Origin of the sequence: Marinomonas hwangdonensis, from assembly GCF_003721245.1 — a bacterium.
In the GTDB taxonomy this organism is placed as follows: Bacteria; Pseudomonadota; Gammaproteobacteria; order Pseudomonadales; family Marinomonadaceae; genus Marinomonas; species Marinomonas hwangdonensis.
This window is the reverse complement of sequence record NZ_RIZG01000008.1, coordinates 57,672-115,342: the sequence shown is the minus strand read 5'-3', so window position 1 is coordinate 115,342 and position 57,671 is coordinate 57,672. Positions and strand designations below refer to the sequence as shown.

The 57,671-nt window shown below is 44.4% G+C and carries 54 protein-coding genes (2 of these 54 cut by a window edge); 15 read left to right on the top strand and 39 right to left on the bottom strand.

The window, feature by feature from the left end:
* The 17 genes from accA to rpsB form a co-directional block, all read right to left on the bottom strand.
* Positions 1-58: the 5' end (the start) of an acetyl-CoA carboxylase carboxyl transferase subunit alpha gene (accA, locus tag EBI00_RS13110; protein ID WP_123096395.1), read on the bottom strand. It extends 890 nt beyond the left edge of the window; the window shows 58 of its 948 coding nt (coding positions 1-58); it begins with the start codon at positions 56-58; the stop codon falls past the left edge of the window.
* Between the two features lie 115 nt (positions 59-173).
* Complete coding sequence (gene dnaE, locus EBI00_RS13105; RefSeq protein WP_123096394.1) at positions 174-3,650, bottom strand: DNA polymerase III subunit alpha; 3,477 nt, start codon at positions 3,648-3,650, stop codon at positions 174-176.
* Between the two features lie 4 nt (positions 3,651-3,654).
* Positions 3,655-4,254, bottom strand: coding sequence for a ribonuclease HII (gene rnhB / locus EBI00_RS13100; protein ID WP_123096393.1), 600 nt, complete (start codon positions 4,252-4,254; stop codon positions 3,655-3,657).
* Positions 4,254-5,411 carry a lipid-A-disaccharide synthase gene (lpxB, locus tag EBI00_RS13095; RefSeq protein WP_123096392.1) on the bottom strand — a complete coding sequence of 386 codons (1,158 nt, stop codon included), beginning with the start codon at positions 5,409-5,411 and terminating at the stop codon, positions 4,254-4,256. Before lpxB ends, rnhB begins: the two co-directional genes overlap by 1 nt.
* A gap of 65 nt (positions 5,412-5,476) precedes the next feature.
* A complete protein-coding gene (gene lpxA / locus EBI00_RS13090; protein ID WP_123096391.1) occupies positions 5,477-6,253 on the bottom strand; it encodes an acyl-ACP--UDP-N-acetylglucosamine O-acyltransferase in 777 nt (258 codons plus the stop codon).
* Entirely contained in the window at positions 6,253-6,690 is a 438-nt protein-coding gene (fabZ, locus tag EBI00_RS13085; protein ID WP_123096390.1) for a 3-hydroxyacyl-ACP dehydratase FabZ, read from the bottom strand. The genes lpxA and fabZ overlap by 1 nt, the downstream gene beginning before the upstream one ends.
* Positions 6,687-7,727: a UDP-3-O-(3-hydroxymyristoyl)glucosamine N-acyltransferase gene (gene lpxD, locus EBI00_RS13080; RefSeq protein WP_123096389.1), complete on the bottom strand. Its 1,041-nt coding sequence runs from the start codon at positions 7,725-7,727 to the stop codon at positions 6,687-6,689. Before lpxD ends, fabZ begins: the two co-directional genes overlap by 4 nt.
* Before the next feature lie 3 nt (positions 7,728-7,730).
* Positions 7,731-8,225, bottom strand: coding sequence for an OmpH/Skp family outer membrane protein (locus EBI00_RS13075; RefSeq protein ID WP_123096388.1), 495 nt, complete (start codon positions 8,223-8,225; stop codon positions 7,731-7,733).
* An 85-nt stretch (positions 8,226-8,310) separates the two neighbouring features.
* Positions 8,311-10,626: an outer membrane protein assembly factor BamA gene (gene bamA / locus EBI00_RS13070; protein ID WP_241557037.1), complete on the bottom strand. Its 2,316-nt coding sequence runs from the start codon at positions 10,624-10,626 to the stop codon at positions 8,311-8,313.
* Positions 10,627-10,636: 10 nt separating this feature from the next.
* Positions 10,637-11,983, bottom strand: a complete 1,347-nt coding sequence (gene rseP / locus EBI00_RS13065; RefSeq protein WP_123096386.1) for an RIP metalloprotease RseP — start codon at positions 11,981-11,983, stop codon at positions 10,637-10,639.
* Entirely contained in the window at positions 11,980-13,155 is a 1,176-nt protein-coding gene (gene ispC, locus EBI00_RS13060; protein ID WP_123096385.1) for a 1-deoxy-D-xylulose-5-phosphate reductoisomerase, read from the bottom strand. Before ispC ends, rseP begins: the two co-directional genes overlap by 4 nt.
* Positions 13,155-13,958 carry a phosphatidate cytidylyltransferase gene (locus tag EBI00_RS13055; protein ID WP_123096384.1) on the bottom strand — a complete coding sequence of 268 codons (804 nt, stop codon included), beginning with the start codon at positions 13,956-13,958 and terminating at the stop codon, positions 13,155-13,157. The genes ispC and EBI00_RS13055 overlap by 1 nt, the downstream gene beginning before the upstream one ends.
* A gap of 2 nt (positions 13,959-13,960) precedes the next feature.
* Complete coding sequence (gene uppS, locus EBI00_RS13050; protein ID WP_123096383.1) at positions 13,961-14,692, bottom strand: polyprenyl diphosphate synthase; 732 nt, start codon at positions 14,690-14,692, stop codon at positions 13,961-13,963.
* A gap of 49 nt (positions 14,693-14,741) precedes the next feature.
* Positions 14,742-15,299 carry a ribosome recycling factor gene (gene frr, locus EBI00_RS13045; RefSeq protein ID WP_123096382.1) on the bottom strand — a complete coding sequence of 186 codons (558 nt, stop codon included), beginning with the start codon at positions 15,297-15,299 and terminating at the stop codon, positions 14,742-14,744.
* Positions 15,300-15,306: 7 nt separating this feature from the next.
* Entirely contained in the window at positions 15,307-16,053 is a 747-nt protein-coding gene (gene pyrH / locus EBI00_RS13040; protein WP_174714926.1) for a UMP kinase, read from the bottom strand.
* Positions 16,054-16,157: 104 nt separating this feature from the next.
* The gene (gene tsf / locus EBI00_RS13035) at positions 16,158-17,018 is read right to left on the bottom strand and encodes a translation elongation factor Ts (RefSeq protein WP_123096381.1); all 861 of its coding nucleotides are present in this window, start codon (positions 17,016-17,018) and stop codon (positions 16,158-16,160) included.
* 84 nt (positions 17,019-17,102) lie between these two features.
* Complete coding sequence (rpsB, locus tag EBI00_RS13030; RefSeq protein ID WP_123096380.1) at positions 17,103-17,837, bottom strand: 30S ribosomal protein S2; 735 nt, start codon at positions 17,835-17,837, stop codon at positions 17,103-17,105.
* A 325-nt stretch (positions 17,838-18,162) separates the two neighbouring features.
* Between rpsB and map the strand changes: the two genes are divergently transcribed.
* The 5 genes from map to EBI00_RS13005 all read left to right on the top strand — a co-directional run bounded on the left by map (position 18,163) and on the right by EBI00_RS13005 (position 24,494).
* Positions 18,163-19,020, top strand: coding sequence for a type I methionyl aminopeptidase (gene map, locus EBI00_RS13025; protein WP_123096379.1), 858 nt, complete (start codon positions 18,163-18,165; stop codon positions 19,018-19,020).
* Positions 19,021-19,087: 67 nt separating this feature from the next.
* Positions 19,088-21,781: a [protein-PII] uridylyltransferase gene (glnD, locus tag EBI00_RS13020; protein WP_123096378.1), complete on the top strand. Its 2,694-nt coding sequence runs from the start codon at positions 19,088-19,090 to the stop codon at positions 21,779-21,781.
* 5 nt (positions 21,782-21,786) lie between these two features.
* Positions 21,787-22,974 (top strand): succinyldiaminopimelate transaminase, encoded by a 1,188-nt coding sequence (dapC, locus tag EBI00_RS13015; RefSeq protein WP_123096377.1) that lies wholly within the window; start codon positions 21,787-21,789, stop codon positions 22,972-22,974.
* A gap of 30 nt (positions 22,975-23,004) precedes the next feature.
* Positions 23,005-24,042 carry a 2,3,4,5-tetrahydropyridine-2,6-dicarboxylate N-succinyltransferase gene (gene dapD, locus EBI00_RS13010; protein ID WP_123096376.1) on the top strand — a complete coding sequence of 346 codons (1,038 nt, stop codon included), beginning with the start codon at positions 23,005-23,007 and terminating at the stop codon, positions 24,040-24,042.
* A 107-nt stretch (positions 24,043-24,149) separates the two neighbouring features.
* Positions 24,150-24,494 carry an ArsC family reductase gene (locus tag EBI00_RS13005; protein WP_123096375.1) on the top strand — a complete coding sequence of 115 codons (345 nt, stop codon included), beginning with the start codon at positions 24,150-24,152 and terminating at the stop codon, positions 24,492-24,494.
* Here the strand turns inward: EBI00_RS13005 and EBI00_RS13000 are convergent.
* A complete protein-coding gene (locus EBI00_RS13000; RefSeq protein ID WP_123096374.1) occupies positions 24,491-24,694 on the bottom strand; it encodes a hypothetical protein in 204 nt (67 codons plus the stop codon). The genes EBI00_RS13005 and EBI00_RS13000 overlap by 4 nt on opposite strands.
* A 79-nt stretch (positions 24,695-24,773) precedes the next feature.
* Between EBI00_RS13000 and dapE the strand changes: the two genes are divergently transcribed.
* The 4 genes from dapE to panD are packed head-to-tail and all read left to right on the top strand — an operon-like array spanning position 24,774 to position 27,007.
* Positions 24,774-25,919 (top strand): succinyl-diaminopimelate desuccinylase, encoded by a 1,146-nt coding sequence (gene dapE / locus EBI00_RS12995; protein WP_123096373.1) that lies wholly within the window; start codon positions 24,774-24,776, stop codon positions 25,917-25,919.
* 11 nt (positions 25,920-25,930) lie between these two features.
* A complete protein-coding gene (locus EBI00_RS12990; protein ID WP_123096372.1) occupies positions 25,931-26,197 on the top strand; it encodes a hypothetical protein in 267 nt (88 codons plus the stop codon).
* Between the two features lie 3 nt (positions 26,198-26,200).
* Complete coding sequence (locus EBI00_RS12985; protein ID WP_123096371.1) at positions 26,201-26,575, top strand: hypothetical protein; 375 nt, start codon at positions 26,201-26,203, stop codon at positions 26,573-26,575.
* Positions 26,576-26,626: 51 nt separating this feature from the next.
* Positions 26,627-27,007 (top strand): aspartate 1-decarboxylase, encoded by a 381-nt coding sequence (gene panD / locus EBI00_RS12980; RefSeq protein ID WP_123096370.1) that lies wholly within the window; start codon positions 26,627-26,629, stop codon positions 27,005-27,007.
* Positions 27,008-27,124: 117 nt separating this feature from the next.
* On the opposite strand, the gene tpx is transcribed toward panD, so the two are convergent.
* Together tpx and EBI00_RS16255 are read right to left on the bottom strand one after the other, a co-directional pair.
* A complete protein-coding gene (tpx, locus tag EBI00_RS12975; protein WP_123096369.1) occupies positions 27,125-27,622 on the bottom strand; it encodes a thiol peroxidase in 498 nt (165 codons plus the stop codon).
* Between the two features lie 27 nt (positions 27,623-27,649).
* A complete protein-coding gene (locus EBI00_RS16255; RefSeq protein ID WP_277749218.1) occupies positions 27,650-28,138 on the bottom strand; it encodes a cold-shock protein in 489 nt (162 codons plus the stop codon).
* 251 nt (positions 28,139-28,389) lie between these two features.
* Between EBI00_RS16255 and EBI00_RS12965 the strand changes: the two genes are divergently transcribed.
* Positions 28,390-28,602 (top strand): SlyX family protein, encoded by a 213-nt coding sequence (locus EBI00_RS12965; protein WP_123096368.1) that lies wholly within the window; start codon positions 28,390-28,392, stop codon positions 28,600-28,602.
* Between the two features lie 21 nt (positions 28,603-28,623).
* Here EBI00_RS12965 and EBI00_RS12960 read toward each other — a convergent pair whose 3' ends face one another.
* From EBI00_RS12960 to cysM, 9 genes are all read right to left on the bottom strand, one after another.
* The gene (locus EBI00_RS12960) at positions 28,624-29,409 is read right to left on the bottom strand and encodes a class I SAM-dependent methyltransferase (RefSeq protein WP_123096367.1); all 786 of its coding nucleotides are present in this window, start codon (positions 29,407-29,409) and stop codon (positions 28,624-28,626) included.
* Between the two features lie 71 nt (positions 29,410-29,480).
* Positions 29,481-30,281 (bottom strand): undecaprenyl-diphosphate phosphatase, encoded by an 801-nt coding sequence (locus tag EBI00_RS12955; RefSeq protein WP_123096366.1) that lies wholly within the window; start codon positions 30,279-30,281, stop codon positions 29,481-29,483.
* Positions 30,282-30,284: 3 nt separating this feature from the next.
* The gene (gene tsaB, locus EBI00_RS12950; protein ID WP_123096365.1) at positions 30,285-30,992 is read right to left on the bottom strand and encodes a tRNA (adenosine(37)-N6)-threonylcarbamoyltransferase complex dimerization subunit type 1 TsaB; all 708 of its coding nucleotides are present in this window, start codon (positions 30,990-30,992) and stop codon (positions 30,285-30,287) included.
* A 7-nt stretch (positions 30,993-30,999) separates the two neighbouring features.
* Positions 31,000-31,656 (bottom strand): adenylate kinase, encoded by a 657-nt coding sequence (gene adk / locus EBI00_RS12945; RefSeq protein ID WP_123096364.1) that lies wholly within the window; start codon positions 31,654-31,656, stop codon positions 31,000-31,002.
* Between the two features lie 225 nt (positions 31,657-31,881).
* Positions 31,882-34,512: a phosphoenolpyruvate carboxylase gene (ppc, locus tag EBI00_RS12940; protein WP_123096363.1), complete on the bottom strand. Its 2,631-nt coding sequence runs from the start codon at positions 34,510-34,512 to the stop codon at positions 31,882-31,884.
* A gap of 64 nt (positions 34,513-34,576) precedes the next feature.
* On the bottom strand, positions 34,577-35,368 hold the full coding sequence (mazG, locus tag EBI00_RS12935; protein WP_123096362.1) for a nucleoside triphosphate pyrophosphohydrolase: 792 nt from the start codon (positions 35,366-35,368) through the stop codon (positions 34,577-34,579).
* An 8-nt stretch (positions 35,369-35,376) separates the two neighbouring features.
* Positions 35,377-37,626, bottom strand: coding sequence for a GTP diphosphokinase (gene relA / locus EBI00_RS12930; protein ID WP_123096361.1), 2,250 nt, complete (start codon positions 37,624-37,626; stop codon positions 35,377-35,379).
* A gap of 16 nt (positions 37,627-37,642) precedes the next feature.
* Entirely contained in the window at positions 37,643-38,974 is a 1,332-nt protein-coding gene (rlmD, locus tag EBI00_RS12925) for a 23S rRNA (uracil(1939)-C(5))-methyltransferase RlmD (RefSeq protein WP_123096360.1), read from the bottom strand.
* A 97-nt stretch (positions 38,975-39,071) separates the two neighbouring features.
* Positions 39,072-39,962 carry a cysteine synthase CysM gene (gene cysM, locus EBI00_RS12920; RefSeq protein ID WP_123096359.1) on the bottom strand — a complete coding sequence of 297 codons (891 nt, stop codon included), beginning with the start codon at positions 39,960-39,962 and terminating at the stop codon, positions 39,072-39,074.
* A gap of 662 nt (positions 39,963-40,624) precedes the next feature.
* Between cysM and EBI00_RS12915 the strand changes: the two genes are divergently transcribed.
* Positions 40,625-43,276 carry a response regulator gene (locus tag EBI00_RS12915; protein ID WP_241557036.1) on the top strand — a complete coding sequence of 884 codons (2,652 nt, stop codon included), beginning with the start codon at positions 40,625-40,627 and terminating at the stop codon, positions 43,274-43,276.
* Here EBI00_RS12915 and acpS read toward each other — a convergent pair.
* The 8 genes from acpS to glgC form a co-directional block, all read right to left on the bottom strand.
* The gene (acpS, locus tag EBI00_RS12910) at positions 43,243-43,629 is read right to left on the bottom strand and encodes a holo-ACP synthase (RefSeq protein ID WP_123096357.1); all 387 of its coding nucleotides are present in this window, start codon (positions 43,627-43,629) and stop codon (positions 43,243-43,245) included. The two genes, EBI00_RS12915 and acpS, sit on opposite strands and share 34 nt — an antisense overlap.
* A gap of 33 nt (positions 43,630-43,662) precedes the next feature.
* Positions 43,663-44,400 (bottom strand): DNA repair protein RecO, encoded by a 738-nt coding sequence (gene recO, locus EBI00_RS12905; RefSeq protein ID WP_123096356.1) that lies wholly within the window; start codon positions 44,398-44,400, stop codon positions 43,663-43,665.
* Between the two features lie 5 nt (positions 44,401-44,405).
* On the bottom strand, positions 44,406-45,308 hold the full coding sequence (era, locus tag EBI00_RS12900; protein WP_123096355.1) for a GTPase Era: 903 nt from the start codon (positions 45,306-45,308) through the stop codon (positions 44,406-44,408).
* A complete protein-coding gene (gene rnc / locus EBI00_RS12895; protein ID WP_123096354.1) occupies positions 45,301-45,984 on the bottom strand; it encodes a ribonuclease III in 684 nt (227 codons plus the stop codon). The genes era and rnc overlap by 8 nt, the downstream gene beginning before the upstream one ends.
* 17 nt (positions 45,985-46,001) lie before the next feature.
* On the bottom strand, positions 46,002-46,826 hold the full coding sequence (gene lepB / locus EBI00_RS12890; RefSeq protein WP_123096353.1) for a signal peptidase I: 825 nt from the start codon (positions 46,824-46,826) through the stop codon (positions 46,002-46,004).
* 55 nt (positions 46,827-46,881) lie between these two features.
* Positions 46,882-48,687, bottom strand: coding sequence for a translation elongation factor 4 (lepA, locus tag EBI00_RS12885; protein WP_123096352.1), 1,806 nt, complete (start codon positions 48,685-48,687; stop codon positions 46,882-46,884).
* A 248-nt stretch (positions 48,688-48,935) separates the two neighbouring features.
* Positions 48,936-49,568, bottom strand: a complete 633-nt coding sequence (locus EBI00_RS12880) for a riboflavin synthase subunit alpha (RefSeq protein WP_123096351.1) — start codon at positions 49,566-49,568, stop codon at positions 48,936-48,938.
* Between the two features lie 263 nt (positions 49,569-49,831).
* Positions 49,832-51,085 (bottom strand): glucose-1-phosphate adenylyltransferase, encoded by a 1,254-nt coding sequence (gene glgC / locus EBI00_RS12875; protein WP_123096350.1) that lies wholly within the window; start codon positions 51,083-51,085, stop codon positions 49,832-49,834.
* A 93-nt stretch (positions 51,086-51,178) separates the two neighbouring features.
* Here glgC and glgA point away from each other — a divergent pair, with 93 nt between their 5' ends.
* Entirely contained in the window at positions 51,179-52,612 is a 1,434-nt protein-coding gene (gene glgA / locus EBI00_RS12870; protein WP_123096349.1) for a glycogen synthase GlgA, read from the top strand.
* A 70-nt stretch (positions 52,613-52,682) separates the two neighbouring features.
* Here the strand turns inward: glgA and EBI00_RS12865 are convergent, their stop codons facing one another.
* Positions 52,683-53,513 carry a substrate-binding periplasmic protein gene (locus EBI00_RS12865; RefSeq protein ID WP_123096348.1) on the bottom strand — a complete coding sequence of 277 codons (831 nt, stop codon included), beginning with the start codon at positions 53,511-53,513 and terminating at the stop codon, positions 52,683-52,685.
* A 237-nt stretch (positions 53,514-53,750) separates the two neighbouring features.
* Positions 53,751-55,958 (bottom strand): transglycosylase domain-containing protein, encoded by a 2,208-nt coding sequence (locus tag EBI00_RS12860; protein ID WP_241557035.1) that lies wholly within the window; start codon positions 55,956-55,958, stop codon positions 53,751-53,753.
* 324 nt (positions 55,959-56,282) lie between these two features.
* On the opposite strand from EBI00_RS12860, the gene EBI00_RS12855 reads away from it, so the two are divergent.
* The 3 genes in view from EBI00_RS12855 to modB are tightly spaced (at most 9 nt apart) and all read left to right on the top strand, a layout consistent with a single transcriptional unit that may run on beyond the window.
* A complete protein-coding gene (locus EBI00_RS12855; protein WP_123096429.1) occupies positions 56,283-56,612 on the top strand; it encodes a Rieske (2Fe-2S) protein in 330 nt (109 codons plus the stop codon).
* On the top strand, positions 56,609-57,397 hold the full coding sequence (modA, locus tag EBI00_RS12850; RefSeq protein WP_123096346.1) for a molybdate ABC transporter substrate-binding protein: 789 nt from the start codon (positions 56,609-56,611) through the stop codon (positions 57,395-57,397). The genes EBI00_RS12855 and modA overlap by 4 nt, the downstream gene beginning before the upstream one ends.
* A 9-nt stretch (positions 57,398-57,406) precedes the next feature.
* A protein-coding gene (modB, locus tag EBI00_RS12845; protein ID WP_123096345.1) for a molybdate ABC transporter permease subunit crosses the window boundary here: on the top strand, positions 57,407-57,671 show its 5' end (the start). It continues 434 nt past the right edge of the window; only the first 265 of its 699 coding nucleotides appear in the window; its start codon is at positions 57,407-57,409; its stop codon lies beyond the right edge, outside the window.

Sequence of the window (57,671 nt, the reverse complement as noted above, 5' to 3'; positions counted from 1 at the left end):
GAATTTTTTGTTCGAGCTCAGCAATCGGCTGCTCAAAAGGGAGATAATTTAAATTCATGTTTAATCACACTACTTATTGGGTTGCCATCAAATTCAAGGACAAAGCACCGCCTGCCCTACAGCTTTAAGCGTGTCTCTGGGACGCACTCCATCATAAAAACCAGTAAATACTTTTAAGTATACACTAACTGAACATTTTGTTTACCGTATTGTTTCTGTAGTTGATGAATTAATTCGTCATCTGGTCGAACTTTCCAACCATTTCCAAGCCGTAAATCGCCACAAGCTTGCGCTGTTTCAAAACCGATAACCACATCACAGCCATCACCCTGATAAGGCTTCATAAGGTTTGCCAGCACCTTAATTTCTGCCGGCTGGACCATGTCCGATGACCAAGAAATGCGCAGTGCCTCAACATATCGGACACGTGCTTGCGCCATATCTAAAATATTACGCGCAATGACTTTCTGACCGCCTCGAAACTCATCAACCGTAATTTCACCTTCTACGATCACCACTTCATCTTTCACAATAGCCGATCTGAAGCTCTCGTAACTGTCAGGAAACACCGTTACTTCAATACGCGCGGAGCGGTCATCTAACGTCACAAAAGCAATATTGCCTCCTTTTTTACTCTTGGTAATACGCAAATCAACGATTAGCCCCGCCATAATTTGCGTATCGCCACGTTTGGGCTGCAAATCGACGATTTTTGAACGAGCAAAACGACGAATTTCTCGCTCATATTCGTCAATCGGATGGCCAGTGACGTACAAGCCTAACGTATCTTTTTCGCCGTCTAGTCGTTGTCGTGGCGGCCATTCATGCTGAAGCCCAACGTCTTTATAGGCATCATCAGTGCTCTCCTCAACGGTAACACCGAACAAATCCATCATGCCAGCGTCTTGATCTTTGGCACTCTGAACCGCTCTTTTTAGCGCTTCATCAATGCAGGCAAACAAGGTCGCTCTATTTGGGCCAATGGTATCGAAAGCACCAGAGCGAACCAAGGCTTCCATGACTCGCTTGTTTACTCGACGTCCCACCCGCTGACAAAAATCGAAAATATGTTCAAAAGGCCCCTCTTTTCGAGCCTCGACGATGGCTTCGATTGGACCCTCACCAACGCCCTTAATTGCTCCCAACCCATACACAATGGCACCAGCGGGATTGACTGTAAATTTATATACAGATTCGTTCACATTCGGCAGCTCCAATACGAGCTTCATGGAACGACATTCTTCGATAAAGATCACAATCTTGTCGGTGTTCTGCATATCAGCAGACAATACAGCGGCCATAAAGGGCGCCGGATAATGATTTTTTAGCCAAGCCGTCTGATAGGAAACCAGTGCATAGGCTGCTGAGTGAGATTTGTTAAAACCATACCCAGCAAATTTTTCCATCAAATCAAATATATTGCCGGACAAATCTTTATCAATGTTATTTTTGAGGGCGCCTTCCATGAATAATAAACGCTGTTCAGCCATCACCTCAGGCTTTTTCTTACCCATGGCTCGACGCAATAAGTCGGCACCACCTAAAGAAAATTTAGCCAGTACCTGAGCAATCTGCATTACCTGCTCTTGATACAAAATAATACCGTAAGTGGGCTCTAAGACAGGAATCAGATCTTGATGTTGATAATCTGGGTGAGGAAAGGCCAACTCTGCTCTACCGTGCTTACGGTTAATAAAGTCGTCCACCATCCCTGAGCCCAGAGGCCCTGGTCGATACAAGGCTACTAAAGCGATAATATCCTCAAAGCGCGATGGCAGCAGCTTTTTAATCAGCTCTTTCATACCGCGGGATTCAAGCTGAAAGACCGCTGTCGTTTCAGCACGTTTGAGCAACTCATACGTTGATTTATCTTCCAGATCGATAAGCGCAATATCGAGCGGCGGTTTGCCTTCTAAGGCATTAATCGCATCAATGTTTTTTACTGCCCAATCTACTACGGTCAGTGTTTTAAGTCCTAGAAAGTCAAACTTAACTAGACCCGCTTCTTCCACGTCATTCTTATCGTATTGGGTCACCAGACCAGAACCGTCTTCTTCACAGTAAAGCGGGGCAAAATCGATCAACTTGGTTGGCGCAATAACGACACCACCGGCATGCTTACCAAAGTTACGTACCACGCCTTCTAGAGAAATCGCCATTTCCATCACTTCGGCAGCATCTTCATCACCTGCTAAAAATTCAGGCAATGCAGGTTCTTCTTCTAATGCTTTTTTCAGTGTCATACCAATTTCAAACGGAATGAGCTTAGACAGTTTATCACCCAAACTGTATGGCTTACCTTGTACCCTAGCCACATCTCGAACAACGGCTTTCGCCGCCATGGCACCAAAGGTAATGATCTGAGACACCGCATCTCGGCCATAAGTACGAGAAACATAGTCGATCACACGATCTCGATTATCCATACAAAAGTCGATATCGAAATCCGGCATAGATACCCGTTCTGGGTTCAAGAATCGCTCAAATAGCAAATCGTATTCCAACGGATCGAGGTCGGTAATTTTCAATGCATAAGCCACCAAAGACCCCGCACCAGAACCACGACCAGGGCCAACGGGTATACCGTTGTCTTTCGCCCATTGGATAAAATCCATTACGATTAGGAAGTAACCAGGAAAACCCATTTGATTAATGATGGTTAACTCAAAATCCAACCGATCCCAATATTCCTGACGACGCTTTTCAATGCGCTCACCATATTTTTTAGTCAGGAAATTAAAGCGCTCAACAAGACCATCATAAGACAACTTGCTGAAGAAGGTCTCCATCGTCATACCGTCAGGCACAGGATAATCGGGCAAAAAGTACTCACCCAATAGCACATCCACGCTACAACGCTTGGCAATCTCTACCGTATTTTCAAGTGCTTCAGGGATATCTTGGAAAAGCTCAGCCATTTCTTCTGGCGTCTTAAAGTATTGTTCCTCGGAATAGCGACGTTTACGGCGTGGATCATCCAGTGTGACACCATCGTGAATACACACACGCGCTTCATGGGCTTCAAAGTTTTCTCGTTTCAAAAAGCGAACATCATTGGTTGCCACGACAGGGCAATCTAATTCACTCGCTAAAGGCACCACGGCATGGATGTAATCTTCCTCACCCGGACGGCTGGTGCGCTGTAACTCGACATAAAAACGATCTGGAAAAACAGACATCCAATACTGTAAACGTGTGATCGCCTGCTCTGAGCGGCCCTTTTGCAACAAAATACCCACGTCGCCGTAGCCTGCGCCCGATAAAGCAATCACGTCTTCGCTATGCGCTTCTATCCACTCGCGCTGAATAACAGGACGGCCTTCTACCTGCCCTAATTGATAGCCTTTAGAAATGATGGCAATGATATTTTTATAACCTTTATTTGACGTCGCCAATAAAGTAAGACGGTAACGAGTATCGACATCGTCGTCTTCGGCTAACATCACATCAACACCACAAATTGGCTTGATGCCCTTTTCCATAGCGCCTTTATAAAAGCGCACAAAACCGCACAAATTATTCTCGTCGGTCATGGCAACGCTTGGCATAGCTAAACGCTCTGTAGTCGCGAGTAACTCTTTTATTTTAACCAGCCCATCCACCAAGGAAAACTCGGTATGCAAACGCAAATGTATGAAGGATACCGACACAATACTACCTCTCTAAAATCTTTTTAACTGGCGCAAAACTGCGCCTGTGCAGTGGCGTAATGCCATGTAAATTCAGAGCTTCAAGGTGTTGAGCCGTCGGGTAACCTTTATGCTTTTCAAACCCGTAGTGCGGATAATGCATAGATGCTTCGACAATCATTTTGTCACGGGTCACTTTAGCCAATATAGACGCAGCGGCAATCGCCTTATGGCGTGCATCACCTTTAACAACAGCCTCCGCAGGACAAGGCAAATTTAGAGGCAGACGATTACCATCAACTAAAACATGTTCTGGTGCGACACTTAACTGTGCAACAGCCCGGGACATCGCCAACATACTGGCATGCAAAATATTTAACTGATCAATCTCTTCTACCGTTGCGCTGGCAATACCAAACGCCAGCGCCTTTTCCTGAATCTCAATGAACAAGGCTTCACGCTTTTTTTCACTTAGTTTCTTTGAGTCATTTAGCCCGACAATGGGCCGTTTCGGATTCAAAATAACCGCAGCCGCCACGACTTCTCCGGCTAAAGGACCTCTGCCAGCCTCGTCGGTTCCAGCCAACAGGTCACCAAAATAGATTTGACTAACGAAAGGTTCCATCACTTAGCCTTACTTTCAATCATGGAAATAATGGCTTTAGTCGCTTCATCTCCCGCTTCTTTGCGTAACATTTTGTGCAGCGCTAAATATTTCGCTTGAATTGCTTTGTCGCCCATAAAAGAACGCCAAGTCTGCAACAGACTAGTGGCCAAATTCTCTGGTGTCGCTGCGTCTTGAAGCAGTTCAGGCACTAATGGCTCATTGGCCAACAGGTTTGGCAAAGACACATAAGGCACCTTTAACATACGTTTCATAATCGCATAGGTCAGTCGATTCACTTTATAAGACACAACCATGGGGCGCTTGACTAACATGGCTTCAAGGGCAGCAGTTCCTGAGGCTAGCAAAATAGCGTCCGCTGCGGCCATGACAGTGCGAGACTGCCCGTCAATGAGAATGGCTTCTGTATTTGCCTCATGCAGAATGGCTTCTATCTGTTGCCGCCTTTCCGGATTCGCTGCCGGCATCAGAAACACAGCGTCCGGCTCTTTCTGCTTAATCAGCTTCATGGTCTCTACAAAAAGTGGGGCTAAACGGGATACTTCGCCTTCTCTCGATCCTGGCAGAATGGCAAAGACAGGGCCACGAATAATACCTAATCCCAACGTGCCTCTGGCAAGATTTGCGTCACTCTCAAGAGGAATGTCATCCGCTAAGGTATGACCTACACACACCACAGGAATATTGTGTTCATGGTAAATGGGTAATTCAAAAGGGAACAACGCCAACATTAAATCAACTGATTTTTTGATATTAAAAATTCGCTTTTGACGCCATGCCCAAACAGAAGGACTAACATAGTGAACTGTCGGTATACTTGCTTGTTTTAATTTTCTCGCCAAAGGCAAATTAAAATCAGGGGAATCAATGCCAATAAAAGCCGTAGGAGGGTTCTGCAAGCACAATTCATATAAGCGTTTACGAATGCCCAGCAGTTCCCGTAACCGACCTAACACCTCAACCAAGCCCATCACAGACAAACGGTCCATGGGCACTAGAGTCTGTAATCCTTGAGATTGCATAAGCGGGCCACCAATCCCTTCAAACACAGCATTTGGCTGCTGCTTTTTTAAGTGGGCAATTAAATTGGCTCCCAAGATATCCCCAGAAGCTTCTCCTGCCACTATCACGTAACGTGTCGGAGACGTCGCGTTCATTTGTATAACCTCTAATAATAAAAAAACCCCGAAACAGTCCGGGGTTCTCTTTTAAAGCATGACGTCTATCGGACGATGCCGCGTTTTGACTGCCGAATGGATAAAATAAACTCAGCCACCTCAGGGAAGTCACTGTTGGTTGTTTTTTCCAACTCTTGCAGCGCAACGTCAAGCGTCAGACCTTTTCGATATACGGTTTTATAAGCGGAGCGCAGTGCTCGAATAACGTCTGCTGGAACGCCTCGGCGACGCATCCCTTCGAAGTTCATTCCATGCGCTTTTGCTGGACTACCAGAAACCATAATGTATCTTGGCACGTCTTTCGACACCATGGATCCCATGCCGCACATACTAAAGGAGTTTACCTGACAAAACTGGTGAACACCTGTGTAGCCACCCAGAATCACATAGCTTCCCATTTTCACGTGACCCGCTAAGGCAGCAAAATTGGCCATGATATTGTGGTCTCCCACAATACAATCGTGACCCACATGGGTACTCGCCATAAATAGATTATCATTACCTATTATGGTGATGCCGTTATCTTGGACTGTGCCACGATGAATCGTCGCATTTTCACGAATGATGTTATTATCGCCAATAACGAGTTTAGTCGGTTCACCCTTATACTTTTTATCTTGATTCGCCTCTCCAACAGAAGCAAATTGATAAATTTCGTTATTGGATCCGATTGTCGTATGGCCATTAATAACCACATGGGATTTGACAATACTGCCCGCGCCAATTTTTACATTCGGCCCAATAACAGAGAAAGGACCAACTTCTACACTCGAGTCGATCTCGGCTTTCGAATCAATTAAAGCAGTTGGATGAATCGCCACTATATTTTCCTGTCAGCACACAGAATAGTTGCAGAGCAAGCCAATTCACCGTCAACCGTTGCTCTACATTCAAACTTCCAAATTCCACGTTTCTCTGTCACGATTTTAGCTTCTAATTGTAAACGGTCACCCGGCACAACTGGACGCTTAAAACGGGCTTTATCAGACCCTACAAAATAATAAATTGAGCCATCTTCTGGCTTCTTATCCATTGTTTTAAAGCCAAGAATACCTGCAGCTTGGGCCATAGCTTCAATAATCAATACACCTGGAAAAATCGGGTGATTGGGGAAGTGACCATCAAAATAAGGCTCATTAATTGTAATATTCTTGTACGCAATAATAGACTCATTTAGATTTAACTCAATAACACGATCCACCAATAAAAACGGATACCTATGCGGTAAGTATTGGCGAATTTCATTTACGTCCATCATTTATTATCAACCTTATCTAGAAGCTTATTAACCTGCTGTTTCATTTGTAACAACTGTTTTGCCATTTCATCTAATCGTCGCACTCTGGCAACTGTTCGACGCCATTTACTCGTTAACTCCATCCCCATACCAGACGAATAGGACCCCTGCTCTGTTATGGAATGGCTTATTAAACTCATAGCAGTGACATGTACTTTATCGGCCAATTCAAGATGACCGGCAATACCAACCCCGCCGGAGATGGTGCATGAGGCGCCAATTTTGGTGCTTCCTGCTATCGCGGTACATGCGGCGATGGCGGTATTATCGCCAATTACGACGTTATGAGCAATTTGAACTTGGTTATCTATTATAACACCATGGCCAATAAGGGTGTTCTCCAATGCGCCACGGTCTATCGTCGTATTCGCACCGACTTCAACTTTATTGCCAATCACAACTGAACCAAGTTGTACGATTTTCTCCCAGCGCCCCTGATTGGGAGCAAAACCAAAGCCATCCGCGCCAATAACAGCACCACTGTGAAGAATGCAACACTCCCCTACAATAACATCATGATAAAGTGTAACATTCGGGTATAGGCGAGTTCCTCGACCAATGATAGTGCCTCGACCAATCACACACCCAGCCCCTATTACACAATCCTCAGCAATATCACAATCTTCATCGATAACCACATTGGGCCCTATGCATGCATTCGGCGCAATCCGAGTATTGGCCGCTATAACGGCACTTTCATGTATCGATGACCAGCTTTGTATCTTCGGGAAAAACAAATGAGACAATTGAGCAAACGCTAGGTATGGATTAGAAACAATAATGGCATTGTCTACCAACTGAGCAAGATTCTCTGTTTTCACCAGAACGGCACCAGCTTGAGTAGAGGTTAAGTAACCTTGATATTTCGAGTTGGCCAAAAAGCTCAATTCAGACGCCGTCGCATTCTCAAGCGTCCCGAGCTTCTCGATAATCAGGTTCTCGTCTCCTTTTACAACACCCTGCACTATTGTGGCCAATTGCCCTAACGTGTGGCTCATCAATTAATTATCCTTGTTAATTCGCATCACTAACTCGTCAGTAATATCAGCCGCAGCACTGGCATACAGACTTAATTGTCTGTTTAACACTAGCTCTAAATTGCGTTCTTCAATAATCGATTTTAACGCCGCCTCGCCTGTTGGTGTCAAAGATTCTATTAATTCTTGCTCTAGCTCTTTCGCTTGGCGTTGCATGTTTGCGGCCATACCACGAAGTCTGTTTTGACGCTCTGCTAGCTCTTGACGGCGTTGCTGAAACTCTTCTTGGGATAAAGTCAACTCGTCGCGTTTCAGCTCGTTGGCAGAAGTCTCGAGCGCTTTCTGTTCTTGCTGAAGCGTAGCATCCATTTGCGCCACTTGCTGTTTTGGCCCTTTCGCAGCTTCCTGACCGATATTACTTTGCAACAAGGCCGCCCTGAAATCCACAACTGCTATCTCAGTAGCTTGCGCAATGCTGACGCAACAAAAAGCAATAAAACACGCTAATATTTTTTTCACTATGTTCTCCCTCTAATATAGTCGCAATAAAAATAGAAACACTGCGATTCAAACGTTTTACTTCAATAATGAAATAATGTTCGGATTAAAACGTCGTCCCTAACTGAAATTGGAACAGATCCGTTTTATCGCCGCTTTTCGCATTTAATGGTCGAGAAAAGTTAAAAGACAAGGGGGCAATAGGCGTAATCCATGTCCAACTCAAACCCGCACTGTAGCGTATTTCATCAAGCTGTATTCCTTGGTTACACTCTGTGTTGCCCGCCAAACAATAGTCCGTAAACACACTACCGCCATCAATGAATACGGCTGTTCTTACTGACTTATGATCTTCAACCATAGGCAAAGGAAAAATAAGCTCCGCCGTACCCGTCATAAGAATGTTTCCCCCCAACGCAGAACTGGTATTCGTTGAGCCCGCATCGTATGAGTTTTTTGGCCCTAACGAGGAGGCGCCATAACCACGTACAGAATACGATCCACCTGCGAAATAGTTTTCAAAGAAGGGGAAAGCCTCAGTGTCACCATAACTTTTACCATAACCCAAACGACCTTTTAAACGAAACAACCAAAGGTTAGAATCATTCAAATTCCAATATTTTTGCGATGTTAAGCTCAGCTTACTGTACTGCTGATCACCAGCGGGCAATGCCACTTCAAGCGTCGCTCTGGTTGAGTAACCCTCAGTAGGCAAAACACCACCAATCAAATCGTTGTCACTCCAACTGATACTGCCGATAATGTCATCGTAATTATCGCCCTGCGTATTGATGTAGCTTTTCGTCTCATTTGATGGATCAAAACCCAACTGGACAGTTGTTTCTTTAACCGTCACGCCAAAAGACAAACGTTGAGTATCTGAAATAGGATAGCCAAAATTAACACCAGCCCCTATTTCATCTAGGTCATAATCTTCGACATCATCACTAGCATGATCGCTCGTTTTATAAAACATTTCGAAGCCACGACTCACGCCATCCACAGTAAAATAAGGATTATCGTAACTGATCGCATAATTTTGCGATTGATTTGTTCTAGAGGCATTAAAAGACAACTTATTGCCTGTTCCTAGAAAGTTACGTTTTGATATACCAAAACCCAGCACTGTGCCACTTTCTTCCGAGTAACCAATACTGGCCTGGATACTGCCAGAGGCTTGCTCCTCTACTACGACTTCTATATCTACTTGGTCCGTCGTTCCATTGACAGGGCGAGTCCTCAAATCAACTCGACTAAAAAAACCTAACCGCTCGATACGACGCTTGGATGCTTGAATTTTAGAGTGCGTTGCTAACGTCCCTTCAAACTGGGTCATTTCACGACGCAACACTTCATCTTGTGTCTCACGGTTACCGCTAAAAATAATACGACGTACGTACACTTTTGGGCCCGGTGCAATTTGATAACTCAAATTGACCGTCTGATCATCAAGCTTCTCTGGGATAACATTGACGTTAGTGAACAGATACCCATCGTCGCCAAGCTCGGTTGAGATGTCTTCAATGATCTTAGTCACTTGGCTACGAGAAAATACATCGCCCTTTTTCTGTGTTATTTGTTTCCACACGCGGTCCTCACTAATTGGCAGGCTGCCATTTAAAGCTAGACTTCCAATTTGGTAGGGCTCCCCCTCAGAAACGTTAATGACAACATACACATCGCGTTTATCTGCGGATAAACTCACTTGACTTGAAACCACAGAGAAATCCAGATAACCATTATCTAAATAAAAACTTTTCAGTTTATTTATATCACCCTCTAATTTTTCTTTAGCGTATTCGTCCGCCGAGCTAAAGGGATTCCAATAACCTGTTTCCCGTGAATCAAAGTCTTTTGTTAAGGTTTCTAGATCAAAGTCTTTATTGCCAACAATATTAATATGAACAATCTTTGCAGTGTCACCTTCATCGATATCAATGGCAATAGCCGTTCTATTTCGGGGCATGGGCTCAACTGAAATATCTACTTTGGCGCTGTATCGTCCTAGGGCATAATATTGTCGTTGTAATTCTTGAACAATTTGATTTAAAGTTTCTGGCTTATAGATCTCGCCAATTTCTAAGCCAGATAAAGTCAACCCTCTTTGCAGATCTTCAGTTTTGATTAATTCGTTCCCTTCTATGGTTAAATTACCAATTGAGGGTCGTTCTACAACATTAAATACCAGGATGTCATTATCTTTAAAAACATCGATATCACTGAAGTAACCCGTGTTAAAAAGCGCATTAATTGCTTGATACACCTTACCCGCATTATAGGACTCGCGATCATTAAAACCGATAACATCAAAAGCTCTAGACGATGGCATTTGTACCAAACCATCAATACGAACATCTTCTACTGTATTTGCGTAACCTTGCACACTTATTAAAGTCAACAATACCGCTGAAACGACTTTCACATATACCTCTCTACAAGCGGGCAATATCATTAAAAATGGCAACCGCCATTAAAGCAAATAAAAGAGAAGCACCAACTCGATACGCCATACCCTGAATTCGTTCAGAGACAGGCTTTCGGCGTATAGCTTCAATGCCAAAAAACAACAGATGCCCACCATCCAACATTGGAATGGGCAACAAATTAAGCACACCTAAACTGACACTAAGGTAAGCCATAAACTTTAAAAACGTCTGCAACCCAGAATCAGCCGATGCACTGGCGATTTTCGCAATGGTAATAGGCCCTGACAGATTGTCGACAGAAATGAGACCTTGCAACATTTTCCCAATCGAAGAGACGGTCAGCGTCACCATTTTATAGGTCTGTAACGCACCATAAGACAGTGCTTCAATGGGGCCATAGTGACGCTCACGTATGAGACTCTCGTCCCACTTGGGCGGTACTACAGCAAGGCCTGCATAACCTAGATCAACGCCATTGCGCTGCATAACCTCAGGCTCAAGGGAGAGATTGTAGGTCATTTGCCCACGCAACACCTCAACGTTCAATCTCTTACCTGGGCTTGCCTGAACCACTTCAACAACTTGTTGCCAGCTCGACATAGTGGAGCCTTCCACTCTCAATATTTTGTCTTTTGCCTCGAAACCCGCCTTATAGGCCGCTCCGCCCTCAACCACTTGGGCAATAACAGGCTCAACGTCTGGTTGCCATGGGCTCACGCCAAAGGCTTGAATCAAATTGTTGGGCTCTTCTCCTGTCAACCAACGATTAAGTTTCACAGAGCCTTCTCGTTGAAAGCTTTCACCTTCAACTTGATAACTGACGATAATGCTTCCTGTTTGACCTATCAAGCCTGCTAACACTAAATTTACATCTTCCCACGACGTAACAGGTTCACCAGCAATAGACGTAAGTTCATCGCCTATCTGAATCTGAGTTTGACTCAACGGAGAATCAGTCGCGATGTCACCTACTTTAGGGGCAACAGATTGAATGCCCAACAAAGCAACGAACGCATAAATGACAATGGCTAAAATGAAATTTGCAATGGGTCCTGCCGCAACGATAGCAATCCGCTGCCATACTGTTTTAGTGTTGAATGTTTGATCTCTTAGCGATTCGGGTACATTGCCTTCGCGCTCATCCAGCATGCGTACATAACCACCCAATGGAATCATCGCAAGAGTGTACTCTGTGCCAGTTTTACCCACGTAGCGATAAATGGGCTTCCCGAATCCCACAGAGAAACGCAACACTTTTACCCCACAACGGCGCGCCACATAGAAATGACCAAACTCATGAAAGGTAATGAGCAAACCTAAAGCAACAATTATAGAAAGAATGTTTATGATCATAAAAGCCAACCAGAATAAACCATATTAAGCGCTAAACGACGAGCCATTTTATCGGCCTCTAACACATCTTCAAGTTCATTGACTGCGACAATATTCGCGGTAGACAATACTTTTTCATTAAGCTTAGCAATGTCTAAGAATCCAATTTTATGGTGTAAAAAAGCGTCTACTGCCACCTCATTAGCCGCATTTAGCACCGCCATTGCCGTCCCCCCCATAAACCAGGCATCAGCAGCAAGAGTAAGATTTGGAAAACGTACCACGTCAGGAGACTCAAAATTCAAACGCCCAATATCAATCAAGCTGAGCGGAGCAACACTGGTTTCTATTCTGTCAGGCCAACTCATGCCGTATGCGATAGGAATTTTCATATCAGGATTTCCCATCTGAGAAAGCACAGACCCATCACGATAAGACACCATCGAGTGGATGATGCTTTCTGGATGAACAACCACATCAACTTCGTTTGGCGTGACATCAAACAACCAACAGGCCTCAATTAATTCAAGCCCTTTATTCATCAAGGTGGCGGAATCAATCGATATCTTTTGCCCCATCGACCAGTTTGGATGCTTGCAGGCCTGAGCCGGCGTTACCGATACCATTTCTTCTAATGACCAGGTTCTGAAGGGGCCACCAGAAGCTGTTAATATGATTTTTGACACATCTTTTTTATGCGCCCCTACCGAAGTTTGAGGCAAGCTTTGGTAAATCGCATTGTGTTCACTGTCAATCGGAAGCAACATAACATCATGACGTGCAACCTCATCCATAAAGAGCTTACCCGCGGTCACCAGCGACTCTTTGTTTGCCAACAGGGTGCGTTTTCCTGCCCGTATCCCCGACAAAGTTGGACTAAGCCCAGCAAACCCCATAATGGCAGCCATGACTTGATCCACAGCAGAATCTGCGGCAATACTGTCTAATGCTTGCGCTCCCCACTCAAAGGAAATATCTAGGTCAAAGCATTGTCGCGCTAATTCATCACGTGTTTTTTCAGACCCCATTACCACTCTAAGCGGTTTAAAACGACGACAAATTTGCGCCATTTTATCCACGCTGTGATTCGCAGAGGCACTGATTAATCGAAATTTATCTGGGTGTAGGGAAATAATATCTAAGGTGCTTTGCCCAATTGAGCCAGTTGCCCCTAACAAACAAATACCCTGCATCAAAGCCACCCAGTTAAACTTAATAACAGAACATAAATTGGCGCTGCGGCCGTCAAGCTATCCACACGATCCATCACCCCACCATGCCCAGGGATAAGACGACTTGAATCTTTAAGTTCTTCATGGCGCTTAAATAAACTCTCAGTTAGATCACCTAACACAGACACAAAAGAGGTCACCAACGCAATCACCGCCAATCCCCCCCATTGTAAAAGTGAAAAATCGCTCATCGTAGCAAACACCATGATGCCAATTTGCGTTAAAAACACGCCACCGAACACACCTTCCCAAGACTTTCCAGGACTCACAAAACGCGCCAACTTACGTTTACCGAAAGCCCGTCCCGCAAAATAGGCGCCAGTATCGGCTCCCCATATTAATCCCATCAGTAAAAGCACCCACACCAGAAAGTCTGCTGACTCCCTGAGCACAACCAATGCAGACCAAGTCGTAACCAACACAAACACGCCAAACACGAGACGACTGTAAACATGCCGCCAAACAAGATGAGTTGGATAACGCATTACCCAGTATAAAGCCAACCCCCACAGAAAAGGGCTAACAAAAAGGGAAAGCATGTGCACATTGGCTTGAAACACACCAAAACACACCACGCTAATGAGCACTGCGTATAACATACGATGTGTCTGCTTATGCAGACCAGATAAACGCGCCCACTCCCATCCTGCTAGAAACACAACACCGGCCATGGCGAAAATAAAATAAGTGATGTCTAAAACAAAGACGGCACAAACAAACAACACAGCCATAACGATGGCGCTTAAAATTCGAGGGAGTAACATGGTTATCGACCACCATAACGTCGTTGACGGTTTTGATAAGTTTGGATAGCTTCATCAAAATGCGTCTGACCAAAATCCGGCCACAACACAGGAAGAAATACAAACTCAGAATAAGCCGTCTGCCAAAGCAAGAAGTTGCTAATACGTTCTTCACCAGACGTTCTAATCAAAAGATCAGGCGCCGGCAAATCGGCGAGCTGCATATGCTCACTTAATACCGTTTCATTGATATTTTCCACTGTTAGCTCACCAGCAAGCACACGTTCCGTGACCTTTCGAGCTGCTTGCGCTATATCCCAACGACCACCATAGTTTGCTGCAATGACAAGCGTCATTTTGTCGTTAGCCTGCGTGGCTTCTTCAACCGTCTTAATCTGTGCTTGTAAGCTTTCACTAAATCCAGAAAGATCACCTATTATCTTAAATTTAATTTCGTGCTTATTTAACCGCTTGAGCTCCTTTTTGAGGGAGCGCATAAAAAGCGCCATCAAACCGTCCACTTCGAGCTTAGGACGCTTCCAGTTTTCACTAGAAAAGGCAAAAAGCGTTAACACCTTAACCCCTGCCAAAGCGGCTGACTCGACCACGCGACGAACTGCCGATGCTCCTGCAGAGTGCCCAGCGATACTAGGGAGGTGCTTTTTTTTGGCCCAGCGATTATTACCATCCATGATTATGGCAATATGTTCTGGTACAGCGACTGACTCAGCATCAGTGCCATTGATTACAGACATAGCGTCACCTTAGTTAATAAAAAAAGCGAGCCGAAGCTCGCCTTCTTCACTAAATTTCCATCAAGTCTTTTTCTTTTGCGGCAAGACGCTCTTCAACGAGTGCGACATATTTGTCGGTGATTTTTTGAACTTGATCTTGTCCACGACGATCGTCGTCTTCAGATATTTCTTTTTCTTTCAACAGGTCTTTAAGACTGCCATTGGCATCGCGACGGATATTGCGAATAGCAATACGGCCGTTTTCAGCTTCATTTTTCGCCTGCTTAAAGTAGTTTTTACGCGTTTCTTCAGTCAGGGCAGGCATAGGAATGCGGATCAGATTTCCATTCGTTGCCGGATTCAAACCAAGATCTGACTTCATGATGGCTTTTTCGATCTCAGGAACCAAATTGTTTTCCCAAGGAGAAACACCCAAGGTTCGCGCATCTTCAACAGTAATGTTAGCCACTTGGCTCAACGGTGTTTCAGAACCGTAATAGTTCACTTTAACAGAGTCTAAAATACTCGGGTGTGCTCGACCAGTACGGATTTTTTTAAATGCAGATTCAACAGAAGCAACCGCTTTGCCCATTCGCTCTTCTGCGTCTTTAAGAATTTCGTTAATCATAACTTCCTCACTTAATCAGGGTACCTTCGTCGCCGCCAACCATGATGTTCACCAAGGCGCCAGGCTTATTCATATTAAATACTCGTATTGGCATGCTGTGATCTCGTGTTAAACAAATCGCCGTTAAATCCATAACGCCCAATTGTTTCTCAAGCACCTCATCATAGCCTAATGTATCATATTTGACTGCAGTAGGATCTTTCATTGGATCGGCAGAGTACACACCATCCACTTTCGTTGCCTTCAATACAACATCAGCATCAATCTCGATACCGCGCAAACAAGCGGCAGAGTCTGTTGTAAAAAAGGGATTGCCTGTACCAGCAGAGAAAATCAGCACATCACCTTCTTGCATTAAGCGCATCGCACGCCTTCTGTCGTAAGGTTCGACAATACCCGTCATGGTAATCGCTGACATTACACGAGTGGCAATATTAGCGCGTTCTAGGGCATCTCGCATCGCCAAAGCATTCATCACCGTTGCCAGCATACCCATGTGATCGCCAGTGACACGGTCCATACCTGCTTTACTCAAAGCCTGTCCACGGAACAAGTTACCACCACCGATAACAATACCAACCTCAACACCGATGCCACGCAATTGGCCAATCTCAAGAGCGATTCGATTGAGCACCTTAGGGTCAATACCAAATGGCTCGTCGCCCATTAAAGCTTCGCCACTGAGTTTTAACAAAATTCGTTTATATTTAGGACTTCTTTCTTTTGGCACTTTAACCTCCGGCAAGGGTTGCATCTCTTCAATCAATGACGCTTAGTCAGTCAACACACACATAGCATCTGTCTTTCATAAAAAGGGGCAGTCAAGCTGCCCCTTTATTTAGAACGATCAACTAAAGATTAACCTTTAAGCTGAGCGGCTACCTCTGCAGCAAAATCCACTTCAGCTACTTCGATACCTTCACCTACTTCAAGGCGAACAAAAGAAGTAACGGTAGCGCCGGCATCTTTTACAAGCTGGCCTACTTTAATTTCTGGGTTCTTAACAAAAGGCTGTTCAGTCAAGCTATTTTCAGCCAAGAACTTCTTCATACGACCTACGATCATTTTGTCAACGATCTCAGCAGGTTTGCCAGCCATATCTGGCTGCGCACGAACAATCTCTTCTTCTTTTGCAAGAACTTCAGCTGGCATATCTTCGCCACGTACAACACGAGGAGAAACAGCCGCTACATGCATAGACACGTCTTTCGCTAGCTCAGATGAACCACCTTCAAGTTGAGTCAATACAGCGATCTGCCCATTACCGTGCAAGTAGCCGCTTACTAAGCCACCTTCAACGATAACAGCACGACGAGGCGTGATGTTTTCACCAATTTTCTGAACCAAGGCTTCGCGAGCTTCAAGCATATCACCTGAAATCACTTTAGCCATGTCAGTTTCTTTTGTTGCAAAAACAACATCAGCAACTTTATTGGCGAAAGCAATGAAACCTTCGTCACGAGAAGCGAAATCTGTCTCAGAGTTAACCTCAACCAAGACACCGTAAGATGCATCATCAGCTACGCGCATAATGATAGTACCTTCCGCTGCAGTACGACCCGCTTTCTTCGCTGCTTTCATGCCACTTGATTTACGTAGCTCTTCGATTGCCACTTCAATGTCTGCGTTCGCAGCAGCAAGTGCTTTTTTGCACTCCATCATACCTAAACCCGTGCGCTCACGTAGCTCTTTTACTAATGCTGCAGATACTGCGGCCATAACAATTCCTCTTCTACCAATTCAAATTTAAAAAAGGAGGCGAACACCCCCCTTTAGAAACCAGAACAAACTAATTTAGTTTGCTTACGCTTCAGTCGCTTCGCTTACTTCAACAAATTCATCTGCTGTACCAGCCGCTTCAGCACGAGCTTCTAGCACGGCATCAGCAAAAGCACCAACGTACAACTGAATGGCACGAATAGCGTCATCGTTAGCAGGAATGATGTAATCAACGCCGTCTGGATCACTGTTTGTATCAACGATACCGATAACAGGGATACCTAGCTTGTTAGCTTCTTTGATTGCAATACGCTCATGGTCAACGTCAACAACAAAAAGAACGTCAGGAAGACCGCCCATATCCTTGATACCACCCATAGAAAGCTCAAGTTTCTCAAGCTCACGAGTACGCATCAAAGCTTCTTTTTTCGTCAATTTGTCAAAAGTACCATCCGTCATTTGTGTTTCAAGCTCACGTAGACGCTTGATAGAAGCACGGATCGTTTTGTAGTTTGTTAGCATACCACCCAACCAGCGATGGTTTACGTATGGCATACCTGAGCGAGAAGCTTGCTCTTTAATTGTTTTAGACGCAGCACGCTTAGTACCAACAAACAACACCTTGTTTTTGTTCTCAGCCATTTTCTTAACAAGCTCAAGAGCGTTATTTAGTGCTGGAACAGTGTGTTCAAGGTTGATGATGTGGATCTTGTTACGAGCACCGAAAATGAAAGGCTTCATTTTTGGGTTCCAGTAACGAGTTTGGTGACCGAAGTGTGAACCAACCAATAATAGGTCGCGCATAGAAACTGTAGGCATTTTACTATCCTTTAAATTTGGGTTATTTAAGCTTACCAGCTAAAAGCGTCAGTCGAACAAGGTTTAAGGCAACCTAAGACACCCAAGACACTTTTATTCATTGCGGCAAGATCGTTGATTTAGTGAGTTAAGCTCGCGTAACAAATAGTGCCCCATTACACAAGCTGGCGTTTTATACCATATTTATCTAAAAACCAAAAGACTCGAACGCTTTTTTACACGTTTTACTGAACACGTTTTTTTCAGGCACAGAGGCGATTCTACGATTCAAGTCATGTAGAATAGGCGCTATCTTAGCCATAAACCAATTTAAGAAATACTAACTATGAGTAACGAAATACTGCAAAAAATCGAAGCACTAACCAAAAACGGTCGATTAGAAGTTCCTGCTGCCACCCCTCGTCCAGCTGCGACGCGTTTTAGCGACATCAGCGATATAGAAGGCATGAGGGTAGCAGGCAAGCTGGCTGCTGATGTTCTTGTGATGCTTGAAGAGTTCATCATACCTGGCATAACGACTGAACAAATCGACATTATTGCTCACAACTACATTGTTGGTGAACAAGGTGCTATCCCAGCGCCTCTGAACTACCATGGTTTTCCTAAATCCTGTTGTACATCTGTCAATGATGTTATTTGCCATGGTATCCCCAACGACAAAGCGTTGAAAAAAGGCGACGTGATCAATGTTGATATCACTATCATCAAAGACGGTTACTACGGTGATACTAGTAAAATGTTCTTCGTAGGTACTGCCCTGCCTCATGCAGAACGCTTGGCAAAAGTAACACAGGAAAGTCTGTACCTTGCTATCGACATGGTAAAACCTGGCATTCGTTTAGGTGATATTGGCGCTGCTATTTCGGCTTATGCACACAAGCATCATTACACTGTCGTTGAAGAATATTGTGGGCATGGCATCGGCACCACTTTCCACGGAGAACCTCAAGTTGCGCATTACGGCAAAACAGGCACAGGTGTGATATTAGAAGAAGGCATGGTCTTTACGATTGAACCTATGATTAATGCGGGCAAAAAACACGTAAAACACACAGGCCCTGATAACTGGATAGCCAAAACAAAAGACGGTCGCTTATCTGCTCAGTATGAGCATACCTTGTTAGTGACCACAAATGGCGTCGAGGTGTTAACTCGTCGCCCAGAAGAAACGCGCTTTTCATAAAAGCGCGTTTTGACTGAGTTAATAAAATGTCGTTAGTATTTCTTTTTTAATTCCTTGAGGCTTTTGTATGGATTTTCCTGCTTTTCCAGATGCCCCGCCACTTCTTTGTGCTGAAGAGAAGTCTGAGCTTTCACAACCTAGTTGTTCAATTGTCCGTTACAAAGCCATCATAGAAGAAAAGACGCAAATCTATAACGATCTTTTTCATTCCCTTTACCCAATTGAAAAACTGGTTAAAGGATTAGCGGCGTTTTTTGACGAAATATTACAGTCAGCTTGGCAAGCAAAAGAATTGCTCCACGACACTAACGTCAGCTTAGTCGCAGTAGGCGGCTATGGTCGCAGCGAATTACACCCTAAGTCAGACATTGACTTATTAATCCTCATTGACAACGAAACTTCTGCTCCCCAGCAAAAGCTGGAAGCTTTTATCACGTTTCTTTGGGATATTAACCTTGATGTAGGTCATAGCGTAAGAACCATAGACGAATGCGCTGACATGGCCGCTAATGATATTACGATTATTACCAATCTCATTGAATCAAGAACCCTGATTGGCTCAAACGATTTACTCGCGGCACTTAAGACTCGTATTGACACCACAAAAATGTGGGATGGTCAGTCTTTTTATCAAGCTAAGCTGGCAGAGCAAAAACAACGACATGCTAAATACCAAAACACCGCCTATAACCTAGAGCCTAACCTCAAAGAATGCCCTGGCGGGTTAAGAGATATGCAGGTGATTGATTGGGTCGCTAAGCGTCATTTACACACTCACAGGCTTAGCGCTCTCATTGAAAAAAACTTTTTATCGGAAGATGAATACATCCAGCTAAAAGGGGCGGTGAGTCATCTTTGGCGGATACGCTGGGCACTGCATATGGTTTCTGGCCGTAAAGAAGACCGCCTTCTTTTTGACCATCAAAGAACGCTAACTCGATTGTTTGGCTTTGATGACGATGATCTAAAACGCAATGTTGAGCGCTTCATGCAGGGGTATTACCAGAGCGTCGCCTCAATTCAACAACTCAACGATCTACTTTTACAACATTTTGAAGAATCGTTTCTTGCCAAAAATGCCATTGATAACATCGAGGTGATCAACGACCATTTCCAGATTGCCAATGGCCAACTCGAAGCACGCTCTGCGACACTGTTTCAAGACAACCCGTCTAGTATGTTGGAGCTGTACGTGCTGCTGGGTGCTCACGAAAACATCAAGGGAATTCGAGCGAACACCATGCGTCAATTACGCGACAGCCTTGAAGTGGTCGATGATCATTTTCGCAATGACAAAACGAATACCGATTTGTTTCTTGACATTATTGCCAGTCGATACCGACTAACGAGCATACTTCGCTCAATGAAACACCTTGGCTTATTAGGGCGCTATTTACCGGAATTTGGTGCCATTATAGGGCAAATGCAGCACGATTTATTTCACATCTACACCGTAGATGCTCACACTCTTCAGCTGGTAGAAAATCTGCGTCGTTTATGGTTGCCAGAATTTAAACAGAAGTTTCCTATTTCGGCCCAAGCGATTAGACACGTTCCTAAAGTTGAACTGCTATATATTGCTGGTTTGTATCACGATATAGCGAAAGGGCGTGGTGGCGATCACTCCGAACTAGGCTGCGTTGATGCTCAGGCTTTTTGTGAGCGTCATGGGCTATCAAAACGTGATACTGAGCTGGTGGTGTGGCTTGTCCGTAACCACCTATTCATGTCTGTCACAGCTCAGCGTAAAGACATTTCAGACCCTGAAGTGATTTGGGAGTTTGCTAGTTACGTAAAAGATCAAGAGCATTTAGATTACTTATTTATTCTGACTGTGGCCGACATCAACGCAACCAACCCAACCATGTGGAACAGTTGGAGGGCATCACTAATGCGCCAATTGTACTTAGAAACAAAACGCGCTCTACGACGTGGCCTAGATTCCCCTATAGATGCCGATATGATCAGCGACGAGCACAAACAGCGTGCACTCGAAATTATGATCGAACGCAACGTAGACATCATGGAAGCGGAAAATATATGGGAAACCATCGAAGATGAGTATTTCATACGCTCAAACGGCGATGAAATTGCGTGGAATACAGAAGCGATCTTACGCCACCGCCCGAGTGACAAGCCTCTTATTGCTATCACGCCATTAGGCGGTCGTAATTTCTCAGGGGCCAGTAAAATATTTATTTATACCTTAATCAGCAAACATCTATTTGCTGTGACGGCCGCCACATTTGAACAGCTCGGCTTAACGATTCTAGACGCCAAAATAAGCCACACCACAGACAACTTTAGTCTGGATAGCTTTGTTGTTATGGACAGTAATGACTCAGATACTAATCTACATCTTGATAGAGAACGTATCACCCTGATCCGAAACACCCTAATGGACCAGTTAGAAACACCATCACTGTATGAAAGTGTCGTGCAACGTCACACACCGCGTATTTTGAAAATTTTTAACTCACCCGCCACGGCGCATTTCGTTAGCCAACCTGAAGAAGTCTGGTCAGCCCTTGAAATTACAGCACCAGACAGACCAGGATTATTAGCTCTAGTGGGACAGTTTTTCATGAACCATAACATCATGTTGCACAAGGCCAAAATAGCCACACTGGGCGAGCGTGTAGAAGATACCTTTTACATCACCAAAGAAAATGGCGATTTAATTACTGACGAAGATACTATGAATACAATCTGCACTCTTTTAAAAGAGAAAATTGACCGTTTTTCTCAAGCGATGGACTAAAGACAATGAACCCTCTTATACAATCTTTGCACCCCTATCCCTTTCAAAAGTTGGCTGAACTCATTGAAGGCTTATCTCCCAACCCAGAAAAACCCTTGATCAAACTCACGATTGGCGAGCCACAACACGAAGCACCTGCCATAGTGCTCGGTACACTGGCCAAAAGCTTAAGTGGTGTCAGCAAATACCCGAGTACAAAAGGCGAGTTTGCGCTTAGAGACACGATTAGCAAATGGGCGATGCGTCGTTTTAAACTCGATAGCCTCAACCCTGAGACAGAAATACTGCCTGTTACCGGTACACGAGAAGCGTTATTTGCGATCACTCAAACACTGGTCGGCGGCAAGTCTAAACCACTCGTGGTCAGCCCAAATCCTTTTTACCAGATTTACGAAGGCGCTGGCATTTTGGCTGGGGCCAAAATGCATTACCTCCCTTGTGATGCAAAAAATGGCTACAAGGTCGATTACCAAAGCATCAGTGATGATATTTGGCAGCGATGCGAAGTGCTGTTCGTATGCTCACCTAACAACCCCAGCGGCACCATCACCACGCTTGAGGAATACGCTTTTTTAATTGAGAAAGCAAAGCGCTTCGACTTTACTATTGTGGCAGATGAATGTTACTCAGAAATCTATTTTGGTGACCATCCTCCACTGGGATTACTGGAAGCTTGCCAGAAGTTGGGGAATACCGATTATCAGCATTGCCTCATTTTTCAGTCGTTATCAAAGCGTTCAAACTTACCAGGGCTGCGTTCAGGCTTTGTAGCAGGAAACGCGGACTTGTTAGCGGCTTTTTTACTCTACCGAACCTATCATGGTTGCGCCATGCCAGTGCATCACCAAGACGCTTCGATTGCCGCTTGGAACGACGAAGAACACGTCATCATGAACCGTGAAATATACACACGCAAGTTTGATGCGGTTTTGGAGATTTTATCCCCTGTGATGCCAATCTCTAAACCAGAAGCGGGCTTTTACCTCTGGCCCGAGTTAACGATGACAGACGAGGCATTCTGCATTGCACTTTATCAAGAAGAATCTGTTTTAGTTTTACCTGGCAGTTATTTAGGCAGAGCCGTAAATGACACCAACCCCGGCAGCCATCATGTTCGCATGGCATTAGTGGCAGAAGAATCTGAATGCGTTGAGGCAGCAAAAAGAATACAGCGCTTCCTCTCTCGCAGATAATCCCCCTTAGATCTTAATTGGAGAACACACATGAGCAACACAATTTTCGCATTCGGTCTTGGCATCGGCACGCAAAATAAAGAAGGCAATTGGCTAGAAGTTTTTTACTCTGCGCCTTGCTTACATGTCGAAAAAGGCACTTTGGATGCACTATTGGAAAGCACCAATTACGAAGGTGGTAACAGCACACTGGTTTTAGAAGAAGGCGATCTAAACCGCCTACATATGAACCTTTTAAAGGCAGGTAATATTGAACAAGCAGAATTAGCCTCTCGCTTAAAGGCTTCAACGAAGCCCATCATCTTATGCGTCCTTGCCACTGACGAAGCCCCAAGCAACCCAGCTGAAGTGTATCTAAAACTGCAACTTATTTCCCATCGCCTCGTTCAGCCACATAACACGGTTCTTGACGGCATGTTCGGCCTTCTAATTAACACAGCGTGGACAAGTGAAGGCCCCATTGATGTGAAAGAACTTGCTGATCGCCAACTAAGTGCTCGCATGGAAGGCCGTACCATTGAAGTATTCAGTGTCGATAAATTCCCAAAAATGCTTAACTTTATTGTGCCTACAGGTATTCGTGTTGGTGATGCTGCGCGTATTCGCTTGGGCGCACACCTCGCAGAAGGCACCACAGTGATGCACGAAGGCTTTGTCAACTTCAACGCGGGAACTCTGGGTTCCAGTATGGTTGAAGGCCGCATTTCGGCTGGCGTTGTAGTGGGCGATGGCTCCGATCTAGGAGGTGGCTGCTCGACTATGGGCACACTATCAGGCGGTGGCAACATCGTCATCGGAGTAGGCGAAAAATGCCTAATTGGAGCGAACGCAGGCATTGGCATTGGCTTGGGCGATCGCTGCATCGTAGAATCAGGACTATACATTACCGCAGGCTCTAAAGTGGCGGTACTAGATGAAAACAACCAAGTGGTCTCAACGGTGAAAGCCCGCGAATTGTCTGGACAATCAGACCTTTTATTCCGACGCAACTCAGAAACAGGCGCTATTGAGTGTAAAACCAATAAAACCGCCATCGCTCTTAATGAAGCATTGCACGCTCACAATTAAAAACGAGCCTGAAGGCAAAACGTAAAGAACTGTTAACGAAAGAACTGTTAACAAAAGAAAAAGCACCCTATTGAGTTCACTCAGTAGGGTGCTATGCGGAACAAAGTATGATTACAGTATTTGGCATCAAAAATTGCGACACCATGAAAAAAGCGTTTCGCTGGCTAAGTGATAACAACATTGAATATAGATTTCACGATTTCAAAAAAGAAGGTTTAGACGACGCAACGGCTAATGCCTGGATAAGCGAGCTAGGCTGGGAAAACGTGATTAATAAACGCGGCACCACTTGGCGAAAACTGGATGAAGAGATAAAAAATCAAATGGACAATGAAAGAGCAGTCCATACAATAGTGTCTCAGCCCTCTTTAGTGAAACGACCTGTCTTAGTTTACTCAGGGAATATTCATCTTGGATTTAACCCGGAGAGCTATGCGCAAAAGCTCCTTTAACGCAAGACTGGCGTATAAATGCGAGGGCGTTCTTTTTGTGACCTAGGTGCTGCCATCGGAGTAATCGATGGTGTGTAACCTGAGCTTGACACATCTGAGCGAATAACAGGAACAAAATACGACTCTTGTATGACAGGCTGTTGAAATAAACTGCAACCAGTTGTCATTAAGCCTAAAAAAATAATGATACCTAACTTCATAACCCCACCTTTATATGGATCTCCTGTTTTAGTAACAGAATGCCTATTAAGGTAGCGAAAACCAACTCAAAGGTAAAGAATGTCTGACTTGTCACCTACACTTAAACTTGCAATGGATCTTATTTCACGCCCGTCCGTCACACCAGAAGACGCAGGATGCCAAGATCTTATGATAGAGCGATTAAAAGCACTCGATTTTGACATTGAGTATATGCCTTTTGGCGACGTGAAAAATTTCTATGCAAAACGTGGCACAACCGGACCCAATCTTTGTTTTGCTGGCCATACTGACGTCGTTCCAACCGGACCAGAACAAGAGTGGCACGTCCCACCTTTTTCACCTGAGATCATTGACGGCATGCTTTATGGACGCGGCGCAGCAGACATGAAAGGCAGCCTTGCCGCCATGATCACGGCGGTTGAAACCTTTGTAACGGCGCATCCTGATCACCCTGGTCAAATATCTTTTCTTATCACCAGTGATGAAGAAGGGCCATTTGTAGATGGCACGACACGTGTTGTTGACGCTCTAATGGCACGAAATGAGACCATTGACTGGTGCATTGTTGGTGAACCTTCGAGTACCAAAACATTAGGTGACATTATCAAAAACGGCCGTCGCGGCTCGTTTAGTGGCGATTTAACCGTATACGGCAAACAAGGCCATGTCGCTTATCCACACCTAGCAGAAAACCCTATTCACTTGGCGGCACCGGCCCTTGCCGAGATGGCTAATGCTCATTGGGATGACGGTAATGACTTTTTTCCGCCAACTAGCTTTCAAGTTTCCAACATCCATTCTGGTACAGGCGCCACCAATGTGGTGCCCGGAAAATTAAATGCGCAGTTTAATTTCCGCTTCTCATCTGAACTGGATTTTGACGCCCTTAAAGTGCGCGTCTTAGAGATTTTGGACAAACACAAACTACGCTACGATATTGAGTGGACTTACAACGGTTTACCCTTTTTAACCCGCCCTGGGGAATTAGTGGATGCCATGATTGAGGCGGTTCAGAGCACAGTCAACATAACGCCTGAGCTATCTACTTCTGGTGGCACATCCGATGGTCGTTTTATCGCCAAAATGGGCACACAAGTGGTTGAACTAGGCCCCATTAATGCCACTATCCACCAAGTCAATGAGTGTGTCGATGCTGAAAGTTTAAATCAGCTTTCAGCGATTTATGCGCGTACTTTAACCAATTTGTTCGTTGACAAGAGATAATCCCTGACCATATGAGACGTACCATTCACAAACTTGCCATGAAACTTGGCAATAACCCCAAACTGGCGCTGATTAAAATCATCCAAGGTGGTCTTTTATTTGTTTTTGGCGTACTCATATTGATGGTTGCCGAGCAAGTTGTGCAAGAGTCACTGGCCCAAGAAATCATGGCCCTGTTCGGACTTATTTTGGCGGGATGCGGTGCTTTGTGGACGTTCATAGGCTATCTGTCTATGAGCGTATTCAGAATTTATAATATGTTGAAAAAAAAGGATTAAACTATGCAACCTGACATCGAAATATATGTTTTGTCCTGTCCAACAACGACCATTGTTCGTTGGATAAGTAGCGTATTTACAGTCATCAAACAACATCAGCCATCGAGCCTTTGCACGAAAGTGACCGCCAGCACAGGTACACATGAATTTGAAATAACCATTCTAGAGCAAGCCGCAGGCAAACGTTTTACGTCTGTTTGGTTTGACTCTGATCAGACCCCTTGGGAAAATGATTGTGCTTGTGCACAAGAGGCATTTCAATTCCTGCAGTGCGAAGTACGCTGTAATGCTCAAAGCTGGGACGAGAGTACCGAAGAAGATCCTGATCTATGGTGGCGTATTAACGATCATGAAGAAGGTCCATTTATCTGGAACTAGTACCTTTAAAAGCTAACAGGCACACGCTTTATTTAATTTAAGAGAATATATATGCAAATCACACTGCTGAAAGGCAAACTTCATATGGCCAGCGTTACCCAAGCAGAACTTTGGTATGACGGCTCATGCGCAATCGACAAAGATCTTGTCGAGCTTGCAGGTTTCAGAGAGTTCGAACAAATCGATATTTATAACGTAGATAATGGCGAACGCTTTCATACCTACGTTATCTTAGCGGAATCGGGTTCTGGCACTATTTCGATGAACGGCGCGGCAGCCAGAAAGGTACAAGTTGGCGATAGAGTCATCATTGCCGCCTATGGACAAATGAACGAGGCAGAAGCCGAACAGTTCAAACCTAAATTAGTCTATTTAAATAAAGACAATAGTGTCGAACGCACAACAAATACTATCCCAGTGCAAAAAGACTGACTAACCACTTGTCGTGGTAACCCGCTTAAATAAAAAAGCCCCTTCTCAAATATATATGAGAAGGGGCTTTTTTAGGCTAAGAAAGTATTCATCTTGCCTTAGTCAATCAGGTCATTTTTAAGCCAACGCAGCCAAGGCAGCATCATAATTTGGCTCATCTGCTGTTTCAGCAACCTGCTCTGTGTAAACAACTTGACCATCCTCATTAAGCACAACAACGGCACGAGACAGTAGTCCAACCAATGGACCTGTTGTGAAAACAAGGCCGTAGTCTTGACCAAAAGTAGAACGGAAACTTGACCCCGTATCAACGCTATCAATCCCCTCTGCACCACAAAAACGTGCCGCTGCAAAAGGTAAGTCTGCTGAAACACAAAGCACGTTTACACCCTTTAATGAAGACGCTGACTCGTTAAATTTACGAACCGATGTAGCACAAGTTGGCGTATCAATTGAAGGAAAAATGTTCAGTACTAATTTTGTCCCTTTGTAATCTGCTAACTTGGTCACGGATAAATCTGTTTTAACAAGTTCAAAGTCCGGTGCTGCAGAACCCACTGCTGGCAAGGAGCCTGCTGTTTCGAAAGGAGTACCTTTTAATGTAACCGTTGCCATAAAAACCTCTTTATAAAAATAGGATAATTAACCGCGAATGATAGAGACATTCTCAGCTTGCTTGCCTTTTTCGCCTTCAGTGACATAAAAACGAACCAGCTGACCTTCCACCAAAAAGCGACGACCACGGCCACGAATGGCTCGATAATGAACAAATACATCGTCGCCATTTTCCATGGTTAGAAAGCCAAAGCCTTTGGAAGAGTTAAACCATTTTACTGTACCCTGTTCGCGGTCATCATCTTCATCGTCTTCAGAATCGTCTTCATCATCATGTGATGTGGATTGGGTAGCAGGCACACTCTGACTTACCATGGCTCCTAAGTAAACAGCCACAAGAATAAAGCCAAAATAGACAAGGTAATGTTGCCCTACATCCTGTTGAAGCACTCCAGCAATCAGCAATGGGGCAACCAAAGCAATAATAAAACTCACTATAAGTGTGCGCAGCGAAAATAACCCAGAACCAACAGAAGCCCCTTTATTGCGTGAAACATTATCCTGATGATCATTCATAAATACATATCTCTTATCAAATTAAATATTGTTATTAAACCGTGTTTATTTTAGGCAATAAACACAAGGTGGACACGAAAGTAAGTACACAAAAACTTTACTAAACTTTTTTGAAATCGCCGTGTGAAGCAAAGAAAGATCATAGTAAGATACTTCCTTTCCAAGGGTGCAAATTGCGCACCAAACATGCTTTTTAAATGGCTATTATAATATAAGCTTAGCACTTTAAGGTTAACACACTGAAGGTATCTATGAACACCTCACAAATCAACCAACGCATTGACGAATTAGAATTTAAGTTACAGTTTCAAGAAGACACCATTGATAGCTTAAACCAAGTCCTCATAAATCAACAAAAAGATATGCTATTGATGAAAGAAAAACTCATTCTCTTAGGAAAACAACTAGAATCTCATCGACAGCAGCAACCCAATCACGATGGAGAAAGACCACCCCATTATTAATGTCGTAGAACTAAAAACGCGTTAAACATCCAGCGATTTAACCACATAAATATCAAAACGCCCGGATTTACCTTCTAATTGGTATGTCGGAGGGGTAGCGTTTAGGTATTCTGCTCCTTTTGGACGTTTTACGACGACCCTATACTTTGCTAGCGCCATAGCTGCAGGCAAAAGCGTGTCAGCGTCCGAATCCTTACCAATTAAATCCCTAAAAAACGCCATTTCTTTTTTCGCCGCCGCAGACGATTTGTCGGTGTGTGGGTACATAGGGTCTAAATACACCACATCAAACACACTCTTGTCTTCGATTCCTGTGATATCAGTATCAAGTAACGACATATTCGCAACAATCTCAGCGACCTCATGGTGCAAAGAAGCACGATACAAACCATCTTTTAACATCGCCCTAACAAAGCCAACACGCTCACAAAGGGATACTGAACAACCTAAACACGCTAGAACAAAGGCATCCCTGCCTAACCCTGCGGTAGCATCCAATACGGACAGACTTGCACGTTTGTTTAAACCGACGGCTTTTGCAATATCCTGCCCTTTACCGCCGCCAAACCGTCTTCGATGATCAACAGCCCCCGAAGTAAAGTCAACGTAGACTGGATTCGGGGCGCCTTTTCCCGTTTTCGCAATGGCGAGTCCATCTAAACTGTTTACTATGAGGTAGTCGTAGTTTGAAACCCGTTTAATAGGGGAAGTTAGGAAGGTAAAAGACAAATCTAACGAGTCGGCTAGCCGCCGAGACGCCAACTCTAAACTTTTATCCGCCGTGGCTACCGCAATAAGATCGAGCAAAAAAATCTTCTCCTAACTAACCAATATAATTAGCCTGCTTCGCATCCGTTGTTCCCGTTTTTTAGGAAAAACTAAAGATAAACGATCAGCAAAAGTACGCCACCTAACATTAATCGGTAAACAAAAAATGGGAAGAAACCGATTTTATTGAGCCATTTCAGAAACAAATAAATACAAAGATAAGCACTGATAGCCGACAGTACCACACCCATGACTATGCTCGTCCAATCAACCAATACATTGGATGATACTAACTCTACCGTCTTCAATCCCCCAGCTGCGAGAATTAAGGGAATAGATAAAAGAAAAGAAAATCGCGCCGCGCTTTCACGGGTAAAACCAAGAAACCGAGCGGCCGTCATGGTAATACCAGAGCGAGACGTTCCAGGTATCAAAGCGAGCGCCTGAGCAAAACCGATACACAGCACACTCTTCCAACCAAAGTCCTGCTCCGTTTTTGTGGTTTTCCCATATAAATCCGACAACCACAGCAAGACACCAAATCCTATGGTGGTGTAAGCAATCACCTCTAACGAGCGCAAATGCGTTTCAATGAAGCCACCCAGCAACAAACCTGCAACACAAGCCGGAATCGTAGCAATCACTATCCACCAAGCTAGGCGGCTGTCTGGTGTTGAGCGTCGATCTTTAATGGAAACACACCAAGCAACGATGATTTGAGCTATGTCTTTTCTGAAGTAACCCACAATCGCGGTTAACGTACCGACATGCACGGCAACATCAAACGCCAATCCCTGATCTTGCCAATCAAGCAGCTGAGCGGGAAGAATTAAATGAGCAGAGCTTGAAATAGGTAGAAACTCAGTCAATCCCTGAATGACCGCCAAGAAGACAATTTGATACCACAACATCCGTTAACGTTTTCCTATTCGAGGCGCTTGTTTTTCCCAAGTGATTTCATCTCTTAGGTAGGTTGGAATAGCGTCATAAGAGGACACCACTTCACCTTTCTGGTAATGCAACAGGGCTAACTCAGCAATGCAAGCAGCACGTGGTGACAAGTCAGTCAAAACATGAGCAGGAGAGTCTGGCAAGAGAGCGCTTAAAATATCGGCATAACACCAACCAGAGCCAACACCATTAAACTGAGACGAAAAGCTAGACAACGCCGCAGGCTTAGCAACGCACTCATCGATCAGTAAGGTAACGTCGTATTGACCATCAACCTTACTGATTCGATAACCGCCCAAATAGATTTCTCCCATTCGTGCGTCTAGTGCCGCCAACCAGTCAGATTGACCAGTTTTTTGAAACCCTTCTAACGATAAGGCCGCCAAAGTAGAAACAGGTATTACAGGTAAATCAGACCCAAAAGCCAACCCCTGTACAACACCTGCGCTTATGCGAAGGCCAGTAAAAGAACCCGGCCCACGCCCAAACGCGATGGCGTCTAAATTAGATAACGTTAAACCAGCTTGATGAAGAATCTGATCTACCATAGGCAAAATTAGATCATTATGTAGTCGCGGCGCCATGCGAAAATCTTCTAACACAACGCCATCAATGTTCAACGCAACGGAACAGGCTTGCGTTGAAGTATCTAAAGCTAAGATGGTTGCCATTGAATCATTAAGCCTTTAACGACGCCAATAGGCTTTGCTTGATTTCATTAAGATCGCCCACCCCGTTTACTTTAACAAACTTAGGAGCGCTTGAACTGTCCGTTTTTAACCAGTCTTGGTAGTAACCAATCAAGGGCGCAGTCTGCTCATGATAAACGTTTAAACGTAATCGCACTGTTTCTTCTGTGTCATCGGCGCGCTGAATCAGTTCTTCGCCCGTTTCATCGTCTTTGCCTGCCACTTTAGGCGGATTATAAACAAGGTGATAAGTACGACCTGACGCTTCATGGACACGACGACCACTCATACGCTGTACGATCTCTTCATCGGCTACGTCTATTTCAACAACATAATCAATCTGTACTCCGGCTTCCTTGAGAGCATCCGCCTGAGGAATAGTACGAGGAAAACCATCAAACAAAGCGCCGTTTTGGCAATCATCCTCTGTTAAACGCTCTTTCACTAGACCAATAATAATATCGTCAGACACTAGTTGACCGGCATCCATCACAGCTTTCGCTTTTAGGCCTAATTCACTGCCTGCTTTAACGGCAGCGCGCAACATGTCACCTGTTGAGATCTGAGGGATTCCAAATTCTTCCGTAATGAACTGGGCCTGAGTACCTTTACCAGCGCCAGGCGCACCTAATAATATGACTCGCATATAAAACTCCAAAAGACAGCGTTAAATGATTTGCAAAAGGGTTTGACACAACACTGCATCGCTGTTGCAAAAATCGCAAAACGATGCGGAAAAACAAACCACCTGCATACTAAAAAATTGAATGGCCGATAAGCATACCCAAGCAGCGCTTGAATATGCAAACTTCACCGTCTTTTTTTACTGTTTTCTTGCTCATACTGAGCATTTCTTAACCGTATGACCGAATTAGCCCGTATTTTGCATACCACTGGCAATGCCAGCCATGGTAATCATCAAGGCTTTGTTCACTTCTGCGTTGTCTTCGTCTTTGCGACTGCGATACAAAAGCTCCGCTTGAAGATAATGCAATGGGTCTATGTAGGGATTTCTTACATCAATAGACTGGCGAATGGTTTTATTATCTTCAATCAGTCTTTCTTGCTTCTTGAGCATTTTTACCAACTCACTTACCTGCTTAAGCTTACCTCGCAACAAACGACCTAACCCTTGCAACTCTTCGCTAACCAAGCGTTTTTCGTAGTATTCCGCGATTTCAGGTTCTGCTTTAGCCAACACCATGTCAAGCATGTCTAAATAAGCACCAAAAAAGGGCCATTTTTTATGCATTTCCCTCAATTTTTCTAGATTCCCCGACTCCACACCTTGCTGTAAAGCACTCTCGGCACCCAACCAAGCAGGCAACATAAGGCGTATCTGCATCCAAGCAAAAATCCAAGGTATTGCTCGTAAACTCTCCACACCACCATCGGAACGACGACGTGCAGGACGAGACCCTAGCGGCAATTTGGCTAACTCTTGTTCCGGTGTAGTCGCCCTAAAATAAGGAACAAAATCTTCATGTCCACGAATGATGGATCGGTATTGGTTCATCCCTACTTCAGCCATTTCATCCATAATGGCACGCCACTCTTCTTTTGGTGGCTCCGCGGGAATCAATGACGCTTCCATCACGGCAGAGCAATAAAGCTCCAAAGAACGTACTGCGATATCAGGAATACCAAACTTAAAGCGAATCATTTCGCCCTGCTCAGTAACACGGATTGCGCCATTCACAGAGCCAGGAGGCTGTGAAAGGATCGCCACATGAGCTGGACCGCCGCCACGACCTACGGTGCCGCCACGACCATGAAACAGCGTTAAATGAATACCGTGCTTTTTACACAGGCGAGTTAAAGCCTCCTGCGCACGATACTGTCCCCAAGTTGCAGCAATTTGCCCCGCATCCTTGGCTGAATCCGAATAACCTATCATGACTTCTTGGCGGCCATTGATATAGGCCTTATACCAAGGAATGGAAAACAGCTGCTCAACGATTGGCTCAGCATTATCTAGATCCGCAAGGGTTTCAAATAACGGCACGATTCGCATCGGAAAGCTCACACCTGACTCTTTTAACATCAGGGCAACCGCCAACACGTCAGACGGTGCGCTGGCCATGGAGATGACATAAGAACCAAACGAATTTTGCTGGCCTTTGGCAATCATGCTAAAGGTATCGAGCACCTCTCTTACTTCTGCGGTTGGCGTCCACTCCATGGGTAAAAGGGGTCGCTTAGAGTTTAACTCTGTCAACAAAAATGCCTGTCGTGAAGCCTCATCCCATTCCGCGTAATCGCCCAAACCGTAAAAGCGTGTGATAGCAGACAAGGCATCTATATGACGCGAGGCGTCTTGACGAACATCCAAACGCACCAAGGTGGCACCAAAAGTCGCCGCACAACGAATCAAGTCCAGCAAAGACCCGTTCGCAATCACCTTCATGCCACAATCTAGTAAGGACTGATAACACAAAATTAAATCGTCGGTTAATTCTTGAATATCAAGAAAGATGTCTTGATCTGCTGTCGGCTTGCCATCAAGGCAGGCTTTTGCCCAATTCTTGGTCGCCTGCATCTTGTTTTCTAGGTGGCGTAATACCTCTCGATACGGCTGAGCACTGTCACCGACACGCTCACGCAACGCTGCATTGCATTGCGTCATAGAAAACTCTGAGCGTAGTACGTTTAAGTCTTTAATGTACAAATCGGCTGCCATCCAACGGGCCAACAAGGTTACTTCTTTCGTCACCTTATGAGTCACATTCGGGTTACCGTCTCTATCTCCCCCCATCCAGGTGGCAAAGCGAATTGGCGCCAAATCTAACGGCAAACGATCTTGTGCTGAAAACTCACTAAATTGCTCATCCAACTGACGGAAAAAACGTGGCACAGCTTGCCATAGGGACTGCTCAATTACGGCAAAACCCCACTTGGCTTCATCCACAGGAGTGGGTCTTTCTTCACGAATTTCATCCGTATGCCAAGCTTGCGTGATGATTTCTTTTAAACGTCGAATGTGTTTGGTTTCTTCGAGGGGCAAAATATTGTCTTTGTCTAATGCCTCTAACTCACTCGAAATATTGTCGTATTTACGGATTAATGAACGGCGAACCACTTCCGTGGGATGGGCTGTCAGTACAAGCTCAATGGATTGAGATTGCAATGAGGCAATCATCTGCTCTGCTGTGAAATTTTGCTTGGAAAGGCGTGTCAGTAAGTCACCAACAGGATTGTGATAAACCCCCAAACTTTCATTAGTACGGCGGCGGTGTACTCTATGATATTGCTCAGCAATATTAGACAAATTCAGGAACTGATTAAATGCCCTGGCAACAGGCACAATTTCTTTATCTTCCAAGGCTTCCAGCGCTTGAATAAGGGCCGCTGAGTCACCTGATTGGCGTCCATCTTTAGAGAGTAAGCGGATATTTTCGACTTTTTCTAAAAAACCTTCACCCAAATGATTGCTCATGCTTTCGCCGAGACAATCCCCTAGCAACCTGACATTTTCACGCAATGACGCTTGACGATCACTCACTTCACCCTCCTAAAATTACCAACGACATCGGTTAAAGAGACATCTTTTTATTCATCATACAGATTTATAGACCTTCACGCTTTGCTTGATCCCAGTGACGATCCAACGCCTCTAAGGAACATTCTGAGAGCGACTTTTGATCAGCAGCTACCAATTCTTCCACTCGACCAAAACGACGTCGAAATTTTATATTTGTCTTATTTAATGCAATATCGGGTGACACTTTTAAGTGTCGGGCTAAGTTGGTCACCGCAAACAAAACATCACCCATTTCTTCTTCAACATGAGATGGATTTTGTTCTTTAAGCGCTTCCTCTAGCTCATCCAGCTCTTCTCTAATTTTATCGAAGACAAGACCAACATCAGGCCAATCAAATCCAACTTTAGCAACTTTCTGTTGGATTTTGACCGCTTGCATCAGCGCGGGCATAGAAACAGGCACACTGGATAACACATGAGCATCAGGCACGCCTTTTTCTTCGGCTTTGATTTTTTGCCACTGTTCAGCAATCTGCTGCTCAGTCAACAAGGAAGGTTCACCAAATCGTGCCAAATCACCGTTAGGAAACACATGAGGATGACGGCGCAGCATTTTCTCCACCAAGCCCGCTGCCACATCATAAAAAGAAAAGCGCTGCTCTTCCTCTGCCATTTGAGCGTAAAACACCACTTGGAAAAGCAAATCACCTAACTCTTCTTTTAAGTGTTCAAAGTCTTCACGCTCAATCGCGTCAATCACTTCATATGCTTCTTCCAAGGTGTGAGGCGCGATGCTTTTATAGGTCTGTTTTTTATCCCAAGCACAGCCATTTATTTCGTCTCTTAGACACGACATAAGATAAAGCAGTTGTGACATAGAAGGGCTCAAAAGTCTTTCTCTCTAAATACATTAAGCACATTGGGCAGCTGATTGATGCGATGTAACAACTTGCTCAATACACTCAACTCACCCACCTCGATGGTAAATCGAATAATGGCGGTGTGACTTTCTTTTGTCGACAAGGTATTCATGGATAGCAAATTGACCTTCTCATTAGCCAGCAACCCGGTTATATCATTGAGCAATCCTGTGCGATCGTACGCTTCTACTTGGATATTGACAGGATATTGATTATCCAGCTCCTCACCCCAGCTAACGTCAACAATACGCTCCGGTTCATCCAAACCAAGCTGCACCACGTTAATGCAGTCTTGTCGATGCACAGAAACACCACGTCCCTGAGTAATAAAACCGACAATACCGTCACCGGGTATGGGGGTACAACATTTGGCCATTTGGGTCAGCAGTTTCCCTACACCCAAAATGTGAATGTCATTATCTGAAGAACGATGACGACTTTTCTTTAAGCGGATGGGCCGTGCGGGGGTCGTTTCACCATTTAGGCTATAAGTATCATCTATGACTCGTAACACCCTTGATAGCTGTATGTCACCTGCGCCCAGAGCAACATACACTTCATCCGCGTTGGAGAAGTTAAAGCGCGACGATATGGTTTGCAGATCGATGCGATTGTCTTCAAAGCCGAGGCGTCTTAGTTGCTTATCTAATAGATGTTTGCCCGCGTCTAAGTTTTTATCTCTGTCTTCTTTTCTAAACCAGTTCTGGATCTTAGCACGGGCTCGGTTGGTTTGAACGTAACCCAAAGTTGGGTGCAACCAGTCTCGACTTGGTCCGCCTTCTTTCGTTGTCAGAATTTCAACCTTGTCACCGGTTTTTAAATGCGTCACGAGGGAAATAATTTTGCCATTGACCTTAGCGCCACGGCATCTATGGCCAATCTCAGTGTGTACTCGATAAGCAAAATCAACAGGGGTTGCATTGACGGGTAGATCAACAACATGTCCTTCCGGCGTAAAGACATAAATACGATCTTGCTCTATGTCACTGCGCACTTGTTCAGACAATGACTCTAGGTCGCCTTGCACTTCATGGAAATCCAATATGGTTCTTAACCACTGCAACTTCTCTTCATAGCTTGAGCTATTAGAACTTAAATCGGTTCCTTTATATTTCCAATGGGCACACACCCCCAGCTCCGCATCTTCATGCATTTTGTGAGTACGGATTTGGATTTCTAGAGCACGACCCTGTGGACCAATGACCGCCGTGTGAAGAGATTGGTAGCCGTTCGATTTCGGGTTACTGATATAATCATCAAATTCTTGCGGGATAGGACGCCATAAATTATGTACGACCCCAAGAACGCCGTAACACTCCATGGTCTCATCAACTAAAATCCTTACCGCTCTAACGTCATACACTTCGTCAAAATCGATATTTTTACGCTTCATTTTGCGCCAAATACTGTATATGTGCTTAGCGCGGCCCATTAAATCTGCGTGAATATTAATGCCTTTTAAACGCTGATCTAGAAGCTGAATAACGTCATCAATAAACTGTTGTCTGTCTAGGCGCTTTTCATCAAGCCATGACGCAATTCTTTTATAATCGAAGGGGTATAAGTATCGAAAAGACAGGTCTTCAAGTTCCCATTTAATATGGCCAATACCTAAACGATGCGCTAACGGTGCATAGACACTTTGCACTTCTAAGGCAACCGCCACACGACGCTCTTCGCTTTGATGTTTGGCTTCTTTTATAGCACAGGCACGCTCGGCGAGTTTGATCAGGACTACACGGACATCATCAATAATAGACACCAGCATTTTGCGCAACGACTCAAGCTGATTATCGCTGCGACCTAATACTTCAGAGGCCGTATCCGCGGACAAGTTTTTGGATACTTCTCCCATGCGAATAACCCCTTCTATGATAGAAGACACTTTTCGACCAAACATGTCTGTGACACGGGAAAGCGGTAGTTGATCTTCACGTACGGCGCGATATAAAGCAGCAGCAACAAGAGAATCCTGATCGGCACGAAAACCGGACAGAATTTCAACCATTTCCAGCCCTGCGCGGAAGGTATTAGTTTGAGCGCCCCAGTAGGATGGACGAGCACTCTGTAAGTCAGCCTGACGCGCCAACTCGCAAGCCATGCGTAAGGGAACCCGTGCGCTCTCATCCATCAGATGGGAAAACTGCCCCATCCAAGCGTCAATATCGACAGTGCCATCGTCCAAAACAGGGTGATCTTTTCTTACCGTTACCATTTATCTGCCCTTCAATTTACTTCTTTTTTTGCAATAGCATCATGGTTTCAACATGAGAGGTCTGAGGAAACATATCCATCAAACTCACTCTCAATACACGATATCCTTTTGCGACTAGGTACTCTGCATCCCTTGCTAAAGTAGAAGCGTTGCAAGAAACATACAATATTTGTATAGGTCCGATTTTAATAATGCTGTCTAGAAACTCAAAAGCGCCTGCTCTTGGAGGATCTAACAGTACTTTGGTTACCTGCTCGTTAGAAAGTTCATTTTGAAATGATTTTGTTAAGTCTGCCGCAATAAAGGACACATTGTCCATATGATTCAGTTGGGCATTCTTTCGAGCGTGGTCCACCATACTCTCTTGTAACTCAACGCCAATCACCGTTCGTGCTCGCTGTGCCAGCGGCAAGGAAAAATTGCCTACGCCACAAAACAAATCCAGGACGACATCTTGGTCATTCAAATTTAACCAGTCCATGGCTTGAGTCACCATTTTTTGATTCATAGTCGCATTGACTTGAGTAAAGTCTTGGGGGTGATATATCAACCTTATCTCCCCTAGGTCTCTATCTTTCAGGTCATAATAGCGCATTGAGTCAAGCGTCACGTCTGCTTTGCTGGATTTTGGTGCTTGCCAATAGACACTCACATCTTGTGCTTGCGCCCAATTATCCCACTGTTTTTTCAGCTCATTGACTAAGGGAGACGTTAATCTGAATACAACAGAAACCCCTTTTGTGTCTTCTAGCAACTCAATGTGCCCCAAGATGACCGCCAATTCATCCTCGAGTAGAGCACTTTTTAAAGACGCAAAGACCTTTTGTAAACGCTCGGTCAACACAATACAGCGTTCGATAGAGACAATATCGTTTGAAGCTTTACCACGATAACCTAATACGGTTTTCCCATTTTTACGATGGATTGAGAGACGTGCACGACGGCGATAGCCTATAGAAACATCCGACAATAATTCAAGGTCTTGTGTCGTGATAAGGTGGCGTAATTGCCCTTGTAGCCAATCGGCCTTTGCGGCCAATTGTTTTTCGTTCGTTAAATGTTGAAAGCTACAGCCGCCGCACTGATGGAAATGTGAGCAAGCAGGATCCATTCGATCTGGGCTAGGTTCGAGGATATCTTTTAATACCGCCTCATCGAATCGACGACCGGCTTTAGTCACTTGCGCCGTCACCGTTTCACCAGGTAAAGCCCCTTCTATAAAGGTGACTTTACCCTGCAGACGGGCTACGCCTTTTGCTTCATGGGTCAAACCATCTACTGCATAGGTCATAACTGGACCAAGTGGCTGTGGTTTGGCAATTCGACGCGGGGGGGTTCTTTTTCGCAAAGGAAGCTCTCTTTTTCCTGAGTACTGAATTTTCTCGTCGCCATTCTATCGCATCCGCGAACTAAACTGCACGCGAAAGCAAACTTTGACCAACGACTTAGTCAAAAACCCCTGTCGACAAATATCGATCACCACGATCACAAACAATCGCTACAATCACCGCATTGGACAACTGTTCCGACAAAGCCAAAGCTGTGGCAACTGAGCCACCCGATGAAACACCACAAAAAATCCCTTCTTCTTTTGCCAGACGTCGCATGGTTACTTCAGCCATTTCTTGAGAAACGTCCATGACCTTATCAACTCGAGCAGCGTCAAAAATAGAGGGTAAGTAGGCTTCTGGCCAACGACGAATGCCTGGAATACTGGCACCATCTTGGGGTTGCAGGCCGATAATTTGTACTGCGGCATTCTGTTCTTTAAGGTACTTAGACACCCCCATAATGGTGCCCGTTGTTCCCATTGAACTAATAAAGTGCGTCACCGTACCCTGAGTTTGCTGCCAAATCTCTGGGCCAGTGGAAATATAATGTGCATTGGGATTATCAGGATTAGCAAACTGATTCAGCACAATACCTATGCCTTGCTCCTGCATCTCTTGAGCAAGATCTCGAGCCCGTTCCATACCCTCGGCTTTTGTCACCAAGTGTAGAATAGCGCCGTATGCCGCCATAGCAGATTTACGTTCTTGGCTCATATTATCTGGCATAATCAAGTGCATTTTATAGCCTTTGATGGCCGCCGCCATAGCAAGCGCTATACCAGTATTGCCACTGGTTGCCTCAATTAAACTATCACCAGGCTTGATGTCTCCACGCAACTCAGCCTGAAGTATCATGTTCAACGCGGGACGATCTTTCACCGACCCCGCAGGGTTTTGTCCCTCTAACTTTAACAACACAGTGTTACTCGGATTTGGGTTGATGCGCTGTAAGCGAACCAAGGGGGTTTGCCCAATCAAGGACTCGATACTCGGATACTGAATCATATAAAAAACTTCATTGACATTGATGACAGAGGGAATGAAACTAAATGTTTACACCCCAATACGAGACACACTTTTCGTGAAAAATACCATGTTTGCCCAGTTGATTATTGCTCTCTATTTTTGTGTATTAGAAAGCACAGACGACAAACAGTACAATATAAAAGCGTTATAAACTTAGTGTTGATTTCACATTTTAGCGTAATACTATATTTGCATTACGCATTTTCGCGCTTCCAATATGACGCATTATCTCAAATGAGGGCAAAAATAACACCGACCATGTAACAAGTCCCCATGACAAAATACCTAAGCATGCTTGGCGCTAATACGCTTAGATACCACTAAAACTCTACGAACAACGGCAAACATGTGATCGCGATGAAAACAAACGTAATGTACGACAAAACACCTTTTACTGGATCTCTTGTTACTGGATCTCTTGTTACTGTATCGAGTGCTATACAATCAACCGACCCGTTATCCAGTCTGCAACCAATACTATGAAATTTGCCTCTCTAAATTTGCCAAGACTCAGCTTAAACAACAAGCTTTTTTGGGCACTCTTTACCCCCGCATTGATTTTATCGGTTATCTCGAGCCTCTTTCTTTTGGCTACGCGATTTGTCGACCTAAACCATAATTTACACACCCGAGTTATCCATGTGACACAGCAGGTTGCTACTACCAGCGAATACGCCGTCGTTTTTTCTGACCAGAATATGATGCATCGAATTTTACAAAATGCGCTTAACAATCAAGATATCAGCAGCATTCAACTCTTTAACAGCGAGCAAAATCTGCTCGCTGAGTTGGGTAAATCACCTCAACAGACACGCTCCGCCTTTCCCAAGCAACAAACAACAAAAGAATACGATACTCATTTAGAATCCATTAGTGCCATTTACTATTCAAACAACACACTTGATGGCAATTTTGATGCACAAACAGATTTGTTCACCCCCAACAGCCAACGTAATCTTATCGGTTGGGTTAAGGTTGAGGCCGATAAATCCTCTTTGCAAGTAGCACAATACCAGTACACCAGTTTGGTGATTTTTCTCTTGATATGCTTCAATATCTTGGCGTTTTTTGTCGCGTTCCATGCATCGAAATTCATTACACAACCTATTGTGCGCCTCAATACCGCTTTGCATAAGCTCGTTAAAGGCCAGTTCTCTTCCGTCAAACTGATGAAGCTTCCGCCAGAGTATGCAGCACTGCAAAAGGATATTTTGGATATTACTGAAAGACTTGAACATCATAATGAAGAATTAATGGCTGGTATTGAGCAAGCCACTGAAGATATTCGCCGCAGTATGGACAGCATGGAAGAAAAAAGTGCTCAGCTTCATATCGCAAATCGTGAAGCCATGGAATCAAGCCGTTTGAAGTCTCAGTTTCTCGCAAACATTAGCCACGAGGTTAGAACACCATTAAATGCTATTTTGGGCTACACAAAAACTCTACAAAAAGACATAAAAGACCCTCAGCATCGTCTCTACGTGGACACTATTGAACAATCCACAAACAGCCTGTTAGCAATTATTGGTGACATTTTAGACTTTTCAAAAATTGAGGCAGGTAAACTTAATCTAGAAAACAATCATTTTAACCTCAAGACCATCGTCGATGACGTCTATCAGACCTTAAGCATTCACTTATTGACTAAAGAAAAACAAATTGATCTAGTGCCTGATTTTAACTCAGATGTCCCAGAGTGGTTAATCGGCGACAGTACACGAATTCGTCAAATCCTAACCAACTTGGTTGGTAATGCCATTAAGTTTACCCATCAAGGCTCAGTACGCACTAAAGTCTCCATGACCTCTCAGGCGAATCAAAACATCACCCTATCCTTCCAAGTTATCGACACAGGTATTGGCATTGCTGAAGACAAAATACACCGTTTATTCAAGCCTTTTTCTCAGGTGGACACCAGTACAACCCGTCAATTTGGTGGTACCGGTCTAGGACTTGTCATCACCAAAAAACTGGTTGAACAAATGAATGGTCATATCGAAGTGAGTAGCGCGCCAGGAACTGGTTCTACTTTTCGTTTTAGCCTGGTTCTGCAAGTGTCACCTAATCCGCCGACACAAAAACCCGCGTTACAGCGCCATGTGGTTATCTTGGAGCCCAGTCCGGCATATAAGTACTATTTAACGCGTTATCTGGACAGCATTGGCGCCCAATGCACAGCGTGCACCGATCTAGAACAGTTGATTTCAACATTACATAGGCAGCATGAACATATTGACGCAATCTTGCTCAATGTGTGCCCGGGGGAAAAGGGCAAAAAAGAATGCCAAGAACTGATTAGCTATTGCAAACAGCAATTTGATATTCCTTGTATTCTAATGATCCAACCCCCTGGACAAATAGCACACTATTCAGACCTAAAGCACTTATGCGCTGATTTTTTATTAAAACCCATTAGCCAAGAACGCCTGTACAAGACACTCAATCAACTTGATCACCCCCATGATGGCTCTGCAGCAACAATACAAACGCATATCGATAAAGACCTCAACAAAGAAAACATCAAGGGCATTAAGGTACTGGCTGTGGATGACTCCCCCATTAACTTGCAGCTTCTTGACCACTGGCTCACGCCTGCTGGCGTTAAAGTATCCTTGGCTTACAGTGGCTCACAAGCCATTAAAATGGCACTGGAAGAGCATTTTGATATTATTTTCATGGACATCCAAATGCCAGAAATGGATGGTATGGAAACCACTCGACAATTGCGACAACTAGAGCCACTTAAAAACACGCCTATCATCGCTTTGACAGCGCATGCCTTAGGATCAGAACAACAGCAAATTCTCGCCAGCGGCATGAATGCCTACTTAACGAAACCTATAGATGAAGCGCTCTTGTTCAGTACCATAGAAACATGGCGGGCGAATACCGATAGCTTCCAAGAACAGGTTGATGCCAAACTATTGCACATTTTTGACCTAGATAAAGCACTTAGTATTGTTGATGGGAAAGTGTCGATTGCGAAAGAAATGTTTGATATGTTGGCCGATTCACTCGAGGCTGAAATAAAACTCATTCGACATCATCTTGAACATCAAAACACACAAAAGCTGATTGAAGTCGTACACAGAATTCATGGGGCATCAAAATACACTGGCACGCTCGCTATTTCTCGCCATGCGGGTTTTCTAGAAACCCACTTGAAAGAGCTCGGGTTAGAAGAAGTCGACGGCGTCGTCGATGATTTTATTGACACTATTGAAGATCTGCTGAATCACAGAAAACTGATCCCTTGGCCTCAGCCCTTAGATTCGAGTACCACGAAAGCTTGAGCGTAGGCTTTTTCGTCCGTTAAACTTAAGTGCCAAGAAACAGGGAAAGCAAAACGCGCTGTAATGCTGTCATCCACCAAAAGGAAAGGTTGCCCTGTTGGCAGATTACTCACACTGAAATGCTGAAAACTCACGCCCGCCCCAATACCTGTTCCTAACGCTTTCACTGCGGCTTCCTTGGCGGCAAAACGCTTCGCAACAAATGCATTCGCCACTTGATGATGACCGATGCTGGCCCAGCGTGCTTTCTCCTCTGCTGTCAGTATGCGATCAATAAAACGCTCTCCAAGTCGGTCGATTGACTGAGCAATGCGTTCAATTTCTACCAAATCTGTACCAATACCAATAATCAAGCATTCACCTTTACATCATTTAGCATCTTTCAATCACAAGGCACGAAATATCGGCACCCCAAGATGCCGCTCCCCTTGAAAAGGCTGCTTAGGAAGCAAACCTCTAGATACGATTGGCTTACCACTCAGTAAACTGTCGAGCCAATTTCTGTGCAACTCTTTAGCAAGGCTTAACACCTGCTTATCAGTCCATTGACCCGCGTGGTAACCTAATGCCACCGCGCCATCCACGAATAGAATAGGCCGTTGCTTGGGTGTCTCTCCATGGTAAGGGCGTAAACCGAACTTATGATGAAACTGATAAAGCTGGTTAGGTTTCACTCGCTCACCCCGGCCAGTGGACACCATATTGATGCCCATACCTAATTCTGAGAACAATCCCACTTCAAATCGTCTCAATAAGGGAGCTATCGCGACACCTGAACACAAGCTTTGGATAAGCCACTGATAAAGCGTAAAAATATCCGGCAAGGGTAAGTTTGTCGGTAATAACTTTTCCAATAGCTCGTGGGCATACAGAACAGCATAGAGGGGCAAACCTTCCAGTACTAAAGACGACTGAACCGATTCAAGACTTTTCACAGTTTTTAGATCACCGCGACCAGAGCATTCAACCTCATAACACAAAAAAGACCCAGGTATGACCCGAGCCTCTTTTTTAGGCAGTCGCCAAACGCCTCGAATCAATCCCTGCTCAAACGTTAACAAATCAAGCAGTATTTTACTGTCTTGGAAAGGACGAGTGTGAATAACATACGCAGAGACGCGCATTTTAATTATTCTTCTGAATAACCCAAACTGGCTAAGGCACGTTCATCGTCTGACCAACCAGAACGTACTTTAATCCACAAATTTAACATTACCTTATGCTGAAATAAGTTCTCCATATCAATGCGGGCTTCCTTACCAATCAGCTTAATCTTATCTCCGCGCTCACCTATGATAATGCGCTTCTGGCCATTTCTTTCCACCAAAATTAAAGCACTGATGTGAATAGCAGATTCTTCGTAGACGAATTCCTCTATTTGTACAGCCACTTCATAAGGGACTTCTTGACCAAGCTGACGTGTGATTTTCTCACGCACTATTTCAGCGGCCAAAAAACGCGAACTACGGTTCGTAATCTGATCTTCAGGATAAAACGGCGTCCCCTCAGGTAAATACCCTTGAACCAGACGCTCCAGTCGATCTAGATTATTATTACGCAGCGCGGAAATAGGCACAATCTGTGCAAAATTCATGCGATCAGATAGGTTAGCTAGACGAGGAAGCAAATCTTCTTTCTGATCTAACTGATCAACTTTGTTAACCACAAGAATAACAGGGCAGCGCGCGTGTTTCACTTTTTGTAAAACAGACTCGTCTTCTTCTGTCCAGCGATCTGCATCAATCACAAACAGCACCACATCCACATCTTTCAAAGCGGCGGCAGCGGTTTTGTTCATAATCCGATTGATGGCTTTCGCTTCGCCAATGTGTAATCCTGGGGTGTCAACATAAATGGCCTGAAAATGCCCCTCTGTTTTCACTCCAAGAATTTGATCACGAGTCGTTTGCGGCTTGCGTGAGGTGATTGATAGCTTTTGTCCTAATATATGGTTGAGCAGCGTTGACTTGCCCACATTTGGGCGCCCCACGATAGCAATATAACCACAATGCGTAATTTCAACCTCAGACATCTTTCTTTTCCAATTGTTTTAGTGCTTTTGCGGCGGCATTTTGTTCTGCAATACGGCGACTATTTCCTTTACCTTCGATCGAATGATCGCAAAGCTCGATTTGACAGTGAACAAAAAACGTTTGATCGTGCGGTTCCCCCACGATGTTTACCACATCATATTGAGGTAAAGCGTGTTTGCGAGCTTGTAGATACTCTTGAAGTCGAGTTTTTGCATCTTTGGTGACTATTTTTAACGACGTTGCGTCAAGGCGCTCCTTGTACCATGCCAGAATATGCTCTCGACAGACTTCCATTCCGGCATCCAGATAAATGCCTCCGATGATCCCTTCTACTGTGTCAGCTAAAATGGAGTCGCGTCGAAACCCGCCACTTTTCAGTTCGCCAGCCCCCAACTTCAGATAGTCTCCAAGCTGAAATTCTCTGGCAAGCTCTGCTAAAGTGTCACCCTTTACTAACGAGGCACGTAAACGGCTTAACTCACCCTCTTTGGCTTTTGGGAAGCGGTGAAAAAGATCTTCCGCTATGACATAGTTCAAAATGGAATCGCCCAAAAACTCAAGACGTTCATTGTTTTTGCCACCAAAACTACGGTGCGTAAGCGCCAGTTCAAGCAATCCTAGGTCGGCAAAAAAATAGCCGATTCGCCGACACAATTTCTGATACTGTGAACTCAAAATTTCTCCAAAAATACTTATTCAATCAAACCGTTATTCTTAAAGCTCGGAATACTGAGAAATTCATCCCAGTGCAGCCAGACATAAAACGCACGGCCTTTTAAATTGCCCTCAGGGACGAAACCCCAAGATCGGCTGTCTGCACTGTTGTCACGGTTGTCTCCCATAACAAAGTAATGCCCTTCAGGGACAACCCAGTCGTTCTCGTTTGGCGTAAACCGGTAGCTGTTGTATGTCTCATAAGCAAGACCCCCTAAGGTCTCACGATATAATTCAACGGGTTCTTTATTTGGGTTCAACGAAACGGGAAGCCGAGCCAAAAAGGCTTTCGGAACAACCTCTCCATTGACCGTCAAAACTTTATCGCGATAACTGATTCTGTCACCCGGCAAACCAATCAAGCGTTTAATATAGTTCAAACTTGGATCTCGTGGATATTTAAACACCACCACATCCCCGACTTCTGGCTGGGTTGTTGGTATTATCGTCGTGTTTAACACCGGCAAACGCAACCCATACTCAAACTTGTTAACTAATATAAAATCGCCGATTTTTAACGTCGGCAACATAGAGCCAGAGGGGATTTGGAATGGCTCGACAACAAAAGACCGTAACCCAAAAATCACCGCAATAATGATAAAATACGATTTTACCTCTACTACTAATTTAGGTGTTTGTGCTAACCTCTGTTGTGCATCTTTGTCCAACGCGCTGCGCGCTTCCGCTGCCATACTGGCCAGTACCACTTTACGTTTAGGCAAGTATACAATGCGATCGTATACCCAAAACGCTCCAGTGACCAAAAAGGCCATTGCCAGAATCAGTTCGAAATCAAAACCCATTTCTTTTTCTCCATCAAGGTGCGCCAGATAAAGCGCACCGGTTGATTATCTGACACTAGCTGTCAAGCTGAAGAACGGCCAAAAAGGCAGACTGAGGCACCTCTACATTACCTACCTGCTTCATGCGTTTCTTACCTTCTTTCTGCTTCTGCAGCAATTTCTTCTTACGGCTCACATCACCACCGTAACATTTAGCAATCACGTTTTTACGTAGCGCTTTTACTGTCGTACGTGAAATGATTTTTGCACCCACCGCACCTTGAATCGCCACATCAAACATCTGACGAGGAATCAAATCTTTCATTTTTTCACACAAAGCACGACCTTTATACTGTACGTTATCCTTGTGCATAATCAGCGCCAAAGCATCGACTCGCTCGCCATTGATCAAGATATCTAATCGGCATAAAGGAGCGGGGCTAAAGTGAGAGAAGCTGTAATCAAGTGACGCAAAACCGCGACTACAAGATTTGAGTTTATCAAAGAAATCCATGACCACTTCGTTCATTGGCAGCTCATAACGCAACTGCACTTGGCGACCAACATAAAGCATGTCTTTCTGAATACCACGTTTTTCCACACACAAAGTAATCACGTTACCCAGATATTCTTGCGGCACCAAAATATTGGCTTCTACGATTGGCTCGCGCATTTCTTTAATCGTACCGGGATCAGGCATTTTTGACGGACTGTCAACGTTGATCACATCACCATTATTTAATTCGACTTCATACACTACCGTTGGCGCAGTCGTGATTAAGTCTAGATCGTATTCGCGTTCTAAACGTTCTTGAATGATCTCCATGTGCAGCATACCCAAAAAGCCACAGCGGAAACCAAAACCTAATGCATCCGAACTTTCTGGTTCAAAGAACAAAGAGGCATCATTCAATGTTAATTTATCAAGTGCAACGCGGAAATCTTCGAAGTCATCTGAGCTAACTGGGAATACACCAGCATACACTTGCGGTTTTACTTTTTTAAAACCGGCTAACTGAGGGACATTAGGGGTAGAGGCGTGAGTAATGGTGTCACCTACTGGTGCGCCATGGATGTCTTTTATACCCGCCACAACATAACCTACTTCACCCGCCCGTAAGATGCCGGTTTCTTTACGTTTTGGCGTAAAAATACCAGCCATATCAACGGGGTGAGTTTGTTTGGTTGATTTGATGAAAATTTTATCTTTCTTTTTCAAGGTGCCTTGTTTGATACGAACCAATGACACCACACCAAGGTAATTATCAAACCAAGAGTCGATAATCAAAGCCTGAAGTGGCGCATCCACATCACCCTCTGGTGGTGGAATCGTCGCGACCAAACGCTCAAGAACCTCACTGATGCCCACACCGGTCTTAGCGGAACAGGTCACCGCATTCATTGCGTCAATACCAATAATCTCTTCGATTTCAGCGCTGACTCGCTCAGGCTCAGCCTGTGGCAAGTCAATTTTGTTTAACACTGGCATTACTTCGAGGCCCTGCTCGATAGCCGTGTAACAATTTGCTACTGATTGCGCTTCCACCCCTTGAGCGGCGTCCACGACCAGCAAAGCACCTTCACAGGCGGCCAAGGAGCGCGACACTTCATAGGAAAAATCCACGTGTCCAGGCGTGTCAATGAAATTTAATTGGTAGGTTTGCCCATCCAGCGCATGATAATCAAGGGTAACGCTTTGCGCCTTGATGGTGATCCCTCGCTCACGTTCGATGTCCATCGAGTCAAGAACTTGAGCTGACATTTCACGCTCACTCAAGCCTTCACAAGTTTGGATGAAACGGTCCGCTAGCGTCGATTTACCGTGGTCAATGTGGGCGATAATACTAAAATTGCGTATGTGCTTAAGATTATTGGAAGACACTATTTACTCACACTTTAAAAGCGATATTTGAATGAATACCTGTTGATAACAACGTTATTTAGCCACAATGCTGTGCTAATCAAACCCTCTTTTGGCTAAAAACACCTGTAAAAGGTGTCAGTGGCCGCACTTATCAACACATTTTCAGGATAGAAATTGGCGTGCATTCTACCGAAAATCGCGCCTATACTCCATTTATTTCAAACCATTAGACGAGCAATGGCTGAAAATAGGGTTGAGATATTTGATTATGGCAACACTATGCCTCTTTGCTTCAAAATACGCTCTACTGTGTCGACCGTGGCTTGTGTATGCGAATCAATTTCCAAATTGACTCTGTCTGATACTGACAACTGACCAAATATGGTTAATCTTAGCGTCTCGGGGATAAGTGACACTTCGATCCAATCATTACCAATCGCACTGATGGTTAAACTCGCGCCATTTAACCCCACATAGCCTTTATCAAACAAATAGCGCCTAGCATCAACTTGCTCTTGGCGGTCCAAAGTAAAGCGGATGTGGACACTTTCTTCCATTTTTTCAATTCTTGATACAACCACCGACGTCATAATGTGACCTGACATAATGTGACCACCAATTTCATCGCCCATTTTAGCGGCGCGTTCGAAGTTAACATCATCACCAATCTGCAAAAGACCAATGTTAGTTAAAGCCAAAGTCGTATCAATCACATCAAACGTTAAAACGTCATGGCCAATTTCAGCCACGGTCAAACAAACACCATTTATAGCCACACTGGCCCCTAACTGCTGACCAAGCATCACACCCGCAGGGAAGACCACTTGCAAGCGCTTATTACGACCAAGCGATTGAGTCATTTTGACTGTTGCCGTTCCTTGAATGATACCTGTGAACATAAAGTCTCCTAATCGATAAAGAAAAAATAAAGCCTTATTTGCTAAAACGCGCTTACCTTGCCAAGGACTGAAGAAGAAATGAACACCCACGGCTAAAGCAGCATAAAGACTGGCTTTGCGAAAGTTATTATACAGTCACCAATAGGGTTATCCACAGGTTACGGGGATAACATCAACACCATCAATAAAAAGCCGCTTTAAAAAAAGCGGCTTTAAAGGTAACACAGAGGCAAGTTATGTCACTCACACTCAAACTATAAACATTACTCTGATAGGGCTTCTATCATACCTTGAGTTACTAAGGTGATACCGTCAGAATTACGATAAAATCGTGCAGCATCTGCCACCGGATCTTCACCAATCACGGTTCCTTCTGGTATATGGCAATCAGAATCTACTACAACCTTGTTCAGGCGACAATGACGACCAATATCACATCGAGGCAAGATAACCGATTTATTCACGTGAGAATAAGAGTTTACCCTCACATTATTAAATAAAATAGATTGCTCAACCGTTGAACCAGAAACAATACAACCAGCAGACACAACGGAATTTAATGCCGTACCAATGCGCTCTTCGTAATTATAGTTAAATTTCGCTGCAGGACGCTGGTATTGCGCTGTGCGTATTGGCCACTCTTCATCGTACAAATCCAACTCTGGCACAAGGCGTGTCAAATCCATATTGGCTTCCCAATACGCCGTTAACGTACCCACATCACGCCAGTAGGGTTTATCTGGGTAATTCGAATTGGCCACAACACTCTTAGAAAAATGGTGCGCTTTGATTTTACAGCGACCAATAAACAGAGGAATTAAATCTTTGCCAAAGTCATGGCTTGAATCATCATCATGCGCATCTAAATTTAAATTCTCAGATAAGAATTTGGTGTTGAAGATATAGATCCCCATGCTGGCTAAAGACACATCGGGCTTGCCCGGCATAGTAGGTGGATTTGACGGCTTTTCTTCAAAGGCAATGATGTTGTCTTCATCGTCAATGTGCATTACGCCAAATTGATCGGCCTCATGCAAAGGCACCTCAATGCAAGCAACCGTTACATCCGCCCCACTTTCGATGTGTTCTTGCAGCATGATGCTGTAATCTTGTTTGTAAACATGATCTCCCGCCAGAATCAGAATGTATTCACTTTCCAAACCGTTGATCATGCTTAAATTTTGATACACAGCATCGGCCGTGCCACGATACCAATCACCGCCGGTTTGCTGTTGAGCAGGCCAAAGCTCAATAAATTCATTAAAGTCAGAACGAAGGAAGTTCCAGCCCCGTTGAATATGTTGATTCAATGTGTGTGATCGGTATTGCGTTAATACAGCAATACGGCGCATGCTGGAATTAATACAATTGGATAACGGAAAGTCGATGATTTTATATTTACCTGCAATCGGAACGGCAGGCTTGGAGCGATTATCAGTTAACTGTTTTAGCCGTGAGCCACGTCCACCAGCCAAAATGATGGACAATGTTTTCATACGTGCTGTGTTTAAATCCATGTGAAGCCCTTAAAATTTTTATCAACACACTCTACTAGAAGTCCCGTTTAGGTATACTCTTAACACAATTCCAAATCAATAAGTTGCTTAATAATGAAAATACTTTTTGCTGCCTCAGAAATTTATCCCCTTATAAAAACCGGCGGATTAGCCGATGTGTCTGGCGCCCTACCAGTGGCGCTGCGAAACAAAGGCCACGAAATCAAACTCATCATGCCAGCTTATCAAGGTATACTAGAAAAGGTAGCGCCAATTAAGCAGACTATCAACCTAGGAAACCCATTTGGGGTCGGTGATTTACTGTTATTAGAAACGCATATTCCCGAAAATGGCACGCCTATTTGGTTATTGCAATGCCAAGCGCTATACGAACGCAATGGCGGCCCTTACCTTGATCAAGATGGCATTGATTTTCAAGATAATCATATACGATTTGCCGCGCTATCTTGGGCGACAGCAAGGCTTGCACTGCATGGTCACTTAATAAATTGGCAAGCCGATATTCTTCATCTCAATGATTGGCAAACAGGGTTTGCCGCCGCTTACCTTGAAAGTTGGAAAGTAAAGCACATCCCCGTTGTCACTACGGTACATAATTTGCGTTATAACGGTAGCTTTGACATGGATCAATTTGCTGACATGCAACTTTCTCCGGAACTACTCAGTCTTCATGGCATGGAGTTTTATGGTCGTTTTTCTGGACTTAAATCTGGCCTCGTCTTCGCTGATGCCATTACTACCGTCAGCCCCACCTACGCCAAAGAGATCCTCACATCTGAGTACGGTGACGGACTTGATGGTACGCTCAGAGCCCACCAAGACAAGCTAGTCGGAATTTTAAACGGCGTTGATTATGATCAATGGTCCCCAGAAAAAGACGCGCTTATTCCCCTTAATTATGGCCTTGATACATTGCATCAAAAAAACCATAACAAATTGGCTTTGTTAGAAGAAAATGCTTTATCAGAGGACATCCAGCAACCGGTATTTGGTGTGATAAGTCGTTTGACCGAGCAAAAGGGGCTTGATCTAGTATTAGAAGCCATGCCAGAGCTGATCGAAAAAGGTGCTCGACTTGTCGTATTAGGATCTGGTGATAAACACTTAGAAGCAGGTTATTTGGCCCTTCAAGAGCGTTATCCAGCACAAGTCTCTGTGCGTATTGGGTACTTTGAAGATTATTCACACCGCATTCAAGCCGGCATTGATGCACTCATTATCCCTTCTCGATTTGAGCCCTGCGGATTAACCCAACTTTACGCATTAAAATATGGCACTTTGCCCGTGGTTAGACAGACAGGGGGGTTGGCCGATACGGTATTTGAAGACGGCGATCGCGCTAATGGGTTTGTATTTAAAGAGGCGAATTCAAACGATTTATCGGCTGCTCTGTTGCGTTGCATGACCTGCTTTTATGATACTCAGAGCTGGCAAGCAAAACAAATCAACGCAATGCAATACGATTACAGTTGGGAAGCGGTGACTGGTCAATGGGTGGATCTTTATCAGTCCCTGCTGAACCGTTAACCTTTTAGCGAGTTCGTCGCTTTAGTTCGATTAATCCGCCGCCAACATACAATTAACACAGGGTGGCGGATTAAGGTAATGCCAAACCAACATGGCCTAAAGCTTCCCACTCTTGTATTCCCTTGTTTAACGCCTGCGCCATAAAGCCTTCCTGTTGCATTTCCTGCAAACTCGCTACAATTTTACGCTTGGTTTCTGTGTTGTTACAGGGCGATAGCTTTGACAAAGTCAAATACAGACCTTCTCTGCTGATATAAGGCTGAACGGGCATTAAAACGTCATGTAGCCCCAATTTATTTACGTAAGCGTACGCTGGATTCTTCTCATACAATACATAATCGACTCGATTACTGGCTAACATTTGTAGGGCTTGAGATAAGCTAGCGACCGCTAAAAGATTCAGATTATATTGCGCATATTGATCGAATGCCTGACCAAAGCTGTTGTTAATAACAGTAACGCCCCATTTTGTTTCCAAATCTTCCTTGCGTTCAAATCGAAAAGGTTTTTCTTTATGTTGCCACACTACACTCGAAGTATGCAGCATCACAGGAGTGAAATAATCCATGTAATCGGCGCGCTCATTGGTGTAAAACGCCCCCGCTATCAAATCGACTCGACCATTTCTAACTTCTGTTTGTGCTCTAGACCAAGGACCGACATGCATAAGCTCGATAGGGATATTAATGCGCTGACTCAACTCATCAACGATTATCCGATTGACGCCATGCAGCGCTCTGACATGAGTGGCATCTCGCCACAAAAATGGTGGGTATTCCGAATTACCTGTGGCGGTTAATGCGCTGCATGATGACTTTGACGTCTCTGAAGCGGATACGCTACTGATACTGACCATACTAACTAGCCCTAAAAAGCAGATCATGAATGTATGCAGGCGCATAAGCGACTCCCTATTAAGATAAATACAGACGATAAAAGACACAACTTATGCGGTCGAACAGTGTACTGTTTACACACAAGAATCACTTGATACAGGTCATACTTTGATGATGACTTAACCCTTAATAAACATACCTAATTAAAAAAGACACTGTTTTAATTAAAGAAAAACAGGATATGACAAGAGACTATAGAATAAAAAAGTAATGATCAATCTGTCTTTAAACTTAATAAATGATTAAAAAATCCAAAAGCACGCACTGCTCTCTTTCGGTTCAGTTCCTAAAATAAAAGCCAATTCGGTTTTTTCTTCACAGCGTTCTGCAGCGATTTCAAAGCTGTCATTAAGAACATGAAAGCGTGCGGCACCATCCGGAAGGGCACGAGGCAAGGAACGCGCATTGATGCTTCGTGTAAAATCGATCCACACGGTTTGTGCACCACTGCTGCCGGTAATACTTAGGGGAACATTTTGATCAGCGCCTAGCCATATAGTCGAAGAATAATCCCCAGTAATACCAACATACCAACTGTCTTTTTGCTGGTTGGTAGTGCCCGTCTTGGCGGCAAAGTGTAAGTGAGGAAAAGCCGCTTGGGCTGCACGCGCCGTGCCTATTTGAGGTGTTTTGGTCATACCATCTAGGGTAACGGCGAGTAACGCGTCGGTAAATGGCACATTTCGTCTCTGATTAAACCGCTTTAACAGGCGATCATCTTGATCCATCACAGACAATACCACCCCAAGCTCACTGCTGCTTCCTTGTGATGCGATCGGTTGATACAGTCTCGACACTTCGAATGGCGAAAGTTCTAATGCCCCTAATGAAACCGAAGGGTGCATAGTAAAGGGACGTTTGACGCCGAGCTGACGCAAAGTATCTCCCACTCGATCAAAACCAATTTGCTGAGCCAGAGAAACCGTCGCCAAATTATAAGATTTCGCCAGTGCCTCATACAAATGAACAACACCATGAGTCTGCTTGTCATAGTTTTCAGGTTGCCATATTTGCCCACCCACATTAAAGCGTAACCGTTTGTCTTCAATTTCAGACCACCAGGTATAACGCCCCGTGGCTAATGCTGACAAGTATAAGGGTGGTTTCACTAGCGATCCTATGGGTCTCACGGCACCAAGCGCGCGGTTAAACCCCGTATAATACGATCCACTGGAACCGACAACAGCTCGGACCTGACCCGACAATCTGTCGGTAACCACCATGGCACCTTGAAGGCCTTTTAAAGAAGGGTCGCGTTTTTCCAGCACCCCAACTTGACGCTGTATCGCCACACTGGCTGCACGCTGCGCGCGAATATCGACACCCGTATAAATTCGGAGGTTTTGCGTTGCCAAGGTTGTTTCATCAAAATCTCGTGACAACTGCATCGCCACAAGATCCAAATAATCACCATAAACTGAACGTTCTTTTTGCTGATTAGCAAGACGAATTGGCTGCTTAATTAAGCGGTCAAAATCTGTTTTAGACAAACGCCCTTGGTCTTTTAAGATAGCCAACACAGTGTCTCTACGAGACTTAGCACGATTAGGGGAGCGTTCGGGGTTATACAGTGATGGACCTTTTACCATGCCAACTAAAAGAGCGAACTCATCAAGATTAAGTTCACCCAACGGTCGACCAAAAAAATGCTCACTGGCAGCAGCAAAGCCATGCAAAGCGCGGCTACCTAATTGGGCTAGATACACTTCATTGATGTAGGCGGTGATAATCGCCTCTTTGGAATAGTGGTACTCCAGCAAAATACTCATAACCACTTCTGTCATCTTACGCGTGTAAGTTCGTTCAGAACTTAAATACATATTTTTCACCAACTGTTGCGTCAAAGTGGAACCACCTTGACGCCGTGCACCTTGAGTGACGTTGACCACCACGGCACGCGCAATACCCGTGAGTGAAATCCCCCAATGCTGGTAAAAATCTTGGTCTTCCACAGCAATCAGAATATCCATCAATGCTTGAGGAATATCTTCAAAGCGTAAAATTTGACGGCTTTCTGTATTACCACCGTACAAGAAACCAATACGCTGCGGTTCAATTTTCGCCTCCGCTACCTCGTCACCATTAAGTGCCTGTATCAGCAACCGCTCATTTGGAAACGAAAAAATACGCCTTTCACTCTGATGAAAACCATTATGATCGACATAAGAGCGCAAGTGAGCACTCACTTTATCTTGACTTTTGGCAGCCCAACCCACCTGCTGGCTGTTGCGTCCAAAGCGGTAACCCGCTTCTTCCAATAAGCGTTCAAGGTCTTGTTTCTTCCAGGGTGCACCACTATGCAACACAGTCGGCGCACTAAAAACCTCAGAGGGCACCTGCCATTTTTGCCCCTCAAAGCGGCTTACCACTTGACCATTCAGCCACCAAACCCAAATCCCAAAAGGAATACTGGAGAGCAAGGCTATAATAAAGCCCCATTTTACTAGCACAAAGAACAACCTCTTCAGCAAAGAAGATTTTGGACGTTTTCTCTTTCTAGACGGGGACTTACGTGGCGTTTTAGTCGGTTTTTTTGAGGTCATAGCGGACAGTATAAGGAGCCGGCAATATTCAAGCAATCATCAAAACCGAACTGGCGTATTTTTTACATATTGACTCATCTTGCATAGCAATTTAGAGTCAAGCCACTTAAGAAGCGATAAAGGCATGCTACTTTTCAGTTACTGTTGCTCATAATGACGTCTCTGGAAGCCGTTTCGTTATATTCATTTATGCATTTTAACCTCCCATATAACAAAAAAGTGAGTCGTTACGTGTTCATCAAACATTTAATACCTAATGCTCAAGACCTTCCTGAAGGGCAGGCACTGAATATCACGGTTGAAAAATACAACTTCTTGGTAACAAAGCAGCAAGGCCGGGTAATTGCTTTTGAAAACCGTTGCCCCCACCAAAACAAACCTCTTAACGCCTCTTCAGACGAGGTATTTGATGAAGATCATGACTATTTAAAGTGCCATCATCACGGCGCACTCTTTTCTCCTTTAGACGGCTCTTGCATTACAGGCCCCTGCCAAGGCAACCACTTGAAAAAAGCCATTATAGGCATAGAGCAAGGCAACTGCTATTTGCTCTTTGCATGATTATCAAGGTTGCGTTCATTGCTGTGATGCTAGGCTTTATAACGCTCTCAACGCCCAGCTTTGCCAGTAACATATCCCCTAGAACGCTCAATTTAGCGGTTGCTTCTAATTTCATCATACCCGCAACCCAACTCGTCGAAGCGTTCGAAAAAGAAACAGGGCATAAAGTTCGTCTGTCTTATGGTTCATCTGGTAAGCTCTTTGCTCAAATCAAAAATCGAGCCCCTTACGATGTTTTTCTGTCGGCTGATCTCGAAAAACCAGAAGCGCTGATTGAAGAGCAGCTGGCCTCTGCCGACAGTTTGGTGATTTACGCCAGAGGCCAATTGGTACTTTGGTCAAGACAAGCCGGTGATTCAGAATCATTAAAAGAGAGTTTATTAAAAGCAAACCGCATTGCCATCGCCAATCCAAAACTGGCACCCTATGGCAAGGCCGCTGAAGAAACCTTGGTTAACCTGTCTGTCTGGGAGCAGGTGAAGAAAAAACTGGTTCAAGGCGAGAGCATAGGCCAAACGTATCAATTCGTATTTTCAGGTAACGCGGATACGGGTCTCGTTGCTTACTCGCAAATTCTTGCTCGCCCCTTCAATGGCAAGATAGTAAACATTCCGGACACACTTCATGACACCATTGACCAAGGAGGTGTGATCTTGTCCAACTCAGAAAATATTGAGTTAGCTAAAGACTTCATGGCTTTTTTAATGCGTTCGGACACGCAATCAAAAATCCAACAATTTGGTTATGCTAACACCCCCATCAAACCTGCCGACGACACCTATTAGGTTACCCACATGCAACTCAGCGCTGCCGATATAGAGGCTATTTGGTTAACCCTGAAACTGGCTAGCTTGGTAACCGTGTTGTTAATTATTCTTTGCACGCCCATTGCTTGGTGGCTAGCTCGAACCCAGTCTTGGTTAAAAGGCCCTATCAACGCCGTTGTTGCCATGCCCCTAGTGCTTCCTCCCACTGTTTTAGGATTTTACTTATTACTGTTTTTAGGCCCAGAAGGCCCCATGGGACAACTTTTAGCCTATTTCAATATAGGCTCCTTGC

What these genes read in the sequence shown, in the direction of transcription:
- EBI00_RS16255 (WP_277749218.1), bottom strand. Translation starts at nt 28,138, where the DNA reads ATGAATGATCATCAGGATAATGTTTCACGCAATAAAGGGGCTTCTGTT.
- tsf (WP_123096381.1), bottom strand. Translation starts at nt 17,018, where the DNA reads ATGGCCGCAGTATCTGCAGCATTAGTAAAAGAGCTACGTGAGCGCACG.
- lpxD (WP_123096389.1), bottom strand. Translation starts at nt 7,727, where the DNA reads ATGAGCCACACGTTAGGGCAATTGGCCACAATAGTGCAGGGTGTTGTA.
- adk (WP_123096364.1), bottom strand. Translation starts at nt 31,656, where the DNA reads ATGCGAGTCATATTATTAGGTGCGCCTGGCGCTGGTAAAGGTACTCAG.
- uppS (WP_123096383.1), bottom strand. Translation starts at nt 14,692, where the DNA reads ATGTCTGTAATCAATGGCACTGATGCTGAGTCAGTCGCTGTACCAGAA.
- cysM (WP_123096359.1), bottom strand. Translation starts at nt 39,962, where the DNA reads ATGATTCAGTATCCGAGTATCGAGTCCTTGATTGGGCAAACCCCCTTG.
- glgC (WP_123096350.1), bottom strand. Translation starts at nt 51,085, where the DNA reads ATGGATTTAAACACAGCACGTATGAAAACATTGTCCATCATTTTGGCT.
- dapE (WP_123096373.1), top strand. Translation starts at nt 24,774, where the DNA reads ATGTCTGACTTGTCACCTACACTTAAACTTGCAATGGATCTTATTTCA.
- glgA (WP_123096349.1), top strand. Translation starts at nt 51,179, where the DNA reads ATGAAAATACTTTTTGCTGCCTCAGAAATTTATCCCCTTATAAAAACC.
- dapD (WP_123096376.1), top strand. Translation starts at nt 23,005, where the DNA reads ATGAGCAACACAATTTTCGCATTCGGTCTTGGCATCGGCACGCAAAAT.
- era (WP_123096355.1), bottom strand. Translation starts at nt 45,308, where the DNA reads ATGTCTGAGGTTGAAATTACGCATTGTGGTTATATTGCTATCGTGGGG.
- EBI00_RS12865 (WP_123096348.1), bottom strand. Translation starts at nt 53,513, where the DNA reads ATGCGCCTGCATACATTCATGATCTGCTTTTTAGGGCTAGTTAGTATG.
- ispC (WP_123096385.1), bottom strand. Translation starts at nt 13,155, where the DNA reads ATGCAGGGTATTTGTTTGTTAGGGGCAACTGGCTCAATTGGGCAAAGC.
- mazG (WP_123096362.1), bottom strand. Translation starts at nt 35,368, where the DNA reads ATGTCACAACTGCTTTATCTTATGTCGTGTCTAAGAGACGAAATAAAT.
- EBI00_RS12990 (WP_123096372.1), top strand. Translation starts at nt 25,931, where the DNA reads ATGAGACGTACCATTCACAAACTTGCCATGAAACTTGGCAATAACCCC.
- rseP (WP_123096386.1), bottom strand. Translation starts at nt 11,983, where the DNA reads ATGATCATAAACATTCTTTCTATAATTGTTGCTTTAGGTTTGCTCATT.
- EBI00_RS12985 (WP_123096371.1), top strand. Translation starts at nt 26,201, where the DNA reads ATGCAACCTGACATCGAAATATATGTTTTGTCCTGTCCAACAACGACC.
- glnD (WP_123096378.1), top strand. Translation starts at nt 19,088, where the DNA reads ATGGATTTTCCTGCTTTTCCAGATGCCCCGCCACTTCTTTGTGCTGAA.
- panD (WP_123096370.1), top strand. Translation starts at nt 26,627, where the DNA reads ATGCAAATCACACTGCTGAAAGGCAAACTTCATATGGCCAGCGTTACC.
- recO (WP_123096356.1), bottom strand. Translation starts at nt 44,400, where the DNA reads ATGCGCGTCTCTGCGTATGTTATTCACACTCGTCCTTTCCAAGACAGT.
- EBI00_RS12955 (WP_123096366.1), bottom strand. Translation starts at nt 30,281, where the DNA reads ATGTTGTGGTATCAAATTGTCTTCTTGGCGGTCATTCAGGGATTGACT.
- modA (WP_123096346.1), top strand. Translation starts at nt 56,609, where the DNA reads ATGATTATCAAGGTTGCGTTCATTGCTGTGATGCTAGGCTTTATAACG.
- rpsB (WP_123096380.1), bottom strand. Translation starts at nt 17,837, where the DNA reads ATGCCTACAGTTTCTATGCGCGACCTATTATTGGTTGGTTCACACTTC.
- rnhB (WP_123096393.1), bottom strand. Translation starts at nt 4,254, where the DNA reads ATGGAACCTTTCGTTAGTCAAATCTATTTTGGTGACCTGTTGGCTGGA.
- map (WP_123096379.1), top strand. Translation starts at nt 18,163, where the DNA reads ATGAGTAACGAAATACTGCAAAAAATCGAAGCACTAACCAAAAACGGT.
- tsaB (WP_123096365.1), bottom strand. Translation starts at nt 30,992, where the DNA reads ATGGCAACCATCTTAGCTTTAGATACTTCAACGCAAGCCTGTTCCGTT.
- EBI00_RS12965 (WP_123096368.1), top strand. Translation starts at nt 28,390, where the DNA reads ATGAACACCTCACAAATCAACCAACGCATTGACGAATTAGAATTTAAG.
- EBI00_RS13000 (WP_123096374.1), bottom strand. Translation starts at nt 24,694, where the DNA reads ATGAAGTTAGGTATCATTATTTTTTTAGGCTTAATGACAACTGGTTGC.
- lpxB (WP_123096392.1), bottom strand. Translation starts at nt 5,411, where the DNA reads ATGAACGCGACGTCTCCGACACGTTACGTGATAGTGGCAGGAGAAGCT.
- frr (WP_123096382.1), bottom strand. Translation starts at nt 15,299, where the DNA reads ATGATTAACGAAATTCTTAAAGACGCAGAAGAGCGAATGGGCAAAGCG.
- dapC (WP_123096377.1), top strand. Translation starts at nt 21,787, where the DNA reads ATGAACCCTCTTATACAATCTTTGCACCCCTATCCCTTTCAAAAGTTG.
- EBI00_RS12880 (WP_123096351.1), bottom strand. Translation starts at nt 49,568, where the DNA reads ATGTTCACAGGTATCATTCAAGGAACGGCAACAGTCAAAATGACTCAA.
- relA (WP_123096361.1), bottom strand. Translation starts at nt 37,626, where the DNA reads ATGGTAACGGTAAGAAAAGATCACCCTGTTTTGGACGATGGCACTGTC.
- fabZ (WP_123096390.1), bottom strand. Translation starts at nt 6,690, where the DNA reads ATGATGGACGTAAATGAAATTCGCCAATACTTACCGCATAGGTATCCG.
- EBI00_RS13005 (WP_123096375.1), top strand. Translation starts at nt 24,150, where the DNA reads ATGATTACAGTATTTGGCATCAAAAATTGCGACACCATGAAAAAAGCG.
- lepB (WP_123096353.1), bottom strand. Translation starts at nt 46,826, where the DNA reads ATGGGTTTTGATTTCGAACTGATTCTGGCAATGGCCTTTTTGGTCACT.
- pyrH (WP_174714926.1), bottom strand. Translation starts at nt 16,053, where the DNA reads ATGCAACCCTTGCCGGAGGTTAAAGTGCCAAAAGAAAGAAGTCCTAAA.
- tpx (WP_123096369.1), bottom strand. Translation starts at nt 27,622, where the DNA reads ATGGCAACGGTTACATTAAAAGGTACTCCTTTCGAAACAGCAGGCTCC.
- EBI00_RS13055 (WP_123096384.1), bottom strand. Translation starts at nt 13,958, where the DNA reads ATGTTACTCCCTCGAATTTTAAGCGCCATCGTTATGGCTGTGTTGTTT.